The following is a 57,671-nucleotide window of genomic DNA, read 5'->3' as shown; positions in this document are numbered from 1 at the left end:
CAGCGCTTTTTTCAATGGTTACCCCCCGAAAGCACTTGAATTCTTCACTCTTCGTTCTTCACTCTTCACTTCATTTAATCCAGCGGCTCAGAGTCTTCCTCCGGAATATCCTCTTCTATCACCAGATTTTCGATGATGAAGTTCTGGCGCTCCATCGTATTCTTACCCATATAATATTCCAGCAGCTTCTGCACCTGATCGGTTTTATGCAGCGTAACCTGCTCCAACCGCATGTCGGGACCGATGAAATGGGCGAATTCATCAGGCGAAATCTCTCCCAATCCTTTGAATCGGGTGATTTCAGGGTCAGGGCCCAAATCGCGAATCGCCTGCTGGCGCTCCTCATCGCTGTAACAGTAATGCGTGATGAAATCGCTCTTTTTCTCCTTGCTTCCCAGTTTCGCATCCGCATCAGCCACCGCCTGCTTGTTCTTGATCTTGGTTCGCTTGTTGCGCACTCGGAACAATGGGGTCTGAAGCACGTAGACATGGCCCTTCTTGATGAGATCTGGGAAGAACTGAAGGAAGAAGGTGATGATGAGCAGGCGGATGTGCATTCCGTCGACATCCGCATCGGTTGCCACAATCACCTTGTTGTAACGCAATGAATCCAAGCCGTCCTCTATATCGAGAGCCGCCTGAAGCAGATTGAACTCCTCGTTCTCATAAACCACCTTCTTGGTAAGACCGAAGCTGTTGAGCGGTTTACCACGCAGAGAGAACACCGCCTGGGTATTCACATCGCGGCTCTTGGTGATGCTTCCGCTGGCAGAATCGCCCTCGGTGATGAAGATGGAACTCTCCTCCTTGCGCTCGTTCTTGGCGTCGCTGAAATGGATGCGGCAGTCGCGGAGCTTGCGGTTGTGGAGATTCGCCTTCTTGGCACGCTCACGGGCGAGTTTGGTAACGCCCGCCATCGCCTTGCGCTCGCGTTCGCTCTCCTTAATCTTATTCTCCAGAATCTCAGCCACATCCTTGTGGATATGGAGATAGTTGTCTACTTCCTTCTTCAGGAAATCGCCCACATACTTATTGATGGTTTCGCCACCATTCGGCGTCATCGTAGTACTTCCGAGCTTAATCTTGGTCTGACTCTCGAAGACCGGTTCTTCTACGTTGATGGCAATGGCAGCCACCAGTCCGTTTCGGATGTCAGCATACTCATACTTGCCGTAGAACTCCTTGATAGTCTTGGCAATATGCTCCTTGAAGGCACTCTGATGCGTACCTCCCTGGGTGGTGTGCTGACCGTTGACGAAGGAATAATACTCCTCGCCATACTGGTTAGTATGGGTGAAGGCAATCTCGATGTCCTCGCCCTTCATGTGGACGATGTCGTAGAGACCTTCGTTGGTCATATTATCGCTCAGCAAATCCTGCAGACCATGGCGGCTCAAGATGCGGCGGCCATTGTGCATGATGGTGAGTCCGGTGTTCAGATAAGTATAGTTGCGGAGCATCGTTTCCACGAAATCATCGTGGAAGGAATAGTTCTTGAAGAGTGTATTATCCGGCTCGAAGAAGATAAAGGTACCGTTCTCGTCCTCAGTATCTTCCATCGTGTCGCTCTTCAGAATACCTTTCTCAAACTTCAGATGGCGCACCTTTCCGTCGCGGTACGACTTTACTTCGAAGTGGGAACTGAGGGCATTGACCGCCTTCACACCCACACCGTTCAGACCGACGCTCTTCTTGAACGCCTTGCTGTCGTACTTACCGCCGGTATTCAGCACACTTACAGCCTCAACGAGCTTGCCCTGAGGAATACCACGGCCATAGTCGCGCACGCTGACACGCAGATTGTCCTCGATATCGATTTCCAGACGGGCACCTGCGCCCATCTTGAATTCATCGATAGAGTTGTCTACCACCTCCTTCAGGAGCACATAAATACCATCTTCCGGCAGATTTCCATCTCCCAGACGGCCGATGTACATACCCGGACGGGTACGCACATGCTCCATATCGCTCAAGTGGCGGATGTTATCATCGGTATATTCTACCGGCTGCTGCTCCTGAGGGGCATTGGTAAGCTCATCAGCGGCATTCAATTCGCTGTTACCTAAGTTTTTATCTTCAGACATGATTTCCTCCTTAGTTATTCTTATTTATTTTCTTATAACATAGCAAATGATGTTGCAACATTCTGTTTATCAGATAATTGCCAACACAACAATTGCTATTTACCTGATACTCTTAATATAGCAGTTGCGGCGCTTGTGAAGGACTGGATCCAAGACGCCCCATTGTCCCTGCACGGCAGCATTATCTTCCATTTCCACCTGTGTTTCTCCCCACTCGATTCCATACTTCTGATAGATAGGAATCAGGTCGGCAAAGAGCAGCGCATTGGCACCCTTAGCACGGTATTCCGGCTGGATACCGATGAGCAGAAGGTCGACAATCTTGGTTTTATGGAACTTGATGGCGCGCAGCAGATGCCACCAGCCAAAAGGAAGCAGCCTGCCCCTATGACACTTCTGCAGAGCTCTGGAAAGGGAAGGCATCGTAATACCGATACCTATCATCTTATGATCCTCGGTAGTCCAGTCTTCTATGGCTGTTACAAAGTTCAGGTCGAGCAAAGACAGATACATCTTGATGTACTGGTCTATCTGCTTCTGTGAAAGTTCGGAATAACCATAGAGATGCTTGTATGTATCATTGATGAGGTCGAAAATCTTCTGTCCGTATCCGCCCTGATAAACATCCTTACGGGTAAGTTTGCGGACATGGAGATTGTATCTTTTCTCTATCATCGCCGCTATCTTGGAATATTTCTCCGGGATGGTATCTGGCACCATCAGTTTATACTCTACATATTTATTATCTACGGTAAAACCCTCCAGAGCCTCGATGTGCTCCGGATAATATGAATAATTATAAATGGTAGGCATGGTGCCTAGCTGGTCAAAGCCCCAGGTAAGCATGCCTTCCGGATCCATATCGGTAAAACCCAGCGGACCTACAATATCTTCCATTCCCTTCTCCTTACCGTATTTCTCTACAGCATCGAGAAGAGCCTTGGAAACCTCGCGGTCGTCAATGAAATCAATCCAGCCGAAACGGACCGATTTCCTGCCCCATTTATTGTTTGCCTTATGATTGATAATGGCAGCGACGCGACCTGCAAGCTTGCCGTCCTTATAGGCAAGAAAATACTCTGCCTCGCAGAACTCGAACGCTGCGTTCTTGTCCTTGCTCAGAGTATTCATGTCGTCGCTGAAAAGATTAGGCACATCATATTCGTTGCCTTCGTAGAGGTCGTAATGGAAGTCGATGAACGTCTTCAAGTCCTTCTTTGTTTCGACCTTTTTAATTTCTATTAATGACATGATTTTCAAACTAGTTTGCAATATTATAAATGCAAAAGTAGCAATATTTTGGCAAATTACCAAATATTGCTACTTTTTTTGCAGTTTTTTAGGGGTTAATTTTTAATTACAGCCCCCAAACTAGCCTATATCACCCATTTAGTGGTGGTTTTGGCGGAATATCTTTACCTGATAATTTTAAGCACTGGCGGAAAACTAACACTCTCCAAGGAATCACAATAAGAAAAAGCTCGATCATCTATTCTCTCCAACACTGGCGAGAAGTGCGAAGTGTCGGATGAAGCGAAAGATGGTTCATCCAATGAGTAGTGAAATTATGAGGGTGGAGTCGATTACAGAAGACAATATGGAGTCAAATTGCTCCATGACCCGAAAATATTCCTCCAAAAGGAGTGAGTTTCTCAGATTTAATTTGTATCTTTGCCATGTCATATCAGAGTTTTGCTTGTTTTCTTTTCGCAACACTAAGATAAGTGAAAATTCTGACATAGCAAAATCCGGAGTAACTTTTTGTTGCTCAGGCGCTTAAAATATTTAATTGATAATAGTGTTGCGGAATTAATGAAATAACCAGAAATGAAATTGAAAAGACATCTACTGACAGCTGCCCTGACACTCTTTTGCCTATCGGCAGCTAACGCCCAACTGCTAAGAACAACAGTGGAGCAAGGGGAAATTGAAGGTGTGGAACATGAAGGATTCGCCCTATACAAGGGAATCCCATACGCTGAAGCACCAGTGGGCAACCTCAGATGGAAAGCCCCAGTGAGCAAGAAGCCTTGGAAGGGAGTATTCAAAGCAGATAAATGGGGAGACCGTCCACCACAGCCCATTGACCCTAACCAAAATGGTGGAGAGCTGGGCATGAGCGAGGACTGCCTATACCTCAGTGTGGAAACGCCAGCCAAGAGTAAGAATGACAAACTCCCTGTATTTGTGATGATTCATGGAGGAGCCTTTCTTACTGGCTCCTACAGTGGAACTCAGGAAAGCTTTGTCAAGGAAGGCATCATCTATTGCAGCATAGAATACCGCTTAGGAGCCTTGGGATTCATGGCACATCCAGAGCTGAGTAAGGAATCAGGCAAGAACATATCTGGTAACTATGGCATCCTTGATCAAGTGATGGCCTTAAAATGGATTCACGACAATATCGCTGCCTTCGGTGGAGACCCAGACAAGATTACCATTGCTGGAGAATCTGCCGGTGGTATCTCGGTAAGTATACTATGCGCCTCTCCCCTTGCAAAGGGACTATTCCGTGGTGCCATCAGCGAAAGCGGCGGTTCTTTCTGGCCAGTGGACGAAGCAAGAAACGGCAACACCGCCATGCTCACAACTAAAGCAGCAGAGGCAAGCGGACTGGCACTTCAAAAGAAACTTAAAGTAAAGAACATTAAGCAACTCAGAAAAGTTCCTTTCATGGACATCGTGAAGAATACCGCCATGGAATCCTTCTGGCCTAATGTGGATGGCTACAGCATCACAGATGACCAGTATAAGCTCTATGAAAAGGGAAACTACAATGATGTAAATGTCATCATAGGAACCAACAGCGACGAAGGAAGTATGTTTAGCCGCCCTGTCAGTGTAAGTGACTATGAGAAAAGAATCCATGAAATATATGGAAGTTGGGCAGACCAGGTTCTCAGTCTCTATCCTGCCAAGACAGAGGAAGAAACCTACTTCGCCCAATCCGACATTTTCCGTGATGGCTCCTTTGCATGGGGAACGTATGCCTGGGCTAACCTGCAGAGCAAGACCGGCAAGGGCAAGGTGTATATGTATTACTTTGACCAAGACTCTGAGAACACCATCGTGAAAAGCCGCAAGGGAGGAGCGAGCCATGTGGCAGAGATGCCATTCATCTATGGCTATAAGTTTGGCTCTGGAAAGATGACCGAGACGGAGCAGCACATGGAACAAATCATGTCACGCTACTGGATCAACTTTACCAAGACTGGCAATCCAAACGGGAATAGCCTTCCTTTCTGGACTACCTACCAGGAAGGTAAACCAACGGTGATGATTATGAAGGAAGGACTGCATTTGGGTCCTGTTCAAAATCAAAAGCAAATGGACTTCTTCGAGAAGTTCTTCAAGGAAAAAAGAAAATAATACGTCAAGTTCCAAGTGGCATTTCTCCCACTTGGAACTTTTTCCGTGCCCTCCCTGGGCTAGGAGCTTCTGCCATTTCAGGGCGTGTGGAGTTTACATGCGAAACTTGAGTAAAAACATCATAAAGGCCCAATACTATACCTAATTCTAAGCTTTCTCCGTTATTACCAGCACATGGCTTTCGTCGCTCAGTGTGGTGGCAAAAATATAAGTTTCACCACCATCCTTCAACTTCAATCGCTTGCGCAATTCCGCTACGGAGAGGGGGAAGTTGCGGGTGGCGATGTTCGCCTTGGTGATGCCTGAGAGATGTCGCTTCAGCTCCTTCTTATTAAAGGAGGAGATGGCGATGATGCGGAAACTCCTACCTGGGAAAGCGGCGATAAGATCACGACTCAAGAAGAGATGGCTGTTCTTGGAAAGCATTCTGGCTCCATATCGCTCGGATAAAACGCTGAAACAGCCGGCTTTCATCAGAGAAGCATTCGGCTCGTAAAGATACTGCATTTCTTCAAAGGTGGATGGGGCAATCTTGACGGAAGAAGCCTCCATATCCGACTCTTCGCAGACGAAGGACTGGGCATCATTGACACAATAAATGCGGAGATTCCCGGCATGTTTTACTTCTCCATCTGCCGATGAAGCCTCCATTCCGCCCATATTTCGCGCAGACAGCACTAAAAGGAGCTCCTTGCACTCATTATTCACGGAGATAATATGAACCTCTTGTACGCAGTTTAATTCGCTTACCGCACGGTGCCAATCGAGCATCGGAGAGAGTTTGATGATAACGTAATAAGCCTTCGAAAGCATCTCTTCCTGCAAAACGGTGACATCGGGCGTGCAATCCTTCAAGGATACTACCTTGTTGCCAGCATCGTCTCTACGGGCAGGATCTATGAAGATTAGCTTAAGACCAAGGTTGGTCTTAAGTAATGACTGAGACTGGTCTTCAGTTATGCCTAAAGATTCAGATGCAGCATCATCCTTCTTTGAAACAAAAGAATGCAGCACCTCTATTCCGTCTCCATTCTTCACGATGGCGTTCTTCAAACCCAACCGCCCAAAGTTTTCCTTCGCAGCTTCACAGAGATGAGCCTGACGCTCCACATACATCGACTTCACGCCCAATCGGGAAGCGATGTAAGAGAAGTCTACTCCGAAGCCGCCGGTCAGGTCAACAAAGCCGGTTTCTTCAGAAAAATCTCCTTTATGAGGTTCTTCTTTTGTTTCATTAACATTCTCTGCTGGTTCTGTTAATATCTGTTGCTTTTTGCAAGTAGCTTCATTTTTGGCGAATTCTGAATCAACTGCCCCTTTGCCCGCAAATTCGCAAATTTCAGAAAGATGAAGATTTGAGGCGTTTTCGCTCTCCTTCTCCTTTTCTTCTCCGTTTTCGGATGATGAAGGAGACAAACCGAGCAGTCGGGCAGCGAGTTCAGCCTTATAAAGTGCCGTTTGCTCTGACGAACATTGCTCCATCGAAATATGAGGGGGATAAATGATGCCTTCGATGCTTGCCCAACGGGGCAGTTTCGTACGAGCCATCTTTCGCCCGCGAATCTGGTCGAGAGCGAAAGGCATATCTACCTCGGGATACTTGCTGCCGAGGAAAGCCAGCTGGCGAACATCATCGTCCTGATACTGGCGGATAAAATCAAGCGTTGCTTGGTTCATGATTTCTGTTGAATGATTCGTCATTACACTACTTATTCTTTATAACCGCAAATTTACGACATTCTGATGAGATTACAAAATATTTCTCAGAATATCTGATAATTTATGTCGGGATGCACCGAAAACAGGATGCTCTCGGCTATAATCTGCCCTTTACAAGGCAATATGATGACCAAAGCAGGCGGAAATAAATACATAACTATCGGAGATAGAACAACTGCCTAGGAAGAACAGAAGGCTGTTAGACGAAAAACAGCATACTGGAAGAAGGCAAACAGAAAGCTGGCAGAAGGCAAACAGCCGACTAGCGCAACAGAGGCTAGTCGGCTGTTCCAGTATAACAGTTTGCCAAACATCCTTTCTCTTATTTCAAGAGAAGCACGGTTGGCAGGAATATCGCAATCAGCTCTTCACTCTTCACCTTTTCAACATAAAGAACTGAAACACAACACATTACATAGGTGAAGAGTTTTTCAGCACTCTTCACCCACTCTTCACCACTCTTCACCTTTTACGATTTTAGGAAAGGTATAAACGCAGAGCCGCTTAGCTGTCAACAGCCTAAAAAGGTGAAGGGCGGGTGAAGAGTAAAAAAACACTCTTCACCCGCCCAACTTCCTATCCTTCAACTACTTACACCCAAAAGGTGAAGAGTGAAGAGTTGTTGGGAAAATTCTCTCGCATCCGTAAAGATGCAGAGAGAAAATTCCGGTGTCTCAAAAGAAACGATGGATTAGTCAGCCAACTTAGCCTTCAAGAACTCACGGTTCAAGCGGGCGATGTTAGCGATAGACTCGTTCTTAGGACAAACAGCCTCGCAAGCACGAGTGTTTGTACAGTTACCGAATCCGAGCTCATCCATGCGTGCAATCATCTTCTTAGCACGGGTAGCAGCCTCTACACGACCCTGTGGGAGAAGTGCCAGCTGGCTAACCTTTGAGCTGACGAAGAGCATTGCAGAACCATTCTTACATGCAGCAACACAAGCACCGCAACCGATACATGTAGCGCAATCCATTGCCTCGTCTGCATTCTCCTTAGGAATCAGGATAGCGTTGGCATCCTGAGCCTGACCTGTACGAATGCTGGTGTAACCACCTGCCTGGATAATCTTGTCGAATGCTGAACGGTCTACCATACAGTCCTTGATGATAGGGAAACCAGCAGAACGCCAAGGCTCAACGGTGATAACATCGCCATCGTTGAAACGACGCATGTAGAGCTGACATGTTGTAGCACCACGCTCAGTCTTACCGTGTGGTGTACCATTAATATAGAGAGAGCACATACCGCAGATACCCTCGCGGCAGTCGTGGTCGAAGACGAAAGGCTCCTGACCTGACTCGATGAGCTCCTCGTTCAAGATGTCGAGCATCTCGAGGAATGAAGTATCATCTGGGATGTTCTTCATCTCATGTGTATCGAAGTGACCCTGTGCTGTAGGACCGTCCTGCTTCCAATACTTAACTGTGAAACTTATATTTCTTGCCATTGTCTTGTTCGCTTTTTAATTCTTGTAATTTCTTGTCTGTACCTTAATTGTCTCATACTCGAGAGGTTCCTTGTTGAGCACTGGAGCAGTTGTATCATTGCCCTGATACTCCCAGCAACCTACGTAGAAGAAGTTCTCATCATCACGCTTAGCCTCGCCTTCCTCTGTCTGGTACTCCTCACGGAAGTGACCACCACAGCTCTCGTTGCGGTGCAATGCATCGTAAGCGATCAACTCGCCCATCAAGATGAAGTCACGCAAGTGAATAGCCTTATCCAACTCTACGTTCAAGCCTTCCTTCTTGCCAGGGATGAAGAGGTTCTTGTTGAATTCCTCGCGCAGAGCCTTCATCTTCTTCAAGCCTTCCTCAAGACCTTCCTTGGTACGACCCATACCTACGTGCTCCCAAAGGATGTGACCCAACTCCTTGTGGATAGAATCTACAGAGCGCTTGCCCTGGATACCCATCAGGCGGTCGATTTCCTTCTGAACACCTGCCTCTGCCTCTGCGAACTCTGGGAGATCGGTAGAGAGCTTTGGCCACAATGCCTGGTCGGCCAAGTAGTTCTGGATTGTGTATGGCAATACGAAGTAACCGTCAGCCAAACCCTGCATCAAAGCAGAAGCACCAAGACGGTTAGCACCGTGGTCAGAGAAGTTACACTCACCAATAGCGAAGAGACCAGGGATAGTGGTCATCAACTCATAGTCTACCCAGATACCACCCATTGTATAGTGGATAGCAGGGAAGATCATCATTGGGTTGTAGTACTTCACGCCGTTAATCTCGTTAGCCAACTCACCTGGGTTAACGTCAGTAATCTCCTCATACATATCGAAGAGGTTGCCATAACGCTGCAGGATAACGTCGATACCGAGACGGTTGATAGACTCAGAGAAGTCGAGGAATACGGCAAGACCAGTGTTGTTGACACCGAAGCCCTTGTCGCAACGCTCCTTAGCTGCACGAGAAGCCACGTCACGAGGAACCAGGTTACCGAATGCTGGGTAACGGCGCTCCAAGTAGTAGTCGCGGTCTTCCTCAGGAATATCAGAACCCTTCTTTGTACCAGCCTGCAATGCCTTAGCATCCTCAATCTTCTTAGGAACCCAGATACGACCATCGTTACGGAGTGACTCTGACATCAAAGTCAACTTACTCTGGTTTGTACCGTGAACAGGGATACATGTAGGGTGAATCTGAACGTAAGATGGGTTAGCGAAGTCAGCACCCTTGCGGTAGCACTGGATAGCTGCTGTACAGTTACAACCCATAGCGTTTGTAGAAAGGAAGTAAGCGTTACCATAACCACCGGTAGCGATAACTACGGCGTTGGCAGAGAAACGCTCCAACTTACCTGTAATCAAATTCTTGGCGATGATACCACGAGCGTGACCGTCAACGATCACAATATCCTCCATCTCGTAACGGGTGAAGAGCTTAACCTTACCTGCCTCAACCATGCGGCTCAAAGAAGAGTAAGCACCGAGGAGGAGCTGCTGACCTGTCTGACCCTTAGCATAGAATGTACGAGATACCTGAGCACCACCGAAAGAACGGTTAGCCAACATACCACCGTACTCACGAGCGAAAGGAACGCCCTGAGCTACGCACTGGTCGATGATGTCGTTGCTCACCTCAGCCAAACGGTAAACGTTAGCCTCACGAGCACGGTAGTCACCACCCTTTACTGTATCGTAGAACAGACGGTAAACAGAGTCACCATCATTCTGATAATTCTTAGCTGCATTGATACCACCCTGTGCTGCGATAGAGTGAGCACGACGTGGAGAGTCCTGGATGCAGAAGTTCAAGATATTGAAGCCCATCTCGCCGAGAGAAGCAGCAGCAGAAGCACCTGCCAAACCTGTACCTACAACGATAACGTCGAGCTTTAACTTATTCTTTGGGTTAACCAAACGCTGGTGAGCCTTATAGTTGGTCCACTTCTCAGCAACTGGTCCTTCAGGTATTCTAGAATTTAATGTTTTTGCCATAATCTTTTTTAATACTTAAATGATTACACGAATTATGCGCAGCACAAAGATGGAGCGCAACCGAAAGCGAATGCCAATACAACTACGATGAAGAGGAGAAGCAGGATGGTAGAATAAATCATACCGATCATCTTCCAACGGCAGAACCAAGTCTTACCGCTCCAACCGAGAGTCTGAATAGCACTCCAGAAACCGTGAGTGAGGTGGAACCAAAGAGCTACCAACCAGATGATGTAGAGAACTACGAACACAGGGTTAGCGAAGGTGTCCTGAATGAATGCGAAGCCGTCTGCTGGGCTGTGACCGAAGCTTGTACCCAAAAGCTCTGCAAACATCATGTTGTACCAGAAATTAAAGAGGTGAAGCAACAAACCGAGAACGATGATGATACCGAGCACCAACATGTTCTGGCTAGCCCACTCTACTTTCTCTGGCTTTGCTGTTACCTCGTAACGCTGGTTACCGCGAGCACGACGGTTCTGTGCTGTCAGGATGAAAGCGTAAACGATGTGACAAACTGCCAAAGCTGCCAAACCCAAAGTTGCAACTACGGCGTACCAGTTAGCACCCAACAACTCGCAGATTGTGTTGTAAGCTTCTCCAGAGAAAAGCGCAACAACATTCATGCAACCGTGGAATGTCAAGAATAGAATAAGAGCGATACCAGTTACTGACATCACTACCTTTCTACCAATAGATGAATTGATTAACCACATAAATGATTGAAATTTAATTATTTAACTGTTTGAAACTAATTTATATTCCACACTTTTCGTCCCTGCAATACCTATTTTTTGGCATTCTGCAATCCTCATTTCTAGGTATATTTTCGCAAGTCTGCTGCAAAATTACTATATTTTAATGATTTATCAAAGTATTTTTGCTAAAATTTCGATTTTATTTCTTACTTTTGCCGAAAATTAGAAAAAATATAGATTAAACGAAGTATGAAATTCAATTATGACGTGCTCGTTATCGGTGGAGGCCATGCCGGATGCGAGGCTGCTGCAGCCTCTGCAAACATGGGTGCCAAAACCTGTTTGATAACGATGGATATGAACAAGATTGGACAGATGAGTTGCAACCCCGCCATCGGAGGTATTGCCAAGGGACAGATTGTGCGCGAAATCGATGCTTTGGGCGGACAGATGGGTATCGTAACGGATAAAACCGCCATCCAGTTCCGAATGCTCAACATCGGCAAGGGTCCTGCCGTATGGAGCCCCCGTGCCCAATGCGACAGAGGAAAGTTTATCTGGGAATGGAGAACCATCCTCGACCATACTGACAACCTCGACATCTGGCAAGACCAGGCTGACGAACTGCTCGTAGCTAACGGAGAAGCCATCGGCGTAAAAACCATCTGGGGAGCCGAATTCTATGCCAAGAGCATCATCATCACCGCTGGAACATTCCTCAACGGACTGATGCATGTAGGAAGAAAGATGGTAGAAGGCGGAAGATGCGCCGAACCTGCCGTACACAACTTTACGGAGAGCATCACCCGATGGGGTATCACTACAGCCAGAATGAAAACCGGAACTCCGGTCAGAATCGACAAGCGAAGTGTTCATTTCGAAGATATGGAAGAACAGCCGGGCGACAGCGATTTCCACCAGTTCTCTTACATGGGAGAACATCGGGTTCTGAAACAATTGCCTTGCTGGACTTGCTACACCAACAAGAAGGTACACGAAACTTTAAAAAGCGGTCTCGCTGATTCACCTTTATATAATGGTCAGATTCAGAGTACCGGTCCACGTTACTGTCCGAGTATAGAAACAAAGCTCGTCACCTTCCCCGACAAGGATCAGCATCCGCTCTTCCTGGAACCGGAAGGCGAAGATACGAACGAGATGTATTTGAACGGTTTTTCTTCAAGCATGCCGATGGATATCCAGCTGAATGCACTTCACGAGATTCCTGCTTTGAGAGATGCCAAGATTTACAGACCGGGATACGCCATCGAATACGATTACTTCGACCCTACCCAACTCAAACATTCACTGGAGTCGAAAATCATCAAAGGTCTCTTCTTTGCCGGACAGGTGAACGGAACCACCGGTTATGAGGAAGCAGGAGGACAGGGAACCGTGGCAGGAATCAACGCAGCCTTGCATTGTGTTGGCATCAAAACATTCGAGATGAACCGCGATGAGAGTTATATCGGCGTACTCATCGATGATCTCACCACAAAGGGAGTTGACGAACCATACCGTATGTTTACCTCCAGAGCCGAATACCGCATTCTGCTCCGTCAGGACGATGCCGATGCCCGACTCACCGAAAAAGCATACGAACTCGGAATTGCCAAGCGCGACCGTTACGACTGGTGGATAGAGAAAAAAGAAGCCATCGGAAGAATCATCGAATTCTGCGCCAACTATCCTATCAAGAAGGATGAGATAAATCCAAAACTGGAGGCACTCGGTACTACTCCACTTCGCGCCGGCTGCAAGCTCATCGACCTCATCGCTCGTCCGCATCTGAACCTCACGAATCTTTCGGATATTATTCCGGACCTGAAGGCTGCACTGGAAACACCAGCCAACCGAAAGGAAGAGATAACGGAAGCTGCAGAAATCAAGATGAAGTACAAAGGTTACATCGAACGAGAGCGTCTCATTGCCGACAAGATGCACCGTTTGGAGGACATCAAAATCAAGGGCCGTTTCAACTATTCCGAGCTCCACGAAATCTCCACAGAAGGACGCCAGAAACTCGAGCGCATCGACCCGGAAACTTTGGCACAGGCAAGCCGAATTCCGGGCGTATCACCAAGCGATATCAACGTGATGCTTGTATTACTCGGAAGATAAGCCGTTTCACAGCGAAACACAAGGAAATTTCAAATGTTTCACGTGAAACAGACTATCAGCAAAACATTTGATGTTCAACCGCTTAAGAAAGGTTGCATCAAGTGTTTTGCGGTTAAAGTAAAACTTCAGCAATTCGTGAAACAAAAGCGGATAAAATCGAGTAAAAGGCAAAAACAAACGGGCAAAAAGCCTATAAAAAGGAACAAGAAAAAAGAACAAAATAAGTATCAATTTAAAGCATAAAAAGTAATGAACAATCAGCTATTATTAGACAATCTGCGTTGCATTCCAGATTGGCCAATCAAGGGTGTAAACTTCCGCGACGTTTCAACCCTTTTCAAGAATCCTGCATCTTTAAAAGAGATCAGCGATGAGATGTATGAACTCTACAAAGATAAAGGAATCACCAAGATTGTAGGCATCGAATCACGCGGTTTCGTAATGTCTTCAGCACTCGCAATACGTCTCGGAGCCGGCGTAGTTTTATGCCGCAAACCGGGCAAACTTCCATGCAAAACCGTACAGGAAAGTTATGCTAAGGAATATGGCATCGATACCATCGAAATCCACGAAGATGCCATCAATGAGAACGACATCGTACTCCTCCACGATGACCTCCTTGCCACCGGTGGAACCATGAAAGCAGCATGCGACCTGGTAAAGAAATTCCATCCGAAAAAGGTATATGCCAACTTCATCATCGAACTCGTAAACGAGAATTTCGAAGGCAGAAACTCCTTTGATCCAGACGTTGAAGTAACTACTTTATTACAATTATAAGCTGCAAAAATACTGCAAGAAATACTGCGAGAATGCAGCAAGGAAGCAGTAAAAGACACTAGAGCGTTGCCGTTTCACGTGAAACAGTAACGCTCGTTTTCCCTTTAAAAACAAGTAAAATATGACGAAACAAGAGAATGAGGAGCGCTTGGCTAGGCTTAAAAACATCGTTTTAAGTATGCCGGAGAAGCCAGGAAGCTACCAATATTACGACGAAAATCATACGATTATATATGTGGGAAAGGCGAAAAATCTGAAGAGAAGAGTATCTTCCTACTTCCATAAAGAGGTAGACAGATACAAGACAAAGGTGCTTGTTTCTAAGATTCACGACATATCTTATACGGTCGTAAACACAGAAGAAGACGCACTTTTGCTCGAAAACAGCCTGATCAAAAAGTATAATCCAAGATACAATGTCCTGCTGAAAGACGGCAAGACATACCCCTCTATATGCGTAACAAACGAGTATTTTCCACGCATTTTCAAGACTCGTCATATCAATAAAAAAGTGGGAACCTTCTTCGGTCCTTACCCTCATATCGGCAGCATGTATGCCGTTTTAGAGGTCATCAAGAAGCTTTATAAGCCCCGCACCTGCAGAATGCCTATCACCAGAGAAGGCGTTGCAGAAGGCAGATACAAGCCGTGTCTGGAGTATCATATCCACAACTGCGGAGCCCCCTGCATCAACAAGCAGAGCTATGAGGAATATCAGGAAAACATGCGCCAGGCACGTGAAATTCTGAAGGGAAACACGCGGGAAGTAAGCAAATATCTCTACGATTTAATGATGAAAAATGCCGAACTTCTTCGCTTTGAAATAGCCGAAGAATATAAGAAAAAGTACCAATTACTGGATGAATTTGAGGCAAAAAGTGAGGTGGTAAGCCATACAATTACGGATGTAGATGTCTTCACCATCGTAAATGATGATGCCAACAAAAACGCCTTCATCAACTATATTCACGTAAAAAACGGCACCATCAACCAGAGCTTTACCTACGAGTATAAGCGCAAGTTGGAGGAGAGCGACGAGGAACTTCTGATTACTGCCATTCCAGAAATCAGAGAGCGTTTCCACTCCACATCGAAGGAGATAATCGTGCCCTTCGAAATGGAATGGAAGCTGAAAGATGCCACCTTCTTCGTACCCCAGAGAGGTGACAAAAAGCACCTTCTGGAGCTGTCGGAAATGAACTGCAAGCAGTATAGATTCGACCGTCTGAAGCAGGCTGAAAAGCTCAATCCGGAGCAGAAACAGACCCGATTGATGAAGGAATTACAAGCAAAACTGAAGCTTCCAAAGCTGCCTTATCAGATAGAATGTTTCGATAATTCCAACATATCCGGTACTGATGCCGTGGCAGGATGTATCGTATATAAAGGTATGAAACCATCCAGAAAAGACTATAGGAAATACAACATTAAGACGGTGGAAGGACCTGATGATTACGCATCCATGCAAGAGGTGGTAAGACGCCGGTACAGTCGCATGATAGAGGAAGAAACTGCACTTCCAGACCTCATTATTACCGATGGCGGAAAGGGTCAGATGGACGTAGTCAGAGAGGTTATTGTTGACGAATTACACCTGGATATTCCTATCGCAGGACTTGCCAAGGACGACCGCCACCGCACCAACGAACTCCTCTTCGGATTCCCTCCTCAAACCATCGCCCTACCACCCGAAAGTGAACTGTTCAAGGTTCTGACGCAGATACAGGACGAGGTACATAGATACGCCATCACCTTCCATCGTGACAAGCGCAGCAAGCATGCTCTTCACTCAGAATTAGACGATATCAAAGGCATCGGTCCGAAAGCTAGAGAAGCCCTTCTGAGCAAGTTTAAGAGCGTGAAAAAGATGAAAGAAGCATCATTGGAACAACTTTCAGAGGTATTAGGCCCACATAAGGCGGAAATTCTTGCAAAATATTTTGCAGAAAAAGGCGAGAATATGAAATAAAAGTTGTATATTTGCAGTTCAAACTATACTATATATATTTATAAACAATAACAGGGATTGAACAGAACAAAGCATTCCATAAATGCTATTCATAAAGTTCAATGTTCAACATTCAAAGTTCAAAATAGTAATATGAGAATCGTAATACAGCGTGTCTCTCACGCCTCAGTTACCATAGAAGGAGAGGTTAAATCTGCTATCAGACAAGGCTATCTGATCCTTCTGGGAATAGAGGAAAGCGACACTTCAGAAGATGTAGACTGGCTGGTCAGAAAAGTAATTGGACTCCGTGTTTTCGACGACGAAAACCACGTTATGAACCGCTCCATCATGGATATAAATGGTGAGATTCTGGTCATCAGCCAGTTCACCCTATTTGCCAGTTATAAGAAAGGAAACCGCCCCAGCTGGCTCAGAGCAGCCAAACACGAAATCAGCGTTCCACTCTATGAGGAGTTCTGCAAAAAGCTATCCGATGCACTCGGAAAGCCAGTAGGAACAGGCGAATTTGGTGCCGATATGAAGGTAGATTTACTGAACGATGGACCGGTAACCATCATGATGGATACTCACAACAAGGAATAATGCCCTACCCTGAAAGAAAGGCATCTTTCCCCATAAAAGAAATAGGAAGATGACAATAAAAGAAGCACAAGAAGCTGTAGATCAGTGGATTAAAGAATATGGCGTACGCTATTTCAGCGAACTGACCAATATGGCTTGCCTCACAGAAGAAGTGGGCGAACTGGCACGCGTCATTGCCAGAACATACGGCGACCAGAGTTTCAAGAAAGGCGAAAAACCTAACTTGGGCGAAGAGATGGCCGATGTTCTTTGGGTGCTAATCTGCCTGGCAAATCAGACAGGGGTTGACTTGACAGAAGAACTCCAGAAGAGTTTTGACAAGAAGACCAAAAGGGATTCTGAAAGACATAAAAACAACCCAAAACTATCTGAACATCAGGAAGATAAAGAACAAGATAACAAGAATTAAAATTGCTATTCATATAAAAACTTAACTTTAATAATTATATAAATAACATTAAGTATGAGCAGTATTAAAGAACAGGTTCTTGCACAGCAGGGACAGTATAAAGAGTCAGACGACAAGTATTTATCAGTTTTGAAGCAGTACAACTGCAACCTCAACGATGAGGAAGTAGCTGCTGAAGTAAAGAAGATTCTCGATGAGAAGGTAGCAGAGAATGAGACCATGGAGGTCAAGAAGTTCCTCTTCGGTAGCATCGAGTTGACTTCTCTCCATACAGAAGATACAGAAGAAAGCATCCTGAAGATGATTGAAAAGGTGAACCAGTTTGCCAAGGATTATCCTCAGCTTCCTCACGTAGCAACCGTATGTACCTACCCTAACTTTGCCGGCCTTATCAGCCAGAGTCTGGAGGTTGACGGCGTAGAAATCGCTGTAGTAAGTGGCAATTTCCCATCCTCTCAGACCTTTATCGAGGTAAAGATTGCAGAAACCGCTATGGCTATCAAGGACGGTGCTACAGAGGTGGATATCGTAATGCCTGTTGGCAAGTTCTTCAGCGAAGATTACGAGGGGCTCTGCGATGATATTCAGGAACTCAAGGAGACATGCGGAGAGCATAAGATGAAGTGCATTCTGGAGACAGGCGATCTGAAGAATTGCAGCAACATCATGAAGGCTTCTATCCTCGCAATGTACTCAGGTTCTGACTATATCAAAACCTCAACAGGCAAGGAGAAGGTCTCAGCTACCCCTGAGGCAGCATACGTTATGTGCCAGGCTATCAAGGCATATTACGAAAAGACCGGTATTCAGATTGGTTTCAAGCCTGCAGGTGGTATCAATACCGTTCATGATGCCGTAGTTTACTACACCATCGTGAAGGAAGTTTTGGGCGAGAAATGGCTGACCAACCAGTGGTTGCGCCTCGGCACATCACGCCTGACTAACCTCCTCTTGAGCGAAATTCTGGGCAAGGAGATTAAATACTTCTAAAGAAAAGTAACTGATTATCAACAGAATACAAAAAACGCAAAGGGTTGATTCTCTCTGAGAACCAACCCTTTTTATATTATGTTTTCTCTTCAATTTTTATATTAAGCTTTTCTTTCAATCACAAAATCCAAGTAAGCCTTCAAGGCATTGTAAATATCCTTATCCTCCACATAAGTATCGAGGAAATTCATGGCTTCGGCATGGAAATCCCACATGCGCTTATCCGCATATTCAATACCTCCGTTTTCCTTTGTAAATGCCACTAACTGAGCTATTTCATCAGCCGTCACAGTATGAGCCTTTACCTTTCTGGCAAGCTTCATCATCTCCTCATCACCGGTAGACCTCAAAGCATATATTACAGGCAAAGTCAGTTTTCCTTCAACCATATCATTACCAGTAGGTTTACCTATCTCCTTGGAATCATAATAATCAAAGATATCATCACGGATCTGGAAGATGATGCCCAAGTTCTGTCCGAAACGCTTCGCCTCTTCAATCTGCAGTTCTGAAGCATTGGCAGACATCGCACCGATACCGGCGCAAGCCTCAAAGAGAGCAGCCGTTTTCTGCTTAATCACCTGATAATAAATATCTTCCGATATCTCTTCATTACTGATACTGTTGAGCTGAAGAATCTCACCATTAGACAGGATACGTCCCAACTCAGCAAGATAACGCACGATTTCCTCTGAATGCGAATAAGACACATGAAGCAAGGCGGTGGAAAGAATGAAATCGCCCACAAGCACAGCCACCTTATTATTATAAGTAGCATTCACGCTAGCCTGTCCGCGGCGCTCCCCACTCTCATCAACCACATCATCATGTACCAGCGAAGCGGTATGAAGAAGTTCCAGACCTACAGCAGAATGCTGGGTAACACTGGAAACCTTTCCAAAATTACGTGCCATCAACAAGATGAGTATAGGGCGCATACGTTTTCCAGCGCGCTGACGGATGTGGTCGAGCACCTGGGAAAGGAGGCCATCGCTATGCATAAGAGACTTGTTGAACAAATCTATAAAATCTGCTAATTCTGCCTCTATAGGCAGCTTGATAAGTGATAAATAGTCCATTATATGTGAGTAAATCTACTTAATTTCTGAAATTTGTTACAAAATTAATCAATTCTTCTTGAAATATCGCATTTTTTTAGTAATTTTACACCACAAAAATGAATATTATGGATAAATTGTTCCTTTTAGACGCGTATGCGCTCATTTATAGGTCGTATTACGCCTTTATGAAAGCCCCTCGAATCAATTCGAAGGGACTCAATACTTCGTGTGTAATGGGGTTCTGCAATACCCTCAACGAGATACTTACCAAGGAGAAACCTACCCATATTGCGGTGGCTTTCGACCATGGCAAGACTTTCCGTCATGAGGCTTTCCCTGCATATAAAGCTCAACGAGAAGAGACACCGGAAGACATCAAACTCTCTGTGCCTATCATCAAAAATATCCTGGAGGCATATCATATCCCTATCCTTCAGGTAGATGGTTTCGAGGCGGATGATATCATTGGAACCGTTGCCTTGAAGGCAGGTGAAAAGGGGATGGAAACCTACATGCTCACTCCCGATAAGGATTACGCACAACTGGTTCGTAACAATGTTTTCATGTTCCGTCCTCGTCATGGCGGTGGATACGAAAAGTTGGGCGTACAGGAAATTGAAGAGAAATACAGCATCACTTCCCCACTCCAGGTTATCGACCTCCTTGCTCTGATGGGCGACTCAGCTGATAACTTCCCAGGCTGTCCGGGCGTGGGAGAAAAGACAGCCATCAAACTTATCAACGAGTTCGGTAGTGTAGAAGGTCTTATCGAGAACTCTTCTCAAGTGAAAGGCAAGCTCCGCGAAAAAGTGGAGGGTGCTGTAGAAGATATCAGGATGTCAAAGTTCCTGGCAACCATACGAACCGATGTTCCGGTAGAGATCAAGATGGAAGATTTGAAACGGGTAGAGCCAGACAATACAAAATTGGATGAAATCTTCACCGAGTTGGAGTTTAAGTCGTTTGCCAACCGAGTTCTTAACAAACCTAAAAAGGTGCAAACAAAGCCTACAGGAGAGCTCGATTTATTTGGCGCACAGCCTGCCGATGGTAAGAAAGAGTCAAAAAACGCGAGTTTTGAGACCATTAAAACGACCTCTCATTCATACAAACTCATTGATACAGAAGTAGATGCAAGGAAACTTTATGACTATTTATTGACATTCAATATTCTCAGTCTAGACACAGAGACCACATCTACCGCTGCTATTGATGCAGAATTGGTGGGTTTGAGCTTTGCCGTGAAGGAAAAAGAGGCTTTCTACGTAGCAATTCCGGCAAATCGTGAAGAAGCCTTAAAAATCGTAAACATCTTCAAACCTCTCTACGAGAACCCGGAAATCTTGAAAGTGGGGCAGAACATCAAATACGATTACGAGGTGTTGATGAACTACGGCATAGAGATTCAGGGCAAGATGTTCGATACGATGCTCGCCCACTATCTCATCCAGCCGGAACTTTACCACAACATGGATTACTTGGCAGAAGTATTCCTCAACTATCAGACCATCCACATCGAAGAACTGATTGGTCCGAAGGGAAAGAACCAGAAGTCGATGCGCGATCTCGCCCCATCAGACATTTACGAATATGCTGCCGAAGATGCCGACATCACCTTGAGATTGAAAAATGTGCTCGAACCAAAACTCAAAGAGATAGATTGTGAAGATCTGTTCTGGAATGTAGAAATGCCGCTTGTACCTGTTTTAGCCCACATGGAGATGACGGGAGTATGCATCGACACGGATACCCTGAAGGAAACATCCGAGAAACTCACCAACCGCCTCAATGAGATAGAACATCATATCTATGAGTTGGCAGGTGAATCGTTCAATATCGCTTCCCCACGCCAGGTTGGAGAAATACTCTTCGGAAAGATGAAGATTGTGGAGAAGCCTAAGAAGACGAAGACAGGCCAGTACGTAACAAGCGAAGAAGTTCTTCAACAGCTGCGCAGCAAGAGTCCAATCATCGATGAGATACTGAACTACAGAGGTTTAAAGAAACTTTTGGGAACCTATATAGATGCCCTTCCAAAGCTTATCAACTCTCGCACCGGTCACATTCATGCCTCTTTCAACCAAGCCATCACTGCCACAGGACGTCTTTCTTCAAGTGATCCAAACCTGCAGAATATTCCTGTACGCGATGACGATGGCAAGGAGATACGCAGATGCTTCATCCCAGAACCAGGCTGCCTGTTCTTCTCTGCCGACTATTCACAGATAGAACTTCGCATCATGGCACACCTGAGCCAGGATCCAAACATGGTAGAAGCATTCCGTGAAGGCTCTGATATTCATGCAGCTACAGCTGCCAAGATTTGGCACGAAGACATCAAAGAAGTAACAGATGCACAGCGCAAGAAGGCAAAAACTGCCAACTTCGGCATCATCTACGGCATCACGACCTTCGGTCTTGCCCAACGCATGAACATCGAAAACCGAGAGGCAAAGCAGATCATAGAAGACTACTTCCGCACCTTCCCTGGTGTTCAGGCTTACATGGAGAAGGCAAAGGAAATGGCAAGAGAGAAAGGCTATGCCGAAACCCTCTTCCACCGCCGTCGCTACCTGCCAGACATCAACAGCAAGAATGGTACTGTAAGAGGATTTGCCGAGCGCAATGCCATCAATGCCCCTATCCAGGGCTCTGAGGCAGACATCATCAAAGTGGCTATGATCCGCATCTTCAACCGATTCAGAGCAGAAGGCATCAGGAGCAAGATGATTATCCAGGTGCATGACGAACTCAATTTCTCTGTATATCCGGAAGAGAAGGAAAAGGTAGAGAAGATTGTGGTAGAAGAGATGCAGAACGCCTACCAGCTCAGTGTGCCTCTGGTTGCTGATGCCGGATGGGGAAACAACTGGCTAGAAGCACATTAGAAAAACCAGAAAGCGGCCGCAGAAAACGCAAGGCAACTTAAATACAAAGAAGCTCGCAAGATACCAAACAATCATCTTGCGAGCTTTTCTTTTTCGAGATGTTTCACATGAAACAATCAAATCTTCTATCAAAACACTACTAAAAAGACAAATAACTCCTTTATTCACAAGTACATCTAGAAATCTTTGTTTATTTAGATTAAAAAGGATAATAAAATTATAATATTTTCAAATTTATTTGGTTCTTACAGAAATAAAGTGTATATTTGCATTGTAAATCAGAAAGATATGCAAACGCACCTGTCTGATTAAAAGTGAATAGATAACACTAATCAATCAAATTAAGAAAGAAAGGAACATTATGAAGAAATATGTTTGCGACGTGTGTGGTTGGATTTATGATCCAGAAGTAGGTGATCCAGAGGGCGGCATCGCTCCAGGTACAGCATTCGAAGACATCCCAGATGATTGGGTTTGCCCTCTTTGCGGAGTAGGCAAGGAAGATTTCAGCCCTGTAGAGGAATAAGGCTCTTTTGGAGGAATCACCCGAAGGAAATCCTCACAAAGGAATCATCTGAATGAAATGCCTGATATTCAGGCAACACATTCATAAAATAATAGGAGGAACCATTATGACAAAAGTTAGAGAAATCTACCGCTGCCAGATTTGTGGCAATGTAGTAGAAGTTGTAAACCCAGGAGCCGTGCTCAGTTGCTGTGGCGAGCCGATGAAGCTGATGAAGGAAAACACCAGTGATGGCGCCAAAGAGAAGCACGTGCCTGTGATAGAACCTATTGAGGGCGGCTATCGCGTAACAGTAGGAAGTGTGGAGCATCCGATGCTTCCAGAGCATTACATCCAATGGATAGAATTGCTCACCCCTACCGATGTGCTTCGTCACGAGTTGAAGCCAGGCGAAAAGCCTGAAGCTATCTTCCTGACCAACGCAGAAGCCAAGGATGTTACGGCTCGAGAATACTGCAACCTTCACGGATTGTGGAAGGGGGTAATCGAAGGATAAAAACCATCATACTAACAAAAGGTCTCATGTTGTTTTCCCAATGTAGGGAATATGACATGAGACCTTTTTAACTTTATTTACATCTTGTTTCTACCACAGTAACTACTCATGCCCATAGGGGTGCTGAGCAAAATGATCACCATAATTCTAAGAAATTCATCGCACAACAACTGAACTACGCCCGCACATCAGCTGTTATGCATGCGCACAACAGGTGATGTGCAACCGCACAACAGCTGTTGTGCGGTTGCAGAAGGTATCTTTTCCAGCAACTTATCCTATCTCTTCCAGCAACTTATCCTATATATCCCAAAGACTTATGTAATATTTTCCAAACACCTCTCCCGTATATTCCAGCGTCTTCACCTATATCGTTGCACTTCCTCAAGCGTTTCTGTCGGTTTACCATCGTTGATTCTTCCCTCATCTATGATTTTTAGTTAATTTCCCACGATTTCTTCGTATCTTTCATTTATAATGTGTAACTTTGCATCAAATATATTTAAACGTTTAAAATAAAGCAACATAACAATGGCAAAGAATAATAAGCAGGCAGCTAACCAAGACGGCAACAGCGCCAAGAAGACCACCAGGAAAAAAAAGAAGAGATTTCCATCCAGCAGCAAACGAATTCATCTTCGAACAGAGAATCCGTCACTAATCGCTCAAATCAGCCAAAGGATTTGGTAGCCCAAGGAATATCTTTCCTCTCAGGCTTAGCAGAGACCTTGAAGTCGCCAGAAGCCACTGCCCAACTGGTTGATTCCATCGTTGAGAAAGACGAGCAGACAGGCGAAACCTCCATCAAGATTCCTATAGAGAGCAAAGAGACTGTCTCTAATCTCTTGAATCTCATCGGCAAGTTGTTTGCAAAATAAGTCATGGGTAAAAAGAAACATAAGCATCAAGGACATTATTGCAAGATGTGTGGAGAGTATAAATCCAACGAGTCGTTCAGTGGTAAAGGACACAGACTGCACATCTGCAAGAAATGTATATCAATAAGAAATAAGGCTAAAAAAGAAAAGAAACGTTTAGAACATGATAGAATTAACGAAGTCTCAGAAGAAAACAGCTCGCAAGCTCATTAATTTGGGCTTGCAGCGAGAGTGTGCCAAGTTCATGCAATCCACCAAAGATTTCATGAACAAGAACGCATCAGCAGAGGATGCACACGATGCATACCTCAAACTATATGATAAGGTATACCAATTCGACAAGCATATCGCTCGCCGATACGATGGGATGTCAGGAGGTAGATATTACATCACCGTATGTTACCTATACTATGACGGAGTATTGACTGACGAAGACATCCGAGAGTTTGACGATGAAATCTATAACAAGCTTAAAGAAGACAAAGAGTTTTTCCTAAAAAAATAAACAATATTCTTCCAAAAGTAAAAAATGAAAAATAACTAAAGATTTCCTTGCAGCTACCAAATAAAAAGCGTAACTTTGCCGAAATATCATAAAAATAAACGATTATGAAGGAAGAAGATATCAAAGAATTGTTCGAGCAATTCGAAGCTATCGCCAACGAATACGAAGGCGTAGAGTGTTGGAGTGCAAGAGAACTTGCACAAGTGTTGGGTTATAGCCAATGGCGTAATTTCGAAGGAATTATCGAAAAAGCAAAAGCATCATGCGCCAATGCAGGGCAAGAGGTATCATACCATTTTGCTGATGTCAGCAAAATGGTCACCCTTGGTTCTGGATCTCAGCGTGAAGTCAAAGACTACATGCTGACTCGTTATGCTTGCTACCTTATTGCACAAAATGGTGACCCACGCAAGCCACAAATCTCTTTTGCCCAAAACTACTTTGCCGTACAAACTCGCCGAGCAGAATTGGTGCAAAAGCGTTTGCTGGAATACGAACGTGTACAAGCACGTGCAAAACTTGCAGAAACAGAAAAGCGTCTCTCTGGTGTATTATATGAAAGAGGTGTGGACAGCAAAGGCTTTGCCATCATTCGCTCCTTGGGCGACAAGGCGTTGTTTAATCTCGACACGGCTCTTCTCAAACGAAAATTGGGTGCTCCCAACAGCAGGCCTCTCGCCGATTTCCTCCCTACACTCAATATCAAAGCTAAAGATTTTGCTGCAGAAATGACTTCTGTCAACGTTCAGCAAAAGGATTTACATGGTCAGCAATCTATCTGTCAAGAGCATGTCGATAATAATAAGGCTGTTCGTAATATGATGCTCCAACGTGGCATTGTGCCAGAAAATCTTCCTGCAGATGAAGACGTCAAGAAAGTAGAACGCAGATTAAAATCTGACGAAAAGACATTGACCAAAAAGAATAGCAAAAAGAAATAATATCTATCATAATTCTATAACTAGAGAAGATGTAAGGATTTCACTCGTCATCTATGATTTTTAGTTAATTTTCAACGATTTCTTTGTATCTTTCATTTATAATGTGTACCTTTGCACCAAATATTTAAACGTTTAAAGATAAAATGGCATTAAAATGTGGTATTGTAGGCCTCCCAAACGTGGGTAAGTCTACACTGTTCAACTGTCTGTCTAGTGCAAAGGCACAGGCAGCTAACTTCCCTTTCTGTACTATCGAACCAAACTTGGGCGTCATCACCGTACCAGACGAGCGACTCAACAAGTTGGCAGAGATTGTTCACCCAGGACGCATCGTCCCAGCTACTTGCGAAATCGTAGATATCGCAGGTCTTGTAAAGGGTGCCAGCAAGGGCGAAGGTCTTGGTAATAAATTCTTGGGAAATATCCGTGAGTGCGATGCTATCATCCACGTAATCCGCTGCTTCGACGATGACAATATCGTTCGCGAGGGTGGCGCTAAGGTTGATCCTTTGGAGGATAAGAGCGTCATCGATACAGAGTTGCAGCTCAAGGACCTGGAAACTATCGAATCTCAGCTCACCAAGCAGAAGAAGACTGCTGCAGCAGGTAACAAGGATGCTAAGACGATGGTTACCGTTCTGGAGGCTTACAAGGCTGTTCTGGAGCAGGGAAAGAATGCTCGTGGTGTTACTTTCGAAACCAAGGAAGAGCAGAAGGTGGCTCACGACCTCTTCCTCCTCACTACCAAGCCTGTGCTCTACGTAGCCAATGTTGACGAGGCTTCTGCCAAGACCGGCAACGAGTATAGCAAGAAGGTAGAGGAAATCGCCAAGGAAGAAGGTGCTGAGTGCATGGTCATCGCTGCCAAGACAGAGGAAGACATCGCATCGCTCGAAACCTACGAGGACAAACTGATGTTCCTCGAAGAACTCGGACTGGAAGAGAGCGGCGTAAACCGACTCATCAAGAAGGCATACGCCCTGCTTAACCTCGAAACATTCATCACCGCTGGTGAGATGGAAGTCAAGGCATGGACCTATCACAAGGGCTGGAAAGCTCCTCAGTGTGCCGGCGTCATCCACACCGACTTCGAGAAGGGATTCATCCGTGCAGAGGTTATCAAGTATGATGACTATATCAAGTATGGCTCTGAGGCAGCTGTACGCGAAGCTGGTAAGCTCGGCATCGAGGGCAAGGAGTACGTCGTACAGGATGGTGACATCATGCACTTCCGCTTCAATGTATAATCCTATTCTTCTACGGTTATGATAGCAAATCTGCTTAACTATATCGTATGGGACCCAGACCCAATCCTGGCTCATCTGGGTCCTATGACCATCCGCTACTACTCCACCTGCTGGATGATTGGTCTGCTGCTGGGCTATCTGCTCATGAGCAAGCTTTACAAGCAGCAGGGGCTCTCAGATGAGAAGTTCTCCCCACTGTTTCTCTACATCTTCTTCGGTGTACTGATAGGTGGCCGTTTGGGACATTGCATCTTCTATCAGCCGGAATATTTCCTCACCCAGTGGGATCACTTCATCGAGATGCTGATACCTGTTCACCATATGCCAGACGGCAGTTGGAAGTTTACGGGTTATGAGGGACTAGCGAGCCACGGAGGCGTATTCGGCATGTTCGTCGGCATCTGGCTCTATTGCCGCAACATGAAGGTGAGCGGCTGGGTAGTGCTCGATAATATGGGTATCTGCTCAGGCATTACAGCCACCTTTATCCGTTTGGGCAATCTGATGAATTCAGAGATTATCGGCAAGGTAACCGATGTGCCTTGGGCATTTATCTTCGTTCGCGAAGACCAGTATCCACGCCATCCGGGTCAGCTCTACGAGGCTTTGGCATACTTCTGCTTTTTCCTCCTCATCCTCTTCATCTACAAGAAGAGAGGACCTAAGAGCGTAGGCACCGGTTTCTATTTCGGTCTTTGCCTTACTCTCATCTTCACCTTCCGTTTCTTCATCGAATATACCAAGGAGATTCAGGTAGCATTCGAGGCAGGTCTGCCTATGGATATGGGACAGATATTGAGCATTCCGCTCATCATCGCCGGTGTATGGAGCATCATTTCCAGCACAAAGAGAGCGAAAGAAAAGAACGTAGAGGCAAAATAATATTAGACGACTTATTTTCAGATTATAAAAATCCCTCCTCATGCAACAGCATCTGCTGCCACGGGGAGGGATTTATATTTTTATCTTCCCAGTAGAATCTTCTTGATGTCATTGAGCTTGTTCAATGCCTCTACCGGAGTGAGATTGTTCACATCCAGCCCGAGTATTTCATCACGTATCTGCGTCAGTACAGGATCATCGAGCTGGAAGAAACTGAGCTGCACACCATCCTTAGGTTCATCGATGTGCTGTACGTTCGGTTTACCGGCACCGCCAACCCCGGCATTGTCATCCTCCAACTGTTTGAGAATCACATTGGCACGGTTCACGATGCTGCGAGGCATACCGGCAATCTCTGCCACATGGATACCGAAAGAGTGCTCACTGCCTCCCGGCTCCAGTTTGCGCAGGAAGATTACCTTTCCGTCCACCTCTCTCACACTCACATTGAAGTTCTTGATGCGAGGGAAGTTCTTCTCCATCTCGTTGAGCTCATGATAGTGGGTAGCAAAGAGCGTACGTGCCTGCGCCTTCTTATGTTCGTGCAGATATTCCACGATAGCCCAGGCAATGGAAATACCATCGTAGGTAGAAGTACCTCTTCCCAGCTCATCAAAGAGCACCAGCGAGCGCGGAGAAACGTTGTTCAGGATGTTTGCTGCCTCGGTCATCTCTACCATGAAGGTCGATTCGCCGAGCGATATATTGTCGCTTGCACCTACACGTGTGAAGATTTTATCCACCAGTCCAACTCGGGCGCTCTCTGCGGGCACAAAACAGCCTACCTGTGCCAGCAGCACGATAAGGGCGGTCTGGCGCAGCAGAGCCGATTTACCAGCCATGTTAGGACCGGTAATCATCATGATCTGCTGTTTCTCGGTATCGAGCAGCACATCGTTAGGTACATAGCGTTCGCCCAGCGGCAGTTGGGTTTCAATCACCGGATGCCTGCCCTGCTTGATGTCGAGCACCTCAGAATCATCGACGATAGGGCGCACGTAGCGATTCTCGTCAGATGTCTTTGCAAAGGAGAGCAGACAGTCCATACGGGCGATGAGGTTGGCATTGATCTGTATCTGCGGAATATACTCCTGCATGGCAGCTATCAGTTCGTTGAAGAGCTGTGCTTCCAATACCAGAATCTTCTCATCAGCACCGAGAATCTTTTCCTCATATTCCTTCAGTTCCTGGGTGATATAACGCTCTGCCTGAGCCAGCGTCTGCTTGCGTATCCACTCCTCAGGCACCTTGTCCTTAAAGGTATTTCTCACCTCCAGATAGTATCCGAAAACATTATTGTAACCTACCTTCAGACTCGAAATTCCTGTCTTTTCTATCTCCCTTTCCTGTATCTTGAGCAGATAATCCTTGCCGTGGCGGCTGATGGCACGAAGGTCGTCAAGTTCGGCATTGAATCCGTCGGCTATCACGTCACCCTTATTGACCAGCTGTGGCGGATCGGGCTGTATTTCCCTGGCGATACGGTCTTTCAGGGTCTCGCATACGTTCAGCTGCTCGCCTACCCGCTTCAGAGCCTCGTTCGTAGCATGCTGGCATGCCACCTTGATAGGCTTGATGGCTTCGAGTGCATTCTTCAGCTGAACCACTTCGCGAGGCGAAACTCTACCCACGGCTACTTTGGAAATGATACGCTCCAGGTCGCTGATGCGATGCAGCTGGTCATCGAGAAGCTGACGGAATTCCGGTTCCTTGAAGAAATATTCCACGATGTCGAGACGCTCGTTGATTGGTTTAACGTCCTTCAACGGGAAGACCAGCCAGCGTCTGAGCATACGTCCGCCCATCGCCGTTACCGTACGGTCGATGACATTCAGGAGCGAAGAACCGTCTTCCTGCATAGGGGCAACCAGCTCCAGACTGCGGATGGTAAATCTATCCATACGCACGAACTTATCTTCTTCGATACGTGAAAGGGCGGTAATATGATTAATCTGTGTATGCTGGGTAATCTCGAGATACTGCATGATGGCACCACTGGCTATCACGCCGTTCTTGAGATGCTCTACACCGAAACCTTTCAGAGATTTTGTCTTGAAATGTCCCAGGAGTTTCTGCAGGGCTGTCTGTTCGGTGAAAACCCAGTCATCCAGTTCGAAGGTACAGTATTTGCTGCCGAAATATTTCTCGAAGTCGTTCTTTCGGGCGCGGTCGTAGAGCACCTCTTTCGGCATGAAGTTGCCCATCAGTTTTTCTACATAGTCGTAGGTTCCCTCGCCGGTAAGAAACTCTCCGGTCGAGATATCCAGAAAGCTCACACCGCAGGCGGTCTTGCCGAAGTGTACGGCTGCCAGGAAGTTGTTCTCCTTGTAGTTCAGTACGTTATCTCCCATCGCCACACCCGGTGTAACGAGTTCAGTAATACCTCGCTTCACCATCTTGTCCATCTGGCTCAGTCCCTTCTTACCTTTTATTTCGAGTCGTTTCTTCTTCGGGTCTTCCAGCTGGTCGCATACCGCTACGCGCTTACCCGCCCTGATGAGTTTAGGCAGATAGGTATCCAGAGCATGATGAGGGAATCCTGCCATCTCGGTCGTGCCCGTAGAACCGCCATTGTTACGTCGTGTCAGCGTAATGCCGAGTATACGGGATGCCTCCACCGCATCTTCGCAGTAAGTTTCGTAGAAGTCACCGCAACGGAAGAGCAGCAGCGCTTCGGGATGTTTCGATTTCATCTCGAAAAACTGTCTCATCATCGGTGTAAGACCTTTATTATCGTTTGCCATTATCTTTCTTCTCCTTATATTATTTCTTTAAATTTACATAGTTTCTATCTACAATACTCCTCCTTAAACCACAGCCGGTATATCGGGTCAACAAAGACAAAAGCATCGTTTTGCTTTTCGATAATATCTTTGTTCTGGAGCGTTTTCCTGTTCTTGACAATCGTATTCGGATTACCAAGATTATAGATTTGTTTCACGGCTTGCGAAGAGAAATGCTGTTCGCCATTGGCTATAGCCTTAAGCATCTCTATCTGGGTGGAACTGAGATTCTCCGTATCATTCTGAAACATCGGGGTATTGATGTTGAGTACCTGTTTCAATCCCAGATGATATATATCTTCCGTCACTTCCGAAACCGTGAAACTCCAGATAAAATAGCACAACTGCTGGAGATACCAGGAATGGCACGCCACGGCATCACAGATCCGCTCTGCCATCTCTGCAGAGATTGACTTTCCTGTCTTCTCGAAAGATGACAGAATGAATGGAATCCAATGCTCCTTAGCTATCTTCTGCATGAAAATCACTTGTCCGAAGCGATAAAAAGGACTATTGGAATTGTTGAAGATATTGAGCATCATGTTTCGCTTGCTGCCGTAGAGACAGTAAGAGGTAAGCTGCTGTTGCTGCCATACCGAACGCATCTTTCCCTCCATATCCTTATACTCAGGAAGATTAGCCAACTGCTGGAACTCGTCTATGCAGACGATAATCCTGATGCCCTTTTCCTTTGCCAGCAACTCAGGCAGTTGGAGAATCGCCATCTTATCACGCTCTTGTGGCACAAACTTTAGGTCAAAAGCCATGAAGTCGGTCACCTGGTCGCTTACTACAACCTGCGGTATCACGCCTGTCAGGAATTTCTTTGCATCCTCTATCCACCGTTCCATTTTAGAGGAAGCACAAGCTATAACCTGACTGGCAAAAGTGCGATAAAATTCAGATTCAGAGCCGATGCTGAAGGCATCGATATAACAGATTCTTACGTTATTATCCTCACCAGCCAATTCGCTCATCGCCCTTTTCACTAGCGATGATTTACCCCATCGGCGTGGTGAAATCAGCATCACGTTGATATGGGAGGACAGTAATTGCTTCAGCAAAGCCCTGTCTTCCTGTCTGTCGATAAAATTCTCATTGGTGGCTAATGTACCAAATTGAAATGGTGATAGATATTTTGCCATATTCCTAGTAATTTGGTACAAAGTTACGAAATATTACCCTAAGGTAAGTTACCCTAAGGTAATATTTAGAGTTTTTTAAATGAATATATGCTGCATTACCATAATAAAGCCGTACTTTTGTACTCATGAAAAAGAAACAATTATACATAGGGGTTCTGTCGGTTGCTTGCTGCGCGCTCGTAGCAATAGGCATCACCTTGCACCTGCTCTACCCCAAGAAACAGATACAGAACCTGGTGAAAACTCCACCGGTTCTCCGGCTCAAGCCACAGCCTGCAGATACACTGAAGAAGAAACCTGTGAAGAAGATGGATTTCAATATCTCCGGAACTTTAAGAGATAAGGAAGGAAAGGGAGTGGCTGGCGTCATCGTGAGCGATGGATTCAACTGTGTAAAAACCGATGCACAGGGCAGATATAAGATGAAGCGAGACAGCCTGGCAAAATTCATATACTATTCTGTTCCAGCCGATTGCGAGGTTCCTACCCATTCTAAGACCGATCGCACGGCTTTCTTCTACCAAAAGGTTTCCAAGGGGAAGAAAACCTATAACTTCACCCTCACCCGACTGCCGGGCGGCAAGGAGATTCACTATAAGATGATTGTCATCGGCGACCCGCAGGTTACCAATGCCTACAGCCCTTACTATACTTCTCCGGATGATAATCCCATCAAGAAGAGCGATGTAGAAAGATTCACTACCCAGACGATGGCGGACATCAGGCAGACCATCAGTTCGCTGCCTGCCGGAACACCGGTCTACGGGCTCAGCATGGGCGATGATGTGCAGTATTATGGCGGTTACAACGCCAAACTGGAGCGTCAGATACGCCAGGCATTGGGCGCTTCAGAGATGCGTCTCTTCTCCGTCATCGGCAATCACGACCAGGATGGCAAGGCGCTCTACCGCAGGAAATGGGAAGAGAATTTCGGTCCTACCGATTTTTCCTTCAACCGTGGCGATGTGCATTATGTCTGCATCAACAACTGCTTCTTCCATCGCGGCATGTCTTATTATTCTCCTGGAGAATTACGTGAGCGCCAAGTGAAGTGGCTGAAGCAGGATCTCGCCCTTACGCCTAAGGATATGAAGGTGGTACTCTGCTATCATATCCCGTTCACCTTCGGCAATGCGCCTTTCAGCAAGGCGAAGCCGCTGACCAATGCCAATGAGCAGGGGCATTATTCTTCTTCCCGTCTCTCGCTGCTGTTATCTCTTTTGAAGCCATTCAAGGGAGGATATGAACTCTTCTGCGGCCATACTCATTTTGCCTGCAACCACGAGATCAATTATCAGGGCGAGGATGTGATGGAGCATTGTCATGCTGCTGCCTGTGGCAATATATGGCAGTCGAATATCAACATCTGCGGAACTCCAAATGGATATTATGTATACAGTTTTGTGGGTACCAGCATCAGCAACTGCTATTACAAGGGAACTTTCTGGGATAAGAGCAAGCAGATGACCTTGTTCCGTGCGCAGACCGACTTCAACGGCGAGAAATACTCTAGGGATTGGCAGTTGGCAAACAACAGGAATATCCTGGTAGCCAATGTCTTCAATGCTACCAGTCATTGGCGTGTTGTAGCCGTAGAGGATGGCAAAGAATATCTGATGGGGCGCCTCAGCGGAAAGGGGCAGGATGCCTTTGCCGCAGGCTATCATCATAAATATAGCGAGAGTGTATCTTACCGGTTCGTGAGCAAGGGCAACGGTTATCTCATCATGAACCACCTATATTATTATACTCCTAGGAATCCGAATGCCAGAATCATCATCAAGGCATCCGATCCATACGGAAATACCTATACGGCATCGAGCGATGAGGTAACGACAGAGCCTTTCGCCAACTATGCCCATTATTACGAAAAAGAGTATAAGGAATATAAGAGTAAGAAAGACAAGATGTTGCGGGATTCTATATCTGGCAGACAGAAAGATTCACTTGCTGCAAGGAAGAAAGATTCTGCAGCAGTACAAAAATAAAAAGAGAGGGTGCGTCATAAGTTGATGATGCACCCTCTTTTTAAATATTATTTGTTCAATTTCCAGGTAACACCATCTTTGGTGTCCTTTACCTCGAAGCCGGCTTCAGCCAGGGCATCGCGAATCTGGTCGCTGGTAGCCCAGTCCTTATCAGCCTTAGCCTTGGCACGCAGGTTGAGAACCATATCCACTACCTTGCCATAAGCCTCCTCACGGGCATCATTGTTGGCTCCCTTCTCGCTCTTCAAGCCGAGCAGGTCGAAGGTGAAGAGATGCATGGTGTCTGAAAGCTCCTTCAGGTCTTCAGCAGAGATGTTTGCCTTGTGGTCGAGGGCTGTGTTGATTACGTGGCAAGCCTCGAAGAGATAGCTGATAACGAGCTGAGTCTGGAAGTCATCGTTCATCGCATCGTAGCAGCGCTGGCGCAATTCGCTTACAAACTTCTTCACCTGCTCATCGCTCTGCTTAGCCACAGGCACACGCTCCAGGTCGTTCAAACCATTCATCAGGCGCTCCAATCCCTTCTGGCTAGCCTTCAAGGCATCGTTAGAGAAATCTACGGTGCTGCGGTAGTGGGCAGAGAGGATGAAGAAACGGATGGTCATTGGCGAATAAGCCTGCTCCAGACTGTCGTGATTGCCAGTGAAGAACTGCTCCAAAGTGATGAAGTTGCCAAGACTCTTACCCATCTTCTGACCGTTGATGGTAATCATATTGTTGTGCATCCAGTAATGAACCATCTGGTCGCCCTGAGAAGCCACAGCCTGCGCAATCTCGCACTCGTGATGAGGGAAAATCAAATCCATGCCGCCACCGTGAATATCGAAGTGGCTGCCCAAGTACTTGCGTCCCATCGCAGTACACTCGCAGTGCCAGCCTGGGAATCCATCACTCCAAGGACTAGGCCAACGCATGATATGCTCAGGTGAAGCCTTCTTCCAGAGAGCAAAGTCAGCCTGATTCTTCTTCTCGCCGATACCAGCCAGTTCGCGGCTCTCGTTGATAACGTTCTCCAGGTTACGTCCGGAGAGGATACCGTACTTATGATCCTTGTTATACTTCTCGATGTCGAAGTAGATAGAGCCGTTACTCTCGTAGGCATAGCCATTGTCCAGGATTTCCTGAACCAGTTTCTCCTGTTCGATGATATGGCCTGTAGCATGAGGCTCAATGCTAGGAGGGAGTACGTTCAGCGCCTCCATGGCATCGTGGTAGCGGTTGGTGTAGTACTGCGCAATCTCCATTGGCTCCAACTGCTCCAGGCGAGCCTTCTTCTCAATCTTGTCATCGCCTTCATCTGCATCGTGCTCCAGGTGGCCCACGTCGGTAATGTTTCTAACGTAGCGAACCTTATAGCCCAGGTGCTTGAGATAGCGGAAGAGTATATCGAATGTGATGGCTGGTCGTGCATGACCGAGATGCGGATCGCCATACACGGTAGGGCCACAAACATACATGCCCACGTTAGGAGCGTGGAGCGGAGTGAATCTCTCTTTCGTACGAGTGAGAGTGTTGTAAATCAGTAATTTCTGTTCCATCTTGTATGAACCTTTCTTTTATATTATTTATATTTTGAGTGCAAAGTTAACTCATTTTTCTGATATATCCGACAAATCATTCGCAAAATGTTATTAAATTCCTCGAAAATGCTAATGGAATAGATCTTCCATGGTCAATTCTCTCTGCATGATGCTGCTATACTGATTTTTTGCCAAACCATAAGTGGTAAGCATAACCTGCTGGCAACTCTTGCGAGTCTTCGTCTCTTGCTCAAAGATCCATTGGCGATTTTGTAGCGTTTCGGCATATTGCTTATCTATTGTATAAGGCCGGGTAGAGAACTTGATTTCGCAGAGGTTTACGATATGGTCAGCTCTATCGAGCACCAGGTCTATCTGAGCTTTTTGCTCCTTGCCCTTGCTAAACCATCCCGAAGTAGATACAGCCATGCCACTGATTCCCATCGCCATCTTGATTTGCTCCACATGAGCCAGGCAAACCTGCTCAAAGGCATAACCAGCCCATGAGTTTATCTTTGGTGTACCCAGATGATGCTGCCAAAACTGCTTGTCGTTGTTCTTGCCATCCTGTAGGAAATGAAAATAGAATAAGGTGTATGCATCAGTAAGTTGATACATCTCGTCGCGTTTCTTCTGTCCGAACGAGGTATAGCGGCGAATGAAGTCGCTTTGTTCCAGTTCATCCAATACTCTAGTCGCACTCCCCGCATTTGGTAAGCCTGTGGCTTCCAGTATCTCATTGCGAGTCAATCCCTTGCTCTTTGCAGCCATGGCTTTTGCTATCAGTAAGTGGTTGTCTGCATTGCGGAACATGGCTTGATACAGATTCTCGTATTCTCGATGGAGTTGACCATCGGGATGAAACAACAACTCATCGATGTTCTGCGCCAGGCTCTTGGTTGATTCCAGCATGCTGAGATAATAAGGCACACCGCCAAACACCATGTAGCTCATCACTTGGTCGTAATGGTTCATGGCAATCTTTTTATCCTTATAAAACTCTTCGCACTCTCGGAGGGTAAAAGGATGCAAATGAATGCGACGATTCACTCGACCATATAATCCACCATGATTGTTGAAAACCTTGTTGATAATCCACGAAGTGGCTGAGCTACAGCAAACTAGCAAAATATCCGTTCGTGCCGAAGCCCAACTGTTCCAAAACCATTCCAAGGCGGTAAGAAAAGAGCCGTCCATTCCATTCATCCATGATAATTCATCAAGGAACACCACTTTCTTCTGCTCCTTGGATGCTTCCAGTATCTTGATGAGTGCATCGAATGCCTCTAGCCAGGTCTTTGGCAGAGCAAGGGGTGCATCAGAATATTTGCAAAGCGCATGGTAGAAATACATGAGCTGTACATCCTTGTTTTCCTGGTTGACACCTGTGGCATAAAATGCCAACTTGTCGTCAAAGGCCTCTCTTACAAGAAAAGTCTTGCCTACGCGACGACGACCATATACGACAACAAACAGCGATTCCTCTGCTTTGTATGCCTCTTCGAGCTGTTGTAGCTCACGTTTCCTTCCTATTATCTTTGTCATATATTATATAGTGAATGGGTTAAACAACCTGCTTGTTTTGGCTGCAAATATACAAAAAATACCACTTAAAGCCAAACGAATTGGTAAGAAAGTGGCTCTAAGTGGTAATTTTAACATATTTAGAGCCACTTTAAGCGCACAGATTGGGCATGGAATGACAGAAAAAGGGATTTGAGAAGTACAATCAGGCTTTTTGATTCGGCTATCTTTTTGCATAAAGTAAGCAGTTTCTGTATATCTATTCACTATTTGTAAGTTTTTTGCCTAATATATGCATAAAATTATCAAATTATTAGCGTATATCGAAAATAATGTGTAACTTTGCAGCCGCAAACAGTTATCAATTATCAAGAAGGCGGCTATAAGTTCCGCTAATGAGTATTAAGTTAGAAGAAAATGGCATATACAAGATTGAGTGCTGCCGAAGCGGCAGCGATGATTAACGATCAAGATACAATCGGATTGAGTGGTTTCACACCAAACGGCGTGCCTAAGGCAACCTTCCGCGAACTCTCCAAGAGAGCCGTGGCTGAGCACGAGGCGGGCAGACCTTTCCAGGTGGGCATCCTCACGGGTGCTTCTACCTCGCAGAGTATCGAAGGTGACATGGCAGCAGCCCATGCTATCAAGTTCCGTGCGCCATTTTCTACCAACAAGGACTTTAGAACTCATACCAACCTGGGCGAGATTGATTATGAGGATATGCACCTCGGTCACATGGCTGAGCGCCTGCGCCGTGGTTTCTATGGAGAAATAGACCTTGCCATCATCGAAGTTTCTGATTTGGAAGAAGGCGAAACTATCTGCAAGGCATTCCTGACCTCTGCCGGCGGCATCGTTCCTACCATCGCACGACTCGCCAAGAAGGTGCTTATCGAGAAGAATACCTTCCACAGTCCTGCTTCCCGCTATCTGCACGATGTATATGAGATAGCAGAATGCCCGTTCCGCACACCTATCCCAATCTTGAATGTGGGCGATAGAATAGGTAAGGAGTATGTGGAGATTGATGCACATAAGATTGTGGGTGTGGTAGAATGCAACATTCCTGAGGAGGCGCGTGCTTTCAAGCCTCTCGACCCTGTGACGGAACAGATGGGCCACAACGTTGCCGATTTCCTGGTCAGCGACCTGAAGAAGGGACATATTCCTCCTCAGTTCCTGCCTTTGCAGAGCGGAGTGGGCGTAACTTCCAATGCCGTTCTTGAGGCATTGGGACAGAACCCTAACGTGCCGGTATTCAGCGTTTATACCGAGGTGGTTCAGGATGCCGTGGTGAAATACATGCGCGAAGGAAGAATCAAAGATGCTTCCTGCTCTTCGCTCACCGTAACAAACGATACATTGAAAGAGGTATATGATGATATTGATTACTTCAAGAAGCATCTCACCATCCGCCAGAGCGAGATTTCAAACTCTCCTGAGGTCATCCGCCGTCTGGGTGTCATCGCCATGAACACCGCCATTGAGTGCGATATCTACGGCAATGAGAACTCTAGCCATATCTGCGGCAGCAAGCTGATGAATGGTATCGGCGGTTCCTGCGATTACGAGCGCAATGGTTACATTTCTATCTTCACCACACAGAGTACCACCAAGAACGGTTGCATCTCTGCCATTGTTCCGATGTGCAGTCACGTGGACAGTACCGAGCACGATGTGGATGTTATCGTTACCGAGCAGGGAGTAGCCGATCTCCGTGGCAAAGGCCCATTGCGCCGTGCCAAAGAGATTATCGAGAACTGTGCCCATCCAGATTACCGCCCTATGCTTCGTGAGTATCTGAAGTTTGCCGAGAAGGGCCACGAGCCACAGAGCATGCGTGCCGCCCTCGCCATGCACGATACCTTCCTGAAGAAGGGAGATATGAGATTGACTGATTTCGGAGAATATCTGAAATAAGAGAAGGCCGAAAGATTGTGAAAACCGAGAAGACAAATCTTTCATAGATGACTCAGAAAAATATCGAATTATATGATAAGCGGCATTCATATCCAAGGAATGCCGCTTATTATTTAATACTCAACATTCCAACACCCATTTATTACAAAATAAAAATGGCGTTTTTTATTCGGTACCAACGAATAAAATAGTTCGTTTCTTTTCGCTGATACCGAATAAAATCCATTAATAAAGCTTTTTAATAGCGTATAGCAACATTCCTCGGCAGAGGAGGTGAAGCTGCTGAAAGCGGAGATGTAAATTACGAATATCACCATATAACCAAGGGTCTATACGCCACCTGTTCTTCGTGGCATATAGACCCTTCAACAATCAACATTCAACAATCTCTAACTTTTTCAACAACTTTTCCCTGAAATCTCTTGCGAGTTTGAAAATAAAACCGTAACTTTGCGGCATGGAATTTTAAAACAGGTGGTTATGAAGTACTTAGATCCTAAGGCAGACCTTACGTTCAAGAAGATATTCGGCAATCATCCTAAAAGACTGATCAGCCTTCTGAACGCCCTCCTGCCACTCAGCGAAGAGGAGCAGATACACGAGATAAAGTATCTGCCTACAGAACTTGTACCCCAGCTCGAAGGGGGCAAGAACACCATTGTGGACGTACTCTGCACAGATGCCAGAGGCAGAAAGTTCTGCGTGGAAATGCAGATGGAATGGTCTGATGCATTCCAGCAGCGAGTACTGTTCAATGCGTCTAAGCTCTATGTGAGTCAAGCTAAAAAGGGAGGAAAATACAGTGAATTGCAACCCGTATATTCCTTGAATCTTGTGAATGATATCTTTGCGCATGATACTCCGGATTTCATCCACAACTATCGCATCGTGCATGATAAGGACAGCAGCAAGGTAATTAAAGGCTTACATTTCACCTTCATTGAGCTCCCGAAGTTCACTCCTCATTCCATTGCCGATAAGCGCATGATGGTCTTGTGGCTCCGTTTCCTCACGGAAATCAATTCCAACACGAAGGAGATTCCTTCCGACCTGCTCAATGATCCGGAGATTGGAAAAGCCGTAGAAGAACTGGAAATATCCGGCTTTACAGATGCCGAACTCCGTGCCTACGACAAATTCTGGGATTCCGTAAGTGTTGAAAGAACTCTCCTGGATGACAGATACCAGAAAGGAATGGAAAAGGGCATAAAGCAAGGCAGAGAAGAAGGCAGAGCAGAAGGCAAACATGAGGCCAACACAGAAACAGCACAACGTTTGCTGGCAATGGGACTTTCTGCCGAACAGGTTTCCAAAGCTACCCAGCTACCTTTGGAAATCATTAAGAATCTGAGCAATTCATAAACGGAGACGTAGATTACGAATATCTCCATATAATCAAGGGTCTATACGCCACCTGTTCTTCGTGGCATATAGACCATTGTATTTTGCCGTTAGGCGTTATAATGACTGTTACTCACCCCAATAATAGTCGTCTACCTTTTCTGGTTTTTCATCGTCAATGCCTCCTTGACCCATAGTCGAGGCTGCAAGAAGAGCGCAAGAAGTGATATTTACCACCTGCATTTCTGGCTTTGTATATTCTTTCTTTTTCATATCCTTTTGATTTTAAAATTCTTTACTTAACCATGATTTTATAAGTCTTGCTGCCACGCTTCACGATGTTCAGACCCTTCTGCAGACCATTGGTACGACGACCATTCGCATCATAGTATTCTGCATTGGCATCGTTGCTGATAGCGTTGAGGTTGTCAATGGCAGTAGTGCCATCACCCTTTCCAATGCTCAGCATGGCTGCTCTTGCCAGATATTCATAGGCAGGATGGATGTATGCACGCATCGGTTTGATGCCCACGCCATTGCCATCATCCAAGTCAGAGACACGCCAGAACTTATCCTTACCAATGATGTAGTCGTTTTTGTCAAGACCCTTATTGTCTTTGCCGCCAATCTTGGTGAATGAACCTACGAGGTTGACATCTGAGGCAGTTTCTGCTTCTGGCTCAGTAACGTCTGTTCCAGCTACTGGCTCTTTAACGATGCCTGCATTTTGTACAGAAATGCTGAGTGTCTGCTCATCCTTATTCATCTTGAAGAGCACCGGAGTGCCGGCAGGGATTTTGCCCTCTTCGCAACTCTCAAGGGTGATGCATTCATTATCATTATCAATACCTGTAAGACGATAGAACTTACATTCTGTTTCCTTGCTCTGGTCAATGGCGAAAGGCAAGCAGAGCGTTCCCCATTTAGAACCTTTAGGGATTTCTCGGCTGTAAGATGCATTCTTGGCTGCGAACGGCTCATAAGCCACGAAATCCTTGCCGTCATCAAGAACAAGATTCTCCGTAGTAAGAGTTTCTCCCGTTGCACCTATCTTCTTCTCACCATTCTTACCTACCAGCTTGGTGAAATAGCCAGTCTTATAGTTAGCGTATTTGTTATCGTCCTTGTCTTTGTCTGTGTTACTGATATAATCTATAAAACCTTTGAGATTCTCGCAATCAATGAACATATCATCACCCCCAAAAACCTTGTCCGTAACAAACTTATCGCTGGCGAAGATAGTTTGGAGAGTTGAGCAACCAGAGAACATAGAGGACATACCCATCACATTCGCTGTATTGAAATTAGAGAGGTCGAGCAAAGAGAGTTTTTCACAGCCCAGAAACATATCTGTCATATCTTCCACGTTCTGAGTATTGAAGTTAGAGACGTCGAGCGACGTAAGCTCATAGCAGCAAGTGAACATATTGCGCATGTCCGTCACATTCTGGGTATTCAGATTCTCAACACCTTCAATTTCGGTCAGATAAAAGCAATTTCCGAACCACCAACAACAGCTCGTTGGTCTTGCATTGGCAAACGAAGCATCGAAGACCACCTTCTTGATATTTGCACTTTGCGTAAGCCACCCCGGCTCGTTAGATTCCACATTAAGGTCATAAGCTCCTGCAGGCTTTACTCCCTTGTAGCGGAATGTAAGAGTAGCATTGTCAAACTCGGCATAAGCACATCCAGGAGTAAAATAACCATCCGTGCCGCAGTTGGCATATTTGTGGTCGGTCTTGCTATCGCTATAATCTTTGAGACTTTTGCAACCAGTGAACATATCAGAACCGTTACTAACATTGTCCGTTACAAACTTGTTGCTGACGTAGATGGTTGTGAGAGCGGAGCAGCCTTCGAACATATTGTTCATATACGTCACCTTCGCTGTGTTGAAGTTAGTGAGGTCGAGAGATTTGAGAGCGGAGCAGCCATTGAACATATGGAGCATAACCTCCACATTCGCTGTGTTGAAGTTAGTGAGGTCGAGAGAGGTGAGAGCGGAGCAGCCTTCGAACATATTGTTCATATACGTCACCTTCGCTGTGTTGAAGTTAGTGAGGTCGAGAGAGGTGAGAGCGGAGCAGCCTTCGAACATATGGTCCATAAACTCCACATTCGCTGTATTCAAATATTCAAGGCCTGAAATTGTTTCCAAGGTTTCGCAGCCTCCAAAGAATCCCCTCAACGATGTAGGAGCGTAAGTCTTGAAACTCTCATCGAAAACGATATTCTTGATACTACTGTAATTAGTGCACACATTTTGCACCATATCGATGTTATATACCACAGCCATACGGCTTAAATCAAGACCTTCCAGATTGTCCGAAGTGATTTTTTTGAAAGTCAATGTAGAGTTCGTAGCAACGTAGTCTGCAACATATTCAGAAAAAGTGGTTGCTGTTTTCAGATCGTATATGCATGTGCGGTCGGCATTTTCATTAACTGAGTCGTCTTTTTTGTAAGACAACTTCAAAGAATGCTTGCCAACAGATAATAATTCTTTAATCTCTATTTGATTTATTTTGCTAATCGTCCAAGACTTTTTGTTATCTATAGTAATAGTGGCTTTATCCCAATATTCTGAAGAAACGAGATACTTAAACATCAATAACATAGGCTTTTCTACTGTGAAATTGACTACAGTCTCTGAAAAACTTCCGTCCACATGATAATTACTTGACATCAGTCCCTTGCTACCATCAGGAATAGTAAAGCCAAGATTCTCCATTCCATCAGCTTTCAAGTCCAGCATCTTCCAAGGATAACTGCCATTGTCAGTAATGGTAACATCGGATATACCATCCAAGCTATTGAACAATGTATAGCGTGGATCTTCTGTTGTAGTCTCCGCCACCATACGTGTAGGCAGAAGCAACAACATCAACAACATCAATGGGAACAGGGCAAATCTATAGAACTTTGCCCCCCCCATAGTTCATACGGCCGACATGCGACCCATAGGATTGATTGTTAAACTTTTTCATAATTTAATTTTATATTTGTTATTTATATTTGTCTGCTTATTGCCGAAATTCACTCCAGGAAATACAGGAGGTTTAACGACATGATGAATATCGATACCAGAAATAGAAAGATATAAAACTGTTCCTGTTTGAAGAAATCACGAAAGCTGATGCGAGCCTTCCGATGTTCCTCAAGATACATCCTGTACTCATGTATCATAGCATATACGAAGATGATACCTAACATGAGTGCCGCCGTCCCGATGATGATTAGGGCGAGTTCTATCCTTGTCATGGTTTCTAATATTTCTTTCATGGTGCAAATATAGTGTTTTTTTTTCAAAAAAGGTGTCGCATTCCTCTGTATAGGTGTCGCATTCCTATGAATGCGACACCTTTTTTAACGTATTTTTTCATTTCGCGATGCTTTTTCCTGGTATTTATCGAAAAATGGTTAATCCTGCTTTTTATCCTCTGCGGCTACATTTTCAGCCATTTTCTCCCGCCATTCGGCAGGAGTACAGCCTTCCTTTAACTTGAAAATGCGGTACAGATAGGTGCGGGCAGAGAAGTCACAAAACGTACCTCGGCAAGCCAGAGGCGGAAGGTGGAGTTTAGAAATGAAGTGAAGTAGCGTGCCAACTCGTTCTTGGAAATATCCAGCGAGCGCGACAGGATAACCATGATTCAATATGGTATCCCCCGCCGGCGCACCAGTCTTCCAGCTTCTTTCACTTCTCTTTCCGGAGTCTTTCAGAAAGCTTCGAATGTAAAGTCTTTTCCTTGTCAGTATATTCAAGTAACTTGCGAAACTTTAGTCACCATATAACCAAGGGTCTATACGCCACCTTTTCATCGTGACATATAGACCCTTGCTGTTTCCCGTAATCAGATATATACTGTTAACCTAATTATGTTTTAATGACGAGAGAATAGTTTTTTTACTGCAACAGTAATTCTTTTGGCTAAATCATCACAATCAGAACAACTGTTCTTATTAATCAGAATATACAAAGACTCATTTTCTATTGCATAATGCTTGAATAATCTTTCAGATACCACAGACGTAGTGAATTTCTTATATACACGAAATCGTCTTGTCGCCATTCCTAATTCATCATTTTCATCTTCTGCACCAACAAAGAAGAATGAGGCTTTGCTATCTCTTTTCAATACATCAAGCATAATATGGAACAATGTATAGAAAATGATTCTTGGCTCAAAAGTGTTAGTACGAAGACTAAATTTCAATTTACTATTCATATTGGCCTTATCAAAGAACTTCACGCAATAAGCATGTTCCTGATAACGCTCAACTCTTACAATATAAGAATGATGAGATTTAGCTGACTTGAATCTATACTGCAAAGTTTCAATCAGCCATTCATCTGCACTATCCCTGTCTATCATTTGAAAGACGAAGGGATAACCTTCACTTTCTTCCATATTAATTTCAAATTAACTGTTTGTAGACAGGGATGCGGATTTTGTCTAATTGTTCTGTTGTCAGAGCCTTGACATCATCGTTAACAGTAAAATACACTGTAGGATATCGGTACTTACCATTAGGCATAAGTACCTTCGTTACCTGCTTGATAATCTCAACTCCATCAAGCGTAACTATCTTAGTCTCTGTTTTATCTACTATCTTTCCCATAAGCAGAATTTTTGTTATTTGATTTATTGATAATGCAAACAGGCACAATGAAAATTTGTTCTCAAATTACCGAGTGCAGCATTTCTGCTGCAAAGATACACTGTTTATTTGTAACTACCAAATTATTCGTGAAGAAAACAACATAAAACACATAAATTCCGACTCTGTCAGCATCCGTATCATATCCCCAAAGGGTTGTAAACGGCATTGTTACCGCCTGCATGCCATCCGCCATATCATAAATACAGAATAGCGGAGATGTAGATTACGAAAATCTCCATATAATCAAGGGTCTATACGCCACCTTTTCTTCGTGGCATTTAGCTCATTTAACATTCAACATTCAACACTCAACATTCTCTAACTTTTTCATAAACTTTTCACTGAAATCTCTTGCGGGTTTGAAAATAAAACCGTAACTTTGCGGCATGGATTTTTAATACAGATGATTATGAAACAGGTAGAAGAAAGATACATCAGCTTGCTGACCGACTTCGGCTTCAAGCGAATTTTTGGAACAGCAATGAACAAGGATTTGCTCATTTGCTTCCTCAACAGCTTGTTTAATGGCAGACAGGTTGTGAAGGACGTGTCGTATCTGAACCCGGAGCACGTGGGAGATGGCTATACCGACCGCAAAGACATCTTCGATGTATATTGTGAGGGCGAAAACGGCGAGAAGTTCATCGTTGAAATGCAGAATGCTTATCAGGCGTATTTCAAGGACCGCTCCCTCTTCTACTCAACCTTCCCTATCCGTGAACAGGCACCCAAGGGGAACGACTGGGATTTCAAGATCAATCATGTCTATACTGTTGCGCTGCTCAATTTCAACATGTATGAGGATGCCTTCGACAAGGAGAAAACCCGCCATCATGTACAATTGTGCAATACCGCTACCCACAAGATTTCCTACGACAAGCAGGAGTTTATCTATGTAGTACTAGCTAAATTCAATAAGACACTAGGAGAATTGGAAACGCTCTACGAGAAGTGGCTTTATGCGCTGAAGAACCTCTATAAACTTACCCAACGCCCAAAGGAGTTGTGCGACAAGGTTTTCGACCGCCTCTTCGAAGAAGCCGAAATAGCCAAGTTTACTCCGCAGGAAATGAGGGAGTATGAAGCAAGTAAGATGGCATATCGGAATATCAAGAACTGCATTGATACGGCGAAGCAAGAAGGTCTTGCGGAGGGTATAGAACTGGGGAGGAAAATATGTATGGAGAAAGGTATGGAGAAAGGTAGAGCTGAAGGCAAGCATGAGGCCAACACAGAAATAGCACAACGTTTGCTGGCAATGGGACTTTCTGCCGAACAGGTTTCCAAAGCTACCCAGCTACCTTTGGAAATCATTAAGAATCTGAGCAATTCATAAAAAATATAATAGCGGAGATATTGATGACAAATATCACCATAATAAATCCCAGAACCGCATGGAAGAGCGATTCTGGGATTTTTGATACCATTTGTTTAATATTTATATTATATAGATTAATTCGTTACTGAAGTTTCGCATGTAAGCCCCATACGCCCTGAAAGGGCAGAAGCCCCTAGCCCAGGGCATCGCCCTGGGTAATTACGGACGCAAACCTGTCGCCCTGTAAGGGCAAAAGCTTTAAAACTCCAGACAAAATATAAAGCTTTTGCCCTTACAGGGCGCCTTGCTGATTGCCATTATACCCAGGGCGATGCCCTGGGAGGGCACTGAAAAAGTCCCTTCATGGGTTATGTTAGTTTAACATTCGATCTTTGAAATAGTGTACCCAAAAGTTGCATATGTGCAATATTTTTTGTATCTTTGTAGAAAAATACAAGGATTATGCTAGAGCAACAACAGACCATATCATTCAGTGATTATTCAAGTTTGTATGACTTGATTATCCCAAAAGACAACCTGCTCCGCCAGATTACTGACCTGGTGGACTTTCGTTTCGTATACCAGGAATTGCAGGACAAGTATTGTCATGACAATGGTCGTACAGCAGAGAGTCCTATCCGTATGTTTAAGTATCTTCTTTTAAAGGTAATCTATGACATATCGGATGTTGATGTTGTTGAACGTACTCGCTATGATATGTCGTTTAAGTACTTCTTGGGATTAACTCCTGAGGAGACTAATCTGATTAATCCTAGTTCCTTGACCAAATTCCGTCGACTTCGTCTGAAGGATATGGACCTGTTGGATCTTCTTATCAAGAAGACTGTTTCTATTGCTATAGAAGCAGGTGTCCTCAAGTCTAGAACCATCATTGTTGATGCAACCCATACGCATTCTCGTTCCAACCCTATCAGTGCAGCAAAGAGTTTGGAGTATTATTGCAAGGCCGTAATCAAGGTCGTTAATTCTGTGGATGACAGCATGGAATTGCCTGAGCTTCCAAAAGAAAAGAAGTATTCTTCTATCATGACTGCAGCCAAAACGATAGTTGCTACGGTGGAAGCTGATGCTGCAACTGCCAATATGCCTGCAGTCAAGGAGCGTCTCAATATGCTGAAAGAAACCATTTCAGACGCAGAGACCCGAGGCGTAATATCAAAAGATGCAGATGCCCGTACAGGACATAAAACAGCGCATTCTTCATTCTTTGGCTATAAGACGCATATAGCTATGAGCGATGAGAGAATTATCACCGCAGCTACCGTCACCTCCGGCGAGAAGGGTGATGGACAGCAATTGCCAGAATTGATAAAAAAGACAGAGGAAGCAGGAATGGAAGTTGATTCCATAGTAGCAGATAAGGCATATTCCAGCAAGGAGAATCTCAAAATGGCAAAGGAAAACAATATGCGCCTCTCTGCTCGTTTAAGCTCTGTAATTGACGGTAATCGAACAAACAAACTCCCTTTTGAATACAACAAGGATGCAGATCTGTACGTCTGCCCAGCAGGGCATCTGGCGAAATGGAAAGAGATGAATTATCGCAAAAATGACAAGCGTCACAGAAACTCCAGCATTACCTATTATTTTGATGTGGACAAATGCAAGGTCTGTCCATTACGTGAAGGTTGCTACAAGGAAGGAGCCAAGACAAAAACATATGCGGTTACCATCAAATCGGATGAACAGTTGGAGCAAATCGAATATCAAAAAACAGAAGAGTTTATAAATCTTCAGAGGAAACGATACAAGATAGAAGCCAAAAACTCCGAACTTAAGAATGTCTTAGGATATGACAGAGCCCTGTCATACGGTTTGTCGTGCATGGAAATGCAGGGAGCTTTGACTATTTTCGCTGCAAATGTGAAGAGAATCATCAAATTGATGCAAAATGCATAAGGGGGGAAGTAGATTTCTCTATATATTGCCGAATTAAACGCCAGAAACGCTATAGAAAGCTGTTTGAGACTATATTCCTGTCCAAAAAAGTATTTCACTTTTAAAAGATGAAATGCGTCTTGGACAAGAATTAAAGTTCAAAAACAAGCTATGCAACTTAAAATTGGGTACCTTTTTCAGTGCCCTCCCAGGGCTAGGAGCTTCTGCCCTTTCAGGGCGTGCTGCTTCTGGAGCTTTTGGACCTTCAGCCCGTACTTAAACCACATGCGAAAGTTCACGACTCTAATAATTCATTCCGAAGTACCAGAGAGGGATGATGATTCCATGCCCCGTCTCTATATCGTCTTTTACGATACGTCCGTTTTTTACATCCTCTATCTGCTTTTTACCTTTCTTCCTTCCGCCAATCTCAAAGGTATAATCACCAATGGTAAAGTCGGAAACCCTGGAGGAAGTAACGTCTTGTTTTTCTCTCATCTGATTGTAGAAGAAAGTTTCCCTTATGTTTCCTATGTTGGGATTAGAGGTGAGTACTGACATCAGACTTGGGTTATCTACATAAACTTTTTCCACCTTTCCCAGATTGCGCATACCCGAAGTATCATCTCTGAGCAGACCTATCATTCCTGCACGCTCCAGATAGACGAGATAATCAGGCACATTGTTCTTGCTTACCCCGATTTCCGTGGCGAGGTTATCTACGCTTGGCTTGTAGGGAGCCAACCCGGAAAGAATGACGAGCATACGCTTCAGCTTGCGTGCTGTTGAAGCTTTCATATCAGCATATTGCGGAATGTCAACTTCTATCGTCTGGTCTATCACCTGCAGCATTCTTTGCGTAAAATCTCCCTCTATGGCAAATGGGTAATAGCCATGGTCGAGGTACGCTCTGAAAACAGGCAATGGATGGTCCAACCCCGGAATCTCTACCTGGTGATTGAGTATTTCGTCGAGACTGAAAACTCTGGTCTTGATGCCTTCAAAAAGTTGCAGGTATTCCCTAAACGACAAGCCTTGCATCATATACATCAGCGCCCGACGACTCAGATCAGCTTCGCCCTTCTTGATATCCAAGACCGATGAACCGGTAAAGATAAGGTTCAGGGATGGGTGCATGTCGTAAATTTGCTTCAGTTCTCTGCTCCAACCGGCATACTTGTGAATTTCATCTATATAAAGATGTGTACCACCCTCCTTGATAAACTCGTCAGCAAAGTCAATCAAGGAATGATTTGAAAAATAGATATTGTCGGCAGACACATACAGGTGATGGCCTTCCTTAGACAGCTTGATGCGCTGAAGTATCATGGTGGATTTTCCAACACCTCGCGGACCAACGATACCTACTAATCGTCCATTCCAGTTGATTTCATCATATTTATATCTGATGAAATCAAGCGGAGTACGTTTCAATAACTCCGCCATGTATTCATAAAGTTTATTGTCTATCATATCTTGCTCTTTTAGATGAATATCATTTAAAACTGCAGCAAAGATACAAAAAATCCCTCAATGAGGGACGGATTCTTTCGAAAAGTTCCCTCATTGAGGGATGAATTTAATCATTTTTATCCCTCATTGGGGGATTTTTACACATTGTATTACCAAATGAGTTCGTGCCAAACTTGGCAAAAAACGCAAGTTTGGCACGAACTCAACTTATAGTTTCAGGAGTTTGGCAAACTCCCAGACTACAATACCGGCTGTTACGCTGACATTCAGGGAATGCTTGGTACCGAACTGGGGAATCTCCAGACAGCCATCGCTCATATCCACGATGTTCTGCTTGACTCCCTTCACCTCGTTACCGAAGATGACGGCGTATCCTTTGGAGAGGGATGGGTGAGCCTCAGGCAGGTTCTGGAGCTTGGTGGAGCCTTCTACCTGCTCGATGCTATATACAAAGTAGCCTTTCTGCTTCAACTTCTCTACCGCCTCTTCGGTAGTCTTGAAGTATTCCCAATCCACGCTGTCTTCGCCACCCAATGCCGTCTTATGAATCTCGACATTGGGAGGGGTGGCGGTGATTCCGCAGAGATACACCGCCTCTACACGGAAGGCATCGCAGGAACGGAAAACACTTCCTACATTATATAATGAACGCACATCATCCAGGACCACTATCAGGGGCAGCTTCTCAGCTTCCTTGAATTCCTCCAGGGTGAGGCGGTTCATCTCTATCGTTCTTAATTTGCGCATTATAATATACCTTATTATATATAATATAATCAGAGGCGGTTAAGCCTCTGCCTCCTTGGTCTTGTAGGCAAGGGCGTACATGCGAATCTGCTTGATCATCGCCAGAAGACCATTGCTGCGGGTTGGACTCAAATGGTCTTTCAGACCAATTTTCTCTACGAAATAGAGGTCGGCATCCATAATCTCGGTTGGGGTATGACCGCTCAACACACGGATGAGGAGGGCGATGATACCCTTTACGATGAGCGCATCGCTATCGGCAGTGAATACGAGCTTGCCATCTACATAATCGCATTGCAACCATACGCGGCTCTGGCAGCCGTCGATAAGGTTCTGCTCGTTCTTGTATTTCTCATCGAGAGGAGCCAACTCGTTGCCCAAGTCAATGAGCATCTGATACTTGTCCATCCAGTCGGTGAAATCCTGGAACTCCTCTACTACTTCATCCTGCAATTCATTAATTGTTGCCATTATTTTATTTCTTTAATTTCGTTTACTGTAATCAACTTATAGAGCTTGTCGTTAGGGCGTACCTTATCTGGTACAGGGATGGAAACTCTCCAGCCCTGCTGCGCTGTCTCTACCGGTTTCAGGTCGTAGCGGATTTCATCGGCATGGAGATACATCACACCGGTGGTGTTACCCGTAATCAGCAGTTTCTCGCCCTTGTCGAAGGTAGATGCCTCTACGGCTACTTCTGCCACACCCAACTTAGAGAAATATTTCATCACCTTGCCCACTAGCACCTTCTTCTCGGTAGCTACGGAACCGTAATGCTTGTTCCATTCACCGAGAGTCTGCCCCTGGTAATAGCCGTCCCAGAAACCACGGTTGAAGACGGTGGCGAGTTTCTCATCCCACTCATCCTTCTTCTCCTCGGTAAAGGTTCCGTCGAGCACGGCAGCTATCGCCTCCTTATAACATTTCACTACGGTATATACGTATTCAGGACCACGGGCACGGCCTTCTATCTTGAAGACGCGCACACCGGCATCCATCATGCGGTCGATGAAGCGGATGGTTTTCAGGTCCTTCGGACTCATCACATACTTGTTGTCGATTTCAAGCTGGTTGCCAGTTTCGTTATCTGTAACAGTATAGCTGCGGCGGCAGATCTGCACACACTCGCCACGGTTGGCAGAGCGGTTGGCATTGGCGAGACTCATGTAGCACTTGCCCGATACAGCCATGCACAGAGCACCATGACAGAACATTTCGATGCGGATTTGCTTGCCCATAGGTCCGCAGATGTTCTGCTGCTCTATCTGCTCATGGATGTGCTTCACCTGGTCCATGTTCAATTCACGTGCCAGTACGGAAACATCTGCAAAGCGTGCATAAAACTTCAAAGCCTCTGTGTTTGAGATATTTAACTGTGTGGATAAGTGAACCTCCTCGCCCACTTCATTGCAATAGCTCATTACAGCCACATCGCTGGCGATGACAGCAGAGATGCCTGCCTCCTTGGCAGCATCGATGATTTCCTTCATCGTTGGGATGTCGTTATCGTAGATGACTGTATTGACGGTGAGATAGGTCTTGATACCATGCTCATTGCAGGTGGCAGCAATCTCTCGCAAATCATCGATAGTAAAATGGTTGGCTGAATGGGAACGCATGTTCAACTTGCCGATACCAAAGTATACGGAGTCGGCACCAGCCTGTATGGCAGCAGCCAGTGACTCGCGTGAGCCCACTGGTGCCATCACTTCAAATTCGTTTATCTTTGTATTCATGAATGCAATTATCTTTTTTCGGGTACAAAGTTACACCAAAATGAAGACAAAACACAGAAAAATGGAGAAAAAATGACAGAAATTCGATTATATTGACAAATCAATCACGATTATTTGTCTATATTTGCCTATAAATAAGAATATATCCCTAGGATATACTTCTTTTTATATGAATCCTATCCAGTCTTACGGCTGGTATTATCAATTAAAGTGAAAGCAGATGAAGAATGTTTTTACCTCAGGAATGATTCTGTTCCTGGCAATGACCACAATGGTTAGTTGCACACAAGAAAACGTGATGCTTGAAACAACACCACAAGTCAAGAACCAAGAAGTAAGATTCTGCTTCTTCGAAAAATCCATTGTGCCTATCGGTCAGGATGAAGAGAGCAATCTTGCCAGAACGAGAGCCGACGGGAGCGAGAAATCGCTCAAGGATGCAAAACTCTACACAGATCTGCAAGTATGTCTCATTCCGAAAGGAGATGAAACTACTGCCGGCTATACCGTAAGACAGGAAAACTGGGATGACAAATTCGGAAATGTCAGCCTGCAGGTGCCGGCAGGAGAATACACGCTCGTTGCCGTAGCAGCAAAAACAGATTTGCAGCAGGAAAAACGAATCGAAGTAAAATCAAGGTATGAAATGACCTTTGCCAACAATATTGTACGCGATATGGCGTATACCCTGCAGGATATCAAGGTGGAATCGGGCAGCAAAGCCGTAACACAGAATGTTTCGCTGAAACGTGCCGTCAGCTGTTTTGAACTGCGTGCTACCGACATCATGCCCCTGACTACCAAGACTCAGGAAATCACGATAAGCGGAAGCTGCGGCACGGTGTTCAATCCTTCTACCGGATTCTGCAAAGAAAAGGCTACCATCACCCGAAACTTTTCTTTAGAAGCCAAAGAACACCAGGAAAGAATCATTTACTATACACTCTACACCCTTCTGACCGACAAAGATGTAACCGACATCCATATAACAGCTACGGCAAAAGACAAGGAAGAAAAGATTATCAAGACCATCAGCTTTGACAACGTACACCTGGTTATCGGAAAGAAGACTACCTATACCGGTCCGATTTTTACCTACCCTGCCAACAGTATGTCGTTCACAGTCAACCAGCCGGAGATTCCAGCATCAGGCTATGACAAGAAATTTTAATAACCCATGGCGTTTTAAGAAAGATTAATGCCACAGATTAAAATCTTTTTTGTATTTTTGCGGCATGGAAAGAAAGAACATTATAACCATAGGACTCGCTCTGCTTGTATTCGCCGGTTGCGGATACAGACAGCAGCGAGCCGGTATCCCAGAGACAGATGGAGGCGAGGATTATCTTCCGGAGCATATCCACCTGATCAGTACTACGCCCGTCAAGGACCAGGGCAACAGCGAACTCTGCTGGGCATACGGCATGCTTGCCACCATCGAAAGCGAGCACATCATGAAGGGGGATTCCGTGAATCTCTCCATCGCCTACATAGCCCGCATGATGCTGGAAGAACAGGCACTGGAATATTACTTTGCACAGGGAAAGAAGAACATCAGCCTGCGCGGTACTGCTCCGATGCTGATACATTATATAGATAAGTATGGTGCACAACCTTACGACAGCTATGAAGATCCGAAGCACGTGAACTACAAGGTGCTCTGCCGCAAGGTGCAGAAACTGTGCGATGGCGCCATCTCGCAGAAAGCGGGCATCAGCCAGCTCAAAGAGGAACTGAACGACCTGTTTGACGCAGAAATAGGCTACATGCCTGCCAAGGCCGTACACATGCTGGGTGCCGAATATACCCCTCAAGAGTTTGCCCACAGCGTATGCTATCCCGAGGAGTATGTATCGCTCACCAGTTTCTCGCATCATCCTTACAGAGAATACTTTGCGCTCGAGATTCCCGATAACCGGATGCACGATGCCTATCTGAACCTTCCGCTCGACGAGCTGATGCTTCACATCAGGAAGGCGGTAGAAAAAGGACACCCGGTATGCTGGGAAGGTGACATCAGCGAACCTGGCTTCAAGGAACCAAGGAAGAACTGTGTAGACATACAGCCGATGGAACGCCCCGTGACCCAGGCATCGCGACAGAAGGAGTTTGAACAGCTTCGCACCACCGATGATCATGTGATGGAAATCATAGGTACCTTCATGAAAGGCAAGCAGAGATTCTACGTCTGCCGCAATTCATGGGGCAAGAACTGGGGCAACAAGGGACTCATCTACCTATCGGAAGACTATCTGCGCCTCAAGACCATCGCCGTGTTCATGAGCGAAGATGCATATATAATGAAGATGCATATATAATAAGGTATAAGCTCCCAAACAGGCTTCAGACATAAGAAATGTGTTAAAATGGTTGACATACATCAAATAGCTGTTAAATAGCACGTGTGTGCGCACACACATAGTTGATTTATATCAAAAAAGAGGCTTTTTTATGTGATTTTCTCTTAAAACATTTGGTGGGTTCGGAAAATCGTCGTACCTTTGCATCGTCAATAAGACAAAAAGGTTATTAGGTTTTTAGGTTAAGATTGTTAGTTGTTTTAGGTTATTAGTTAGTTTAAAGGTAAATTTAAGATTGTTTATTCAGTGAAACGGTATTAGTTAAGGTAAAGAAAAGATTGTTTATTCAAGGACGACAAAAAGTTTAGGTTATTAGGTTTTTAGGTTTAAGATTGTTAGTTGTTTTTTTATTAGGTTTTAGTTTAAAGGTAAATTTAAAGATTGTTTATTCAAGGACAACAGGATAATTCAACAGGTGAGTTGAAGGTAAAAAGATTAAATGTATGGGATAACCAAAGATGACGCCTGAGCAGAATTGCTGCTTCGGGCTTCGTAATGGAAAGGGTAACAAAAAGCCCTTGAGTTATGAGAAATTTGGGAATATCGTATTAGAAGAGCGCAATTTCGAAATCATTCGAAGTTGCGCTCTTTATTTTTTCTGAAAATAACCGCCAAATTATTTTGTTTTACCAACGAAAAGTCGTAATTTTGCAGAAGATATATAAAGATAGGAAATTATGGCAAGACATCCTCTTTGGAACGAAGAATACTGGCTCCTGCTGTTGCAGCTGTACCAGAAGAAGCCCATGGGCGTGAAACCTCTCTATTCGAAAGGGATGGTCGACTTGAGCCTGGAACTGCATATTCCACCTGAGTTTCTGCACGAACAGATGTTCAAACTCAGAATGGTGACTCCGAGAATCAAGCGACTATGGGAGAAGTATGCCGATAAGCCACAGAAACTGAAGCGCGATATACAGCGCATCAGGCAGATGAACGGCTGCGGAAACGCCATACAGTTCTTCGAGGGAGTGGAAGTGAAGGAAACATTCGAGAAAAACTGGGAACCACTGGAAAGTGAACCATCGCTCACCCCCGTGAAACTCATCATCATCCTCGATCTCTACTTCCAGCTCACACCAATCACCATGGTGCCGGAAACACCGGAAATCATCGACCTGGGAAAACTCATCAGGACATCACCGAAGGTCATTGCCGAGGCGATGGGCGTATTCATGTACTGCGACCCCTATCTCAACCGCGAAGACGTGCTGATACACCCGCTGCTAGAAGCATGCAGCGACATCTGGCACCAATACGGAAACGGAAATCCAGACAAGCTTTACCAGCTTGCCAACGAACTAAAAGAATACTTTAAGTAATTATGGCTCAAAAACTCATACAGACACAGGCACAGAAGTTACAGCAACTTCAAAGACTTTCAGCCCAGCAAATGCTGCAGGTGAAACTGTTGGAAATGCCGCTCACGGAACTGGAAGACAGTATCAATGCAGAACTGGACGATAATCCCGCTCTGGAAAGCGAGAACCCAGACGACATGCTCAACGAGAATGTCGCCAATGATGATTCGCCCGCAGATGATGAGTACGGCAACAGCAGCGATGAGGATGCCTACGAGGCTGAATCAGAAAAAGAAGAAAGAAAAGACGAACTGGACCAGGCACTGGAAAGCATCGGAAAAGACGACCAGATGCCTGACTACAATACAGACAGATACAACAACCAGGACAGCGCTGACTACGAAGAAATGGTTTACGGCGACACCACCTCTTTCTATGATAAGCTGAAGGAACAGATGGACATGCAGCCGCTCAGCGACAAGGAGAAGGAAGTAATGGAATATCTCATAGGTTCACTGGATGACGACGGACTGCTCCGCAAGGACCTGGACAGCATCTGCGATGAACTCGCTATCTATCACAACATCGATGTTACGGAAAAAGACATCGAGCACGTGCTCCACATTCTACAGACCTTCGACCCAGCCGGTGTAGGAGGAAGAAGTCTGCAGGAATGCCTCCTGCTGCAGGTTAAGAGACTGCCGAGAGGTGTGCTCCGCAAGACGATGGAAGAGGTGTTTACCGACTATTTTGACGAGTTTACCAAGAAACATTGGGACAAGATCAAGGCAGGACTGGAACTGAACGATACACAGGTAGAAACCCTGCAGGCAGAAATCAGAAAGCTGAACCCGAAACCGGGCGCATCGATGGGCGAAACAGAGGGAAGAAACATGCAGCAGATTACCCCCGACTTCATCATCGACACCAATGACGACGGAACGATTACATTCTCGCTGAACCGTGGCAACATTCCGCAACTGACGGTTTCGCCATCATTCACCGACATGATTGACACCTACAGGAAGCATAAAGACAAGATGAGCCGAAGCGACAAGGAAGCCCTGCTCTACGCCAAGGAAAAGGTGGACAAGGCACAGGGATTCATCGAAGCCATCAAGCAGAGAAGACATACCCTCATCGTCACCATGAAGGCAATTATCGACATACAGCGGCAGTTCTTCCTGGATGGAGACGAGGCTGACCTGAAACCGATGATTCTGAAGGATGTAGCAGAACGCACGGGACTGGACATCAGTACCATCTCGAGAGTGAGCAACGTGAAGTATGCCCAGACTAAATGGGGCACCTTCCCGCTGAAGTTCTTCTTCACAGACAGCTACACCACTGAAGACGGCGAAGAGATGTCTACCCGCAAAATCAAGATTGCCCTGCACGACATCATCGAGAAAGAAGACAAGAAAAAGCCGATCAGCGATGATGCACTTGCCAAACTGCTGAAGGAGAAGGGATTCCCTATCGCACGACGTACGGTGGCAAAATATAGGGAGCAACTGGGCATACCGGTGGCACGACTCAGGAAATAAGATTGTGGTATGAGTCAGGAAGAAACCGGGGCCCACCACAAAATATTTGAGAGATAAAAAGAATATATACGTTATTAGTGTTATGAAAGAGAAGAATATCATATTGACAGCACGCATCATGAGCATGATCTTCACGCCCTTCTATCTGCCGATGGTAGGACTGATTGCTCTGTTCATCTTCAGTTATATGTCGCTGTTACCGATAGGATACAAACTGGTGATGCTGGGCATGGTCTATCTCCTGACCGTCGTAGCTCCATCGCTACTCATCCACCTCTACCGCATGGTTCAAGGCTGGACCTCGCGTGAGCTGGGCAAGAAGGAGCGTCGTATTGTGCCTTACATCCTCTCTATCGTATGTTACTTCGGCTGTTTTTTCTGGATGGAATACCGCAATACGCCTCGCGTCATCAGTATCATCGTAGTGGTAGCGCTGGCGATACAGATGATTTGCGCCTTCATCAATGTATGGTGGAAGATCAGCACCCATACGGCAGCCATCGGAGGTGTGGCAGGAGCTCTGGTGTCTTATTCTGTAGCCTTCAATTTCAATCCGCTGTGGTGGCTCTGCCTTGTGCTGATGATGGCAGGCGCAGTAGGAAGTGCCCGCATGATACTCCGACAACATACGCTGTCACAGGTAGTTGCAGGATTTCTGATAGGCACCGCCTGTGCTATATTAGTAATATAAAGTTTATAATAAAATATAAGAAGAAATGAAACCATTAGTAAGCATTATTATGGGCAGTACAAGCGATCTGCCTGTTATGGAAAAAGCATGTAAGTGGTTGAACGACAACCA

Annotated in this window: 49 protein-coding genes and 1 pseudogene (1 of these 50 only partly in view); 27 read left to right on the top strand and 23 right to left on the bottom strand. The window is 45.3% G+C overall.

The features are described from left to right. Positions 1–74: 74 nt before the first annotated feature. From ONT19_RS12350 to ONT19_RS12340, 3 genes and pseudogenes are all read right to left on the bottom strand, one after another. Positions 75–1,964: a DNA topoisomerase IV subunit B gene (locus ONT19_RS12350; RefSeq protein ID WP_228113362.1), complete on the bottom strand. Its 1,890-nt coding sequence runs from the start codon at positions 1,962–1,964 to the stop codon at positions 75–77. Between the two features lie 219 nt (positions 1,965–2,183). Continuing rightward, a complete protein-coding gene (locus ONT19_RS12345) occupies positions 2,184–3,335 on the bottom strand; it encodes an N-acetyltransferase (protein WP_153112381.1) in 1,152 nt (383 codons plus the stop codon). A gap of 262 nt (positions 3,336–3,597) precedes the next feature. Continuing rightward, positions 3,598–3,762: pseudogene (locus tag ONT19_RS12340) on the bottom strand (IS1380 family transposase); the annotation flags it as partial. A gap of 149 nt (positions 3,763–3,911) precedes the next feature. Between ONT19_RS12340 and ONT19_RS12335 the strand changes: the two are divergent. Then, positions 3,912–5,453 carry a carboxylesterase/lipase family protein gene (locus ONT19_RS12335; RefSeq protein ID WP_264952085.1) on the top strand — a complete coding sequence of 514 codons (1,542 nt, stop codon included), beginning with the start codon at positions 3,912–3,914 and terminating at the stop codon, positions 5,451–5,453. A 147-nt stretch (positions 5,454–5,600) separates the two neighbouring features. Here the strand turns inward: ONT19_RS12335 and ONT19_RS12330 are convergent, their stop codons facing one another. The 5 genes from ONT19_RS12330 to ONT19_RS12310 all read right to left on the bottom strand — a co-directional run bounded on the left by ONT19_RS12330 (position 5,601) and on the right by ONT19_RS12310 (position 11,336). Next, complete coding sequence (locus tag ONT19_RS12330) at positions 5,601–7,154, bottom strand: THUMP-like domain-containing protein (RefSeq protein ID WP_264952084.1); 1,554 nt, start codon at positions 7,152–7,154, stop codon at positions 5,601–5,603. 340 nt (positions 7,155–7,494) lie between these two features. Continuing rightward, the gene (locus tag ONT19_RS12325) at positions 7,495–7,638 is read right to left on the bottom strand and encodes a hypothetical protein (RefSeq protein WP_264902015.1); all 144 of its coding nucleotides are present in this window, start codon (positions 7,636–7,638) and stop codon (positions 7,495–7,497) included. 225 nt (positions 7,639–7,863) lie between these two features. Further along, positions 7,864–8,622, bottom strand: a complete 759-nt coding sequence (locus ONT19_RS12320; protein ID WP_089543082.1) for a succinate dehydrogenase/fumarate reductase iron-sulfur subunit — start codon at positions 8,620–8,622, stop codon at positions 7,864–7,866. 15 nt (positions 8,623–8,637) lie between these two features. Then, a complete protein-coding gene (locus tag ONT19_RS12315) occupies positions 8,638–10,620 on the bottom strand; it encodes a fumarate reductase/succinate dehydrogenase flavoprotein subunit (protein ID WP_264952083.1) in 1,983 nt (660 codons plus the stop codon). Positions 10,621–10,652: 32 nt separating this feature from the next. Next, entirely contained in the window at positions 10,653–11,336 is a 684-nt protein-coding gene (locus ONT19_RS12310; protein ID WP_022120110.1) for a fumarate reductase transmemBrane cytochrome b subunit, read from the bottom strand. A gap of 231 nt (positions 11,337–11,567) precedes the next feature. Here ONT19_RS12310 and mnmG point away from each other — a divergent pair, with 231 nt between their 5' ends. From mnmG to deoC, 6 genes are all read left to right on the top strand, one after another. Next, positions 11,568–13,439: a tRNA uridine-5-carboxymethylaminomethyl(34) synthesis enzyme MnmG gene (gene mnmG, locus ONT19_RS12305; protein ID WP_264952082.1), complete on the top strand. Its 1,872-nt coding sequence runs from the start codon at positions 11,568–11,570 to the stop codon at positions 13,437–13,439. Positions 13,440–13,688: 249 nt separating this feature from the next. Beyond that, the gene (locus ONT19_RS12300; RefSeq protein WP_117587136.1) at positions 13,689–14,219 is read left to right on the top strand and encodes an adenine phosphoribosyltransferase; all 531 of its coding nucleotides are present in this window, start codon (positions 13,689–13,691) and stop codon (positions 14,217–14,219) included. Between the two features lie 121 nt (positions 14,220–14,340). After that, positions 14,341–16,188, top strand: a complete 1,848-nt coding sequence (gene uvrC / locus ONT19_RS12295; protein ID WP_264952081.1) for an excinuclease ABC subunit UvrC — start codon at positions 14,341–14,343, stop codon at positions 16,186–16,188. A gap of 132 nt (positions 16,189–16,320) precedes the next feature. Continuing rightward, positions 16,321–16,773: a D-aminoacyl-tRNA deacylase gene (gene dtd, locus ONT19_RS12290; RefSeq protein WP_117695101.1), complete on the top strand. Its 453-nt coding sequence runs from the start codon at positions 16,321–16,323 to the stop codon at positions 16,771–16,773. Positions 16,774–16,822: 49 nt separating this feature from the next. After that, a complete protein-coding gene (locus tag ONT19_RS12285) occupies positions 16,823–17,182 on the top strand; it encodes a nucleotide pyrophosphohydrolase (protein WP_022120116.1) in 360 nt (119 codons plus the stop codon). Between the two features lie 54 nt (positions 17,183–17,236). Continuing rightward, positions 17,237–18,172 carry a deoxyribose-phosphate aldolase gene (deoC, locus tag ONT19_RS12280; protein WP_264952080.1) on the top strand — a complete coding sequence of 312 codons (936 nt, stop codon included), beginning with the start codon at positions 17,237–17,239 and terminating at the stop codon, positions 18,170–18,172. Between the two features lie 101 nt (positions 18,173–18,273). Here the strand turns inward: deoC and ONT19_RS12275 are convergent, their stop codons facing one another. Continuing rightward, on the bottom strand, positions 18,274–19,251 hold the full coding sequence (locus ONT19_RS12275) for a polyprenyl synthetase family protein (protein ID WP_264952079.1): 978 nt from the start codon (positions 19,249–19,251) through the stop codon (positions 18,274–18,276). A 107-nt stretch (positions 19,252–19,358) separates the two neighbouring features. Between ONT19_RS12275 and polA the strand changes: the two genes are divergently transcribed. The 9 genes from polA (at position 19,359) to lgt (ending at position 27,596) form a co-directional block, all read left to right on the top strand. Further along, positions 19,359–22,121 (top strand): DNA polymerase I, encoded by a 2,763-nt coding sequence (gene polA, locus ONT19_RS12270; RefSeq protein ID WP_264952078.1) that lies wholly within the window; start codon positions 19,359–19,361, stop codon positions 22,119–22,121. A gap of 361 nt (positions 22,122–22,482) precedes the next feature. Continuing rightward, complete coding sequence (rd, locus tag ONT19_RS12265) at positions 22,483–22,647, top strand: rubredoxin (RefSeq protein WP_022120120.1); 165 nt, start codon at positions 22,483–22,485, stop codon at positions 22,645–22,647. A 106-nt stretch (positions 22,648–22,753) separates the two neighbouring features. After that, on the top strand, positions 22,754–23,143 hold the full coding sequence (locus ONT19_RS12260) for a desulfoferrodoxin (RefSeq protein ID WP_022120121.1): 390 nt from the start codon (positions 22,754–22,756) through the stop codon (positions 23,141–23,143). Positions 23,144–23,674: 531 nt separating this feature from the next. Continuing rightward, on the top strand, positions 23,675–23,833 hold the full coding sequence (locus ONT19_RS12255) for a hypothetical protein (protein WP_264952077.1): 159 nt from the start codon (positions 23,675–23,677) through the stop codon (positions 23,831–23,833). Further along, on the top strand, positions 23,827–24,021 hold the full coding sequence (locus ONT19_RS12250) for a hypothetical protein (protein ID WP_181976486.1): 195 nt from the start codon (positions 23,827–23,829) through the stop codon (positions 24,019–24,021). Before ONT19_RS12255 ends, ONT19_RS12250 begins: the two co-directional genes overlap by 7 nt. A 163-nt stretch (positions 24,022–24,184) precedes the next feature. Further along, entirely contained in the window at positions 24,185–24,526 is a 342-nt protein-coding gene (locus tag ONT19_RS12245) for a hypothetical protein (RefSeq protein WP_022120128.1), read from the top strand. A 104-nt stretch (positions 24,527–24,630) separates the two neighbouring features. Next, positions 24,631–25,467, top strand: coding sequence for a DNA damage-inducible protein D (gene dinD / locus ONT19_RS12240; RefSeq protein WP_264952076.1), 837 nt, complete (start codon positions 24,631–24,633; stop codon positions 25,465–25,467). A gap of 143 nt (positions 25,468–25,610) precedes the next feature. Next, entirely contained in the window at positions 25,611–26,714 is a 1,104-nt protein-coding gene (gene ychF, locus ONT19_RS12235) for a redox-regulated ATPase YchF (protein ID WP_022120130.1), read from the top strand. Positions 26,715–26,732: 18 nt separating this feature from the next. Continuing rightward, complete coding sequence (lgt, locus tag ONT19_RS12230) at positions 26,733–27,596, top strand: prolipoprotein diacylglyceryl transferase (RefSeq protein WP_118080209.1); 864 nt, start codon at positions 26,733–26,735, stop codon at positions 27,594–27,596. Between the two features lie 80 nt (positions 27,597–27,676). On the opposite strand, the gene mutS is transcribed toward lgt, so the two are convergent. Further along, positions 27,677–30,340: a DNA mismatch repair protein MutS gene (mutS, locus tag ONT19_RS12225; protein WP_006848893.1), complete on the bottom strand. Its 2,664-nt coding sequence runs from the start codon at positions 30,338–30,340 to the stop codon at positions 27,677–27,679. 44 nt (positions 30,341–30,384) lie between these two features. Further along, positions 30,385–31,524 carry an AAA family ATPase gene (locus tag ONT19_RS12220; protein WP_200756592.1) on the bottom strand — a complete coding sequence of 380 codons (1,140 nt, stop codon included), beginning with the start codon at positions 31,522–31,524 and terminating at the stop codon, positions 30,385–30,387. 125 nt (positions 31,525–31,649) lie between these two features. Between ONT19_RS12220 and ONT19_RS12215 the strand changes: the two genes are divergently transcribed. Then, on the top strand, positions 31,650–33,512 hold the full coding sequence (locus ONT19_RS12215; protein ID WP_264952075.1) for a calcineurin-like phosphoesterase family protein: 1,863 nt from the start codon (positions 31,650–31,652) through the stop codon (positions 33,510–33,512). A gap of 47 nt (positions 33,513–33,559) precedes the next feature. Here the strand turns inward: ONT19_RS12215 and cysS are convergent, their stop codons facing one another. Together cysS and ONT19_RS12205 are read right to left on the bottom strand one after the other, a co-directional pair. Continuing rightward, positions 33,560–35,050, bottom strand: coding sequence for a cysteine--tRNA ligase (gene cysS / locus ONT19_RS12210; RefSeq protein ID WP_006848890.1), 1,491 nt, complete (start codon positions 35,048–35,050; stop codon positions 33,560–33,562). Between the two features lie 111 nt (positions 35,051–35,161). Beyond that, positions 35,162–36,577, bottom strand: coding sequence for an AAA family ATPase (locus ONT19_RS12205; RefSeq protein ID WP_264952074.1), 1,416 nt, complete (start codon positions 36,575–36,577; stop codon positions 35,162–35,164). 396 nt (positions 36,578–36,973) lie between these two features. On the opposite strand from ONT19_RS12205, the gene ONT19_RS12200 reads away from it, so the two are divergent. Both ONT19_RS12200 and ONT19_RS12195 read left to right on the top strand, forming a co-directional pair. Beyond that, a complete protein-coding gene (locus ONT19_RS12200) occupies positions 36,974–38,479 on the top strand; it encodes an acetyl-CoA hydrolase/transferase C-terminal domain-containing protein (RefSeq protein WP_233339325.1) in 1,506 nt (501 codons plus the stop codon). Between the two features lie 480 nt (positions 38,480–38,959). Then, positions 38,960–39,841, top strand: a complete 882-nt coding sequence (locus ONT19_RS12195) for an Rpn family recombination-promoting nuclease/putative transposase (RefSeq protein WP_264952073.1) — start codon at positions 38,960–38,962, stop codon at positions 39,839–39,841. 108 nt (positions 39,842–39,949) lie between these two features. Here ONT19_RS12195 and ONT19_RS12190 read toward each other — a convergent pair whose 3' ends face one another. From ONT19_RS12190 to ONT19_RS12165, 6 genes are all read right to left on the bottom strand, one after another. Continuing rightward, positions 39,950–40,093 carry a hypothetical protein gene (locus ONT19_RS12190; RefSeq protein ID WP_264952072.1) on the bottom strand — a complete coding sequence of 48 codons (144 nt, stop codon included), beginning with the start codon at positions 40,091–40,093 and terminating at the stop codon, positions 39,950–39,952. Positions 40,094–40,115: 22 nt separating this feature from the next. Continuing rightward, positions 40,116–42,758 (bottom strand): BspA family leucine-rich repeat surface protein, encoded by a 2,643-nt coding sequence (locus ONT19_RS12185; protein ID WP_264952071.1) that lies wholly within the window; start codon positions 42,756–42,758, stop codon positions 40,116–40,118. A gap of 101 nt (positions 42,759–42,859) precedes the next feature. Next, positions 42,860–43,105, bottom strand: a complete 246-nt coding sequence (locus tag ONT19_RS12180; RefSeq protein ID WP_264952070.1) for a hypothetical protein — start codon at positions 43,103–43,105, stop codon at positions 42,860–42,862. Positions 43,106–43,320: 215 nt separating this feature from the next. After that, positions 43,321–43,473, bottom strand: a complete 153-nt coding sequence (locus ONT19_RS12175) for a hypothetical protein (protein WP_264952069.1) — start codon at positions 43,471–43,473, stop codon at positions 43,321–43,323. Positions 43,474–43,707: 234 nt separating this feature from the next. Beyond that, entirely contained in the window at positions 43,708–44,235 is a 528-nt protein-coding gene (locus tag ONT19_RS12170; RefSeq protein ID WP_118117049.1) for a hypothetical protein, read from the bottom strand. Positions 44,236–44,242: 7 nt separating this feature from the next. Continuing rightward, positions 44,243–44,446: a hypothetical protein gene (locus ONT19_RS12165; RefSeq protein WP_118064236.1), complete on the bottom strand. Its 204-nt coding sequence runs from the start codon at positions 44,444–44,446 to the stop codon at positions 44,243–44,245. Positions 44,447–44,897: 451 nt separating this feature from the next. On the opposite strand from ONT19_RS12165, the gene ONT19_RS12160 reads away from it, so the two are divergent. Together ONT19_RS12160 and ONT19_RS12155 are read left to right on the top strand one after the other, a co-directional pair. Further along, entirely contained in the window at positions 44,898–45,824 is a 927-nt protein-coding gene (locus ONT19_RS12160) for an Rpn family recombination-promoting nuclease/putative transposase (protein WP_264952068.1), read from the top strand. A gap of 444 nt (positions 45,825–46,268) precedes the next feature. Continuing rightward, positions 46,269–47,726 carry an IS1182 family transposase gene (locus tag ONT19_RS12155; RefSeq protein WP_264952067.1) on the top strand — a complete coding sequence of 486 codons (1,458 nt, stop codon included), beginning with the start codon at positions 46,269–46,271 and terminating at the stop codon, positions 47,724–47,726. Positions 47,727–48,008: 282 nt separating this feature from the next. Here ONT19_RS12155 and ONT19_RS12150 read toward each other — a convergent pair whose 3' ends face one another. The 4 genes from ONT19_RS12150 to ONT19_RS12135 form a co-directional block, all read right to left on the bottom strand. Continuing rightward, the gene (locus ONT19_RS12150; RefSeq protein WP_264952066.1) at positions 48,009–49,178 is read right to left on the bottom strand and encodes an ATP-binding protein; all 1,170 of its coding nucleotides are present in this window, start codon (positions 49,176–49,178) and stop codon (positions 48,009–48,011) included. A gap of 207 nt (positions 49,179–49,385) precedes the next feature. Beyond that, positions 49,386–49,925, bottom strand: coding sequence for an RNA methyltransferase (locus tag ONT19_RS12145; RefSeq protein WP_022120523.1), 540 nt, complete (start codon positions 49,923–49,925; stop codon positions 49,386–49,388). Positions 49,926–49,964: 39 nt separating this feature from the next. Then, positions 49,965–50,396, bottom strand: a complete 432-nt coding sequence (locus tag ONT19_RS12140; RefSeq protein ID WP_006848257.1) for a SufE family protein — start codon at positions 50,394–50,396, stop codon at positions 49,965–49,967. Beyond that, positions 50,396–51,661, bottom strand: a complete 1,266-nt coding sequence (locus ONT19_RS12135; RefSeq protein WP_006848256.1) for a peptidase U32 family protein — start codon at positions 51,659–51,661, stop codon at positions 50,396–50,398. Before ONT19_RS12135 ends, ONT19_RS12140 begins: the two co-directional genes overlap by 1 nt. 220 nt (positions 51,662–51,881) lie before the next feature. Here ONT19_RS12135 and ONT19_RS12130 point away from each other — a divergent pair, with 220 nt between their 5' ends. The 6 genes from ONT19_RS12130 to purE form a co-directional block, all read left to right on the top strand. Continuing rightward, the gene (locus ONT19_RS12130) at positions 51,882–52,832 is read left to right on the top strand and encodes a FimB/Mfa2 family fimbrial subunit (protein ID WP_264952065.1); all 951 of its coding nucleotides are present in this window, start codon (positions 51,882–51,884) and stop codon (positions 52,830–52,832) included. A gap of 64 nt (positions 52,833–52,896) precedes the next feature. Continuing rightward, entirely contained in the window at positions 52,897–53,979 is a 1,083-nt protein-coding gene (locus ONT19_RS12125) for a C1 family peptidase (protein ID WP_264952064.1), read from the top strand. A gap of 719 nt (positions 53,980–54,698) precedes the next feature. Then, positions 54,699–55,343 (top strand): hypothetical protein, encoded by a 645-nt coding sequence (locus ONT19_RS12120; protein ID WP_119229500.1) that lies wholly within the window; start codon positions 54,699–54,701, stop codon positions 55,341–55,343. A gap of 2 nt (positions 55,344–55,345) precedes the next feature. Next, a complete protein-coding gene (gene rpoN / locus ONT19_RS12115; protein ID WP_118190457.1) occupies positions 55,346–56,869 on the top strand; it encodes an RNA polymerase factor sigma-54 in 1,524 nt (507 codons plus the stop codon). Positions 56,870–56,951: 82 nt separating this feature from the next. After that, positions 56,952–57,560 carry a phosphatase PAP2 family protein gene (locus ONT19_RS12110; RefSeq protein WP_006848251.1) on the top strand — a complete coding sequence of 203 codons (609 nt, stop codon included), beginning with the start codon at positions 56,952–56,954 and terminating at the stop codon, positions 57,558–57,560. Between the two features lie 25 nt (positions 57,561–57,585). Beyond that, positions 57,586–57,671 carry the start of a 5-(carboxyamino)imidazole ribonucleotide mutase gene (purE, locus tag ONT19_RS12105; RefSeq protein WP_006848250.1) on the top strand. The gene runs 421 nt beyond the window's last position, so only the first 86 of its 507 coding nucleotides appear in the window; the start codon lies at positions 57,586–57,588; its stop codon lies off the right edge, out of view.

Origin of the sequence: Segatella copri (assembly GCF_026015625.1) — a bacterium.
GTDB classification, from domain to species: domain Bacteria; phylum Bacteroidota; class Bacteroidia; order Bacteroidales; family Bacteroidaceae; genus Prevotella; species Prevotella copri_H.
Note: the sequence above shows the minus strand (reverse complement) of the source record. Positions and strands in the feature narration are given on the sequence as shown.

What these genes read in the sequence shown, in the direction of transcription:
- ychF (WP_022120130.1), top strand. Translation starts at nt 25,611, where the DNA reads ATGGCATTAAAATGTGGTATTGTAGGCCTCCCAAACGTGGGTAAGTCT.
- ONT19_RS12190 (WP_264952072.1), bottom strand. Translation starts at nt 40,093, where the DNA reads ATGAAAAAGAAAGAATATACAAAGCCAGAAATGCAGGTGGTAAATATC.
- ONT19_RS12275 (WP_264952079.1), bottom strand. Translation starts at nt 19,251, where the DNA reads ATGGACTATTTATCACTTATCAAGCTGCCTATAGAGGCAGAATTAGCA.
- ONT19_RS12220 (WP_200756592.1), bottom strand. Translation starts at nt 31,524, where the DNA reads ATGGCAAAATATCTATCACCATTTCAATTTGGTACATTAGCCACCAAT.
- ONT19_RS12335 (WP_264952085.1), top strand. Translation starts at nt 3,912, where the DNA reads ATGAAATTGAAAAGACATCTACTGACAGCTGCCCTGACACTCTTTTGC.
- mutS (WP_006848893.1), bottom strand. Translation starts at nt 30,340, where the DNA reads ATGGCAAACGATAATAAAGGTCTTACACCGATGATGAGACAGTTTTTC.
- cysS (WP_006848890.1), bottom strand. Translation starts at nt 35,050, where the DNA reads ATGGAACAGAAATTACTGATTTACAACACTCTCACTCGTACGAAAGAG.
- ONT19_RS12165 (WP_118064236.1), bottom strand. Translation starts at nt 44,446, where the DNA reads ATGGGAAAGATAGTAGATAAAACAGAGACTAAGATAGTTACGCTTGAT.
- ONT19_RS12215 (WP_264952075.1), top strand. Translation starts at nt 31,650, where the DNA reads ATGAAAAAGAAACAATTATACATAGGGGTTCTGTCGGTTGCTTGCTGC.
- ONT19_RS12175 (WP_264952069.1), bottom strand. Translation starts at nt 43,473, where the DNA reads ATGGTTATCCTGTCGCGCTCGCTGGATATTTCCAAGAACGAGTTGGCA.
- deoC (WP_264952080.1), top strand. Translation starts at nt 17,237, where the DNA reads ATGAGCAGTATTAAAGAACAGGTTCTTGCACAGCAGGGACAGTATAAA.
- ONT19_RS12345 (WP_153112381.1), bottom strand. Translation starts at nt 3,335, where the DNA reads ATGTCATTAATAGAAATTAAAAAGGTCGAAACAAAGAAGGACTTGAAG.
- rd (WP_022120120.1), top strand. Translation starts at nt 22,483, where the DNA reads ATGAAGAAATATGTTTGCGACGTGTGTGGTTGGATTTATGATCCAGAA.
- ONT19_RS12145 (WP_022120523.1), bottom strand. Translation starts at nt 49,925, where the DNA reads ATGCGCAAATTAAGAACGATAGAGATGAACCGCCTCACCCTGGAGGAA.
- ONT19_RS12135 (WP_006848256.1), bottom strand. Translation starts at nt 51,661, where the DNA reads ATGAATACAAAGATAAACGAATTTGAAGTGATGGCACCAGTGGGCTCA.
- ONT19_RS12200 (WP_233339325.1), top strand. Translation starts at nt 36,974, where the DNA reads ATGGCATATACAAGATTGAGTGCTGCCGAAGCGGCAGCGATGATTAAC.
- ONT19_RS12205 (WP_264952074.1), bottom strand. Translation starts at nt 36,577, where the DNA reads ATGACAAAGATAATAGGAAGGAAACGTGAGCTACAACAGCTCGAAGAG.
- ONT19_RS12170 (WP_118117049.1), bottom strand. Translation starts at nt 44,235, where the DNA reads ATGGAAGAAAGTGAAGGTTATCCCTTCGTCTTTCAAATGATAGACAGG.
- lgt (WP_118080209.1), top strand. Translation starts at nt 26,733, where the DNA reads ATGATAGCAAATCTGCTTAACTATATCGTATGGGACCCAGACCCAATC.
- ONT19_RS12310 (WP_022120110.1), bottom strand. Translation starts at nt 11,336, where the DNA reads ATGTGGTTAATCAATTCATCTATTGGTAGAAAGGTAGTGATGTCAGTA.
- dinD (WP_264952076.1), top strand. Translation starts at nt 24,631, where the DNA reads ATGAAGGAAGAAGATATCAAAGAATTGTTCGAGCAATTCGAAGCTATC.
- ONT19_RS12110 (WP_006848251.1), top strand. Translation starts at nt 56,952, where the DNA reads ATGAAAGAGAAGAATATCATATTGACAGCACGCATCATGAGCATGATC.
- ONT19_RS12140 (WP_006848257.1), bottom strand. Translation starts at nt 50,396, where the DNA reads ATGGCAACAATTAATGAATTGCAGGATGAAGTAGTAGAGGAGTTCCAG.
- ONT19_RS12315 (WP_264952083.1), bottom strand. Translation starts at nt 10,620, where the DNA reads ATGGCAAAAACATTAAATTCTAGAATACCTGAAGGACCAGTTGCTGAG.
- ONT19_RS12300 (WP_117587136.1), top strand. Translation starts at nt 13,689, where the DNA reads ATGAACAATCAGCTATTATTAGACAATCTGCGTTGCATTCCAGATTGG.
- uvrC (WP_264952081.1), top strand. Translation starts at nt 14,341, where the DNA reads ATGACGAAACAAGAGAATGAGGAGCGCTTGGCTAGGCTTAAAAACATC.
- ONT19_RS12330 (WP_264952084.1), bottom strand. Translation starts at nt 7,154, where the DNA reads ATGACGAATCATTCAACAGAAATCATGAACCAAGCAACGCTTGATTTT.
- ONT19_RS12120 (WP_119229500.1), top strand. Translation starts at nt 54,699, where the DNA reads ATGGCAAGACATCCTCTTTGGAACGAAGAATACTGGCTCCTGCTGTTG.
- rpoN (WP_118190457.1), top strand. Translation starts at nt 55,346, where the DNA reads ATGGCTCAAAAACTCATACAGACACAGGCACAGAAGTTACAGCAACTT.
- ONT19_RS12320 (WP_089543082.1), bottom strand. Translation starts at nt 8,622, where the DNA reads ATGGCAAGAAATATAAGTTTCACAGTTAAGTATTGGAAGCAGGACGGT.
- ONT19_RS12185 (WP_264952071.1), bottom strand. Translation starts at nt 42,758, where the DNA reads ATGGGGGGGGCAAAGTTCTATAGATTTGCCCTGTTCCCATTGATGTTG.
- ONT19_RS12180 (WP_264952070.1), bottom strand. Translation starts at nt 43,105, where the DNA reads ATGAAAGAAATATTAGAAACCATGACAAGGATAGAACTCGCCCTAATC.
- mnmG (WP_264952082.1), top strand. Translation starts at nt 11,568, where the DNA reads ATGAAATTCAATTATGACGTGCTCGTTATCGGTGGAGGCCATGCCGGA.
- ONT19_RS12245 (WP_022120128.1), top strand. Translation starts at nt 24,185, where the DNA reads ATGATAGAATTAACGAAGTCTCAGAAGAAAACAGCTCGCAAGCTCATT.
- ONT19_RS12150 (WP_264952066.1), bottom strand. Translation starts at nt 49,178, where the DNA reads ATGATAGACAATAAACTTTATGAATACATGGCGGAGTTATTGAAACGT.
- ONT19_RS12350 (WP_228113362.1), bottom strand. Translation starts at nt 1,964, where the DNA reads ATGGAGCATGTGCGTACCCGTCCGGGTATGTACATCGGCCGTCTGGGA.
- ONT19_RS12130 (WP_264952065.1), top strand. Translation starts at nt 51,882, where the DNA reads ATGAAGAATGTTTTTACCTCAGGAATGATTCTGTTCCTGGCAATGACC.
- ONT19_RS12255 (WP_264952077.1), top strand. Translation starts at nt 23,675, where the DNA reads ATGGCAAAGAATAATAAGCAGGCAGCTAACCAAGACGGCAACAGCGCC.
- ONT19_RS12160 (WP_264952068.1), top strand. Translation starts at nt 44,898, where the DNA reads ATGAAACAGGTAGAAGAAAGATACATCAGCTTGCTGACCGACTTCGGC.
- dtd (WP_117695101.1), top strand. Translation starts at nt 16,321, where the DNA reads ATGAGAATCGTAATACAGCGTGTCTCTCACGCCTCAGTTACCATAGAA.
- ONT19_RS12155 (WP_264952067.1), top strand. Translation starts at nt 46,269, where the DNA reads ATGCTAGAGCAACAACAGACCATATCATTCAGTGATTATTCAAGTTTG.
- ONT19_RS12125 (WP_264952064.1), top strand. Translation starts at nt 52,897, where the DNA reads ATGGAAAGAAAGAACATTATAACCATAGGACTCGCTCTGCTTGTATTC.
- polA (WP_264952078.1), top strand. Translation starts at nt 19,359, where the DNA reads ATGGATAAATTGTTCCTTTTAGACGCGTATGCGCTCATTTATAGGTCG.
- ONT19_RS12260 (WP_022120121.1), top strand. Translation starts at nt 22,754, where the DNA reads ATGACAAAAGTTAGAGAAATCTACCGCTGCCAGATTTGTGGCAATGTA.
- ONT19_RS12285 (WP_022120116.1), top strand. Translation starts at nt 16,823, where the DNA reads ATGACAATAAAAGAAGCACAAGAAGCTGTAGATCAGTGGATTAAAGAA.
- ONT19_RS12195 (WP_264952073.1), top strand. Translation starts at nt 38,960, where the DNA reads ATGAAGTACTTAGATCCTAAGGCAGACCTTACGTTCAAGAAGATATTC.